The following is a 51846-nucleotide window of genomic DNA, read 5'->3' on the forward strand; positions in this document are numbered from 1 at the left end:
CGCTGCGTGAGCAGCGCCCCTCTGCGTCAGAGCGTTATGTCACCGACTACGGCGTAACGCCTTGGCCACCTCCCTTGCCGACATTGATGGTGCCAGAGACCAGGTACACATGGTCGTTCGTCAGAGTGGTGCTGGCGGTGATGTCGGCGTTGAGCAGGCAGATCGGGAAAGTCACGCCGAAAAGGCTCGCCATCTGGCCGGCGTCGCTGGTGCCGGTGGGGCAGTTGGCCGAGGCGGCGGGTACGATGGTGCCGCCCTCGATCTCGGCTCGCAAGGGGTGGAAATCCGTGCCAGTCAAGCTGCCGCTCCCCTCACTGAGGGTCCAGCCCTGCCACCAGGGATTCGGATCGTTCGGATCCACCGCCCCGATGTAATCCGTGTTGGTAAAGAACGCATCGTCCCAGGTGGCATCGGGAAAGTCAGAGTTGGCGCGCACATCGGTGAACGTCACGGACGTGGCGCTGGCCAACTGCGCCGCAGCATTCTGGGCCGCAATGTCGGCGTCCAACTGGGGGTCGATCTGCGTTACGCTGCCGGCCAAAATCGCCGTCTCACCGGCGTCCCCGGCATCGCCCTCCTGGGCCGCCGAGCCAGCCGCGCAATTGAAGATCGAGTCGTCATAGGACAAGCGCCCGGCAGTGACATCATCGGAGCGGTCGTCGATGTCTAGGCAAGCCAGTTCAAAGCCACCCGTGATGATGGCCTTGTGGAAGAAGGCGCCAAAGCCCTCGTGGTGGTAGGCGCCCGTGGTGGTCGTGGTGGGCTTGCCCACATCGCCGATCAGCGTAATGTTGGCAATCGTCGGCAGACTGCGCGGCAAAGCGTCGAAGTTGCCGCCGTTGTTATCCGACTCGATGCCCCGGTCGCCCCGGGTGTCCGACTGCTTGACGATAGCGAACTGGATCCCGCCCTGATACCCCAGGTCCATGTCCAGGCCGTCGTCATCCGGCGCCGTGATCACCACGTACTTGGCGTTCACCGTACCGCCGAACCACTCGATTCCGTCGTCCCCGCTCTGATGCACCTGCACGTGGTCGATCACGGTCCCGCTGCCCACGCCCTCCAGAGTTAACCCTTGGATCTCCTGGTCAAGACGAAACTCCTGCCCTGACTCGGTCACCACGAGGTAGTGGATTTCCCCGCTGTCATCGGAGGGATCATTTCCGCCAAAGTAGCGGTTCACGCTGTCGGGCGCGGCCTCGCTCAGGACCTCGGCGCCTTCGTTGACCACGCCAAAACCGTCGATGATCAAGCCGCCCCACTCGTTGTAACCTGAAAAATTGTTCGCGGCCGTACTGATATTGCCACCGTCTGCGGAGCTCATGACGACCGGCATGGCGGCGGTGCCGTTGACGAACACGTCCGAGCCACGGGTGATCACGATGCCCGCGGTGCTGGCGGTGGTGTCGCCAAAGATCTGCACCCCTGGTTCAATGGTGAGTGTCGTGTTGCAGGGGACGGCACAACCGCCTGCGGCCGGGGGATTATCGTCACCATCATCACTGCTGCACGCAGTGATCCCGATTACTAAACTGGCTATGAACAAGAACTTCGTGGTACCTTCCATTCGCATGGTTGCCTCCATTTGCATATTGGGTGAAGGTTAAGGGAGTCAGTCCCTATTAGGTCGCGCCATCTTAGGACGTCGATGTTACAGAAAGTGATGGCTCTACGTTACGTTTGCGTTAAATGAACATTCTGATTACAGGTCCCAGCCTATCGAGAAGGCAATTTCAAAACCTTTCCGATAGGAGCGCAGGATCTGATCGTCTTGAAGAAACTTGACCTCTGGGTTCAACAGATTCTTGGCCGAGAGCTTGTACTTGAAGGATCTGGTAAGTCGTTGGCTGAAAACCACGTCGAGCTCCGGCGCGGGTTGCTCCATCACATCCGGCTGGCCTTGAATGCCGACCTCGGAGATGCGTTCGCCAACCACGTTGAAAAGGATCGTGGCATCGGTGGATACGCCGTCGAAACCCAGGGCGAGGTTGAAGACATACGGCGCTTGTCCCTGCAAGGGGCGCGTCTTGTTGGTGTTCGTGAACAACGTATCCGCCAATGTCACCTCGGAGTCGATCCACGCCGCGTTTCCTGCCACGAAAAAGGCCTCCCACGATCGACCAAGAGATCCCAACCCCATGCGGTAGCCGAGCTCGATGCCCATGTTGATGGCCTCATCCGCGTTCTGAAAGCTGCGCGGTGCGTTGAACCCTGGAATCTTGACGGTCTCGATGGGGTTCGTGAAATCTTTCCAGAACGTGCCAAAGGTGAGGCTCTCGGTTCCGGAGGGATACCATTCCCAGCGTAGGTCAAGACCGCTGATGGTCGTTTCCTCAAGGTTCGGCTGGCCCACGTACGTGTCCCCGGTCTCGGGATCGTTGTATGACGCGGGCGACAGTTCCTTGAGGTCCGGCCGCGAAACGGTTGCGCCATAGCCCAGCCGCAACTGCATCGTCGGAGTCAGAAACCATGTGGCGGTGGCGGCCGGGAGCACATCCGAGGTCTCAAGCACGCTCTTGACTTCATTCTGGCTGCTGCCCGCTGCCTGAAAGGTTCGCACGTTCAGGCTGGCTTGCTCGGATCTCACGCCTCCGGTCACCCGCACGGTGTTGTACACGCGTGTGTCCGCCATCAGGTAGACCGCGTCGACATCTTCGGTTCCCTCGTAGTCGTCGTTGGCGCCGGTGAGGTCGTCGAGCACAAAGCCGTCGGACCGGATATTTTCAGCGTTGAAGATATCCTCGGGATTGGGTTCGGTGGCGATGTCGAGGGGTATCGAGCCCTGTTCCCACAGGAATTGGAACGTCTGGATCTCAGACTTCCGGTCCGCGGAAGAGCGCGCCGCCCCGGCTTTCAGCAGCGCGAAGAGCCGGTCCTCGGTTCCCAATGGAAGCGACAGGTCGAGAGCCAGGTTTAGGATGTCGTCGTTCAATTCGTCATACCGCCGGGCCAGGGAGCTCTCTTCAAACACGAATTGCCCGCTCTGCTCGATGTAACGATAGAAGCGCCGGTCAGGCGAATAACGCTTACCCTGGGAGAACATGGCCCGCCAGTCCACGAGCAGGTCGTGGAACATCGGAAACGCGTGGCTCCCTACTAGTTGTTGCGTGAGCAGTTGGCGCTCAACCCATTCCAGAGTGGACTCCCTGACTGTGTCATCGTTCTCGCCGCGCAACCCGGTTTGCAGGCGCGCCATGTCCGTGGTCTTACGAATGAGAAACGTGTTGGACGTCAGGCTGTGGTGTTCTCCGAGTTGTGCGGCGAGCGTCAGCGTCCCGCTTAGCGTGACCTCCATCAAGCTGCGTGTGACGTTGTATTGGTCGACGGGGACCAGCGTGGTGCCTGAGAGCCCGTAGGTATTCTCGGGTCCTATTCGCTGCTCCCATTCGCGGTTCCATGCGAGGGATCCCAGGAATCCCAGTCTGCTGCGACCTAGGTAGAATCGGTTGCCGCCGGCCACGCTGAGTCCCGCGTCAGGCATCACCGTGTATTCGTCGACCCGATAGATGTTCGGAAACGCTTCGCCCAAGGCCTCGAGTTCCTCGTCCGTGAAGCCGTTGGGATTGGAAATGGATATCGGAGCCAGCTCCCGGTTGCCGCTGACCGCCGCTTCCACGGAGGAAGGCAAGGCGCGCGTGCCGTCGTCGATGCCCAACCAGTCCAATCCGCCCCCGCGGTAGGTCAGGCCGTCCTTGAACGTGGCTTCGCTGTTGTACCCGGTGCTCAGGGAGACATTCAGGAACCGTTCATCCGGCACGCCGCGCGTCTCGAGCTGCATCAGACCGCCGCCAAAGCTGCCGGGAAGGTCCGGCGAATACGTTTTTTGTACCTCCACGGACTTCAGGCTGTCGGTGGGAAAGAGATCCAAGGGCACCACCCGGCGGTTGGGGTCCGGGCTCGGCAGCTCGGAGCCGTTCCAGAGGGTTTTGGTGTAGCGCTCCGGCAGGCCGCGCACGTGGACGAACTTTCCGCCCTCCACGGTCAAGCCCGTGACGCGCTGCAACGCGTCGGCTGCGTCGCTGTCTCCGGCGGCCTCCATTTGATCGGCTCCCAGGACCTCGGTGACCGAGAAGCTCTCGCGTTGTTGCTCCGCCACTGCGGCCACGCTGCCTTCGATGTAGGGCGCGGTCACCACGAACTCCTGCAGCTCCACTCCGGACGGCGTGAGCTCGACGTCAAAGGTCGCGGCCTGGTCGGCCGCTACGTGGACGTCGTTCAACGTCTGGGTGCTGAACTGGGGATGAATCACCGACAGCGCGTAGACGCCGACCGGCAGGCCGAGCGTGAAGCCGCCGTCCGCGTTGGTTTGGGTCTGGCGATCCGTTCCGCTGGCGAACACGCGCGCGCCGGACACGGGCGCGCCGGTTTCTGTCGACACCACGCGTCCCGACACCGTGCCGGTCTGCAACACCGCCTGCACTTCGGCCTGCCCGGCTGTCGCCTCACCGGAACTCTCCAGATCAACCAGCGGAGGACGGCCGTCGTTGAAGAGGGTGACGATCACCTGGACGCTTGCCCCCGCGCCGACAGTGACGGCGAGCGGGGCGAGCGTTTGGTCGCCGTCACGCAACAGCAGGTCGTGTTGACCTGGAGGGAGCGCGAGCTCCACGCGACCGACGCGATCGGTCGTGCCGATGACCTCGCCTTCCAGGCTCACCGTGACGTTGCTCACCGGGGCGCCGTCACGGAGCAGCACCAGCGAGAACTCAGCGTGCTTCTGGGCGAGGGCGATGACGGGAAGCCACGTAAACAACCCGAACGCGAGCCAGCCCTTGGCCAGCGTTGTGATCGACAAGGGAGCGGGCCCGCGGTGCCTCAATCGCACTTCCACGTGGCATGGCGGCACTCATCCATGGCCTTGCGTATTTCAGAGGCTTTGCGGAACAACTCGGGGCGAGACAACTTCGCAAGGTGCGTTTCGGCCTGCGCGTACCGACTGGTCCTGTAATAGGAGTAGGCGAGGGCGTAACGAATGTCCTCGTCGTCCAGGAGTCCGACCCGGTGCAGCGCATCGGTCATGGCCGTCACTTGGTCGAACCGTTCGAGCTCGATCAGCAGGGCGAGCCGCTGTTTGAACTTTTTTTTCTGGTCCTGCACCCCGACGTTGAGGGTGAGCGCATAGTAGGGACGACCCGCCCGGCGGTACAGCTCAGCCGCCTCAGCCGTGAGGTCCGGGTGTTGGTCCGCGGCATGTTCCAGCACCCCGGCTGCCGCGTAGGTCCAGCCCATGTCCAGGTAGGCGTGCGCCAGTTCCAGGACCACGTCGCGGTTGGCGCCGCGCTGGAGCCGCGCCCGCTCCAAGAACCGGGCCGCATCTCGCGGCTGACCACTGCGCCGCAACGCGTTGCCGATGGCCAGCGCATCTTCCGGGTTCGCGGAACCGGTCTGACTCAGGTAGGCGCGTCCGAGCTCGGCAGCCTCCTGGTACACTCCCAGCTCGATCAGCAGAAAGATCTGGCGCCGCGGAAACGCCCCGCTGTCCGGAAAGCGGCGAGCGCCGGACTCGAGCGCGCGCCACGACGCGGCCTTATCGCCCAGCTCCCAGTAGGCCTGGGACGTCATGAGGTGGATCTCGGGCAGGGCTTGTCCGGTCTCGCCCGCTGCCTGGATCTCCTTCAGGACCGCGCGGAAGTCACGAAGACCGTAGTGGGCTTGAGCCAGATACACGTGGACGATCGGATCGCTCTGGCCTTCTGTGATCGCGCGCTCGAACGCAACCCTGGCCCCGGCCAGATCCTTGGTATAAAGGCCCACCAATCCACGCAGCGTGTACAGGCGGGCGAGGTCGACGTCTTCTTGGGTCTCGTCGACTTGCGCCAAAACCGATCCCGCCCGGTCGTAGTGCCCGTCCCTGATGAGGAGGGCACCGAGCGCAACGAGATCGACCTCCTCAGCGGGTTTCTTCTCGGCTGAGACGGCAACCGAGCCGGACCACGTGCCGACTAGGACTGCGGCGGTCACGACGAGAGTGACGATGAAGGTTCGCGGGTACGAGATCACGCGTCAATGCCCAGGCCGAGGGGATCTGCTCAGAACATGCGAAAGGCCACCCCCTCCCTAGCCCTCCCCCCTTGAGGGGGAGGGGAGGGTGGGGGGTGCATTTTCATGCTGCGGGGTGAGCACCGACTCACGGAACTAACTCAGGTCAAAACCGATCTTTTGTTTGGCCCACACCCTGACCGGCTGGCCTTTGTACACGGCGGGTTCGAATTGCCACTGGCGCACGCTGTCCACCGCCACCTGGTCAAAGATCTGGGGAGGGCTCGATTCCAGGACCTTGACCTTTTCCACGTCGCCGGAAGGCGTGATCAACACATTGAGCACCACGTAGCCTTCGATGCCCTTGGTCCTGGCCTGCATCGGATAGTCGAGCGCCGCGCGCCTGGTGGGCCGCGGCTTCACGTCCACGGCCTCGTCGGTCATCACCAAGTCGTCGCCGCTGCCGAGAAGGCGATCGCTGGGCCGCACCATGTCGGCCAAGTCAAGCGAGGGAAGTCCCACGTCCACGCCGGCGAGCTGGGAGTCGAGGCCGTCGAGGGCGGCCGGCGGCCGCCACGTCGACGGTTCATTACGCCGCGGTTTGGCCTCCACCTCCTTCTTTTTGGGAGGCTCCACGAGCTTCTGAACCTCGAAGTGGCTGGGTCGCGCGTCGGACTGCGCCGGAGGTCCTCCGCCCAGTTCGTTCATCAGGATGAGCGACCCGAAGACCAGCGATGATCCGAACGCCATTGACGCCAACGCAGCTCCGTATCGAATACCCTCGTTCATGTTCGCCTCCCGCGAGATCAGCCCACTTCTTCCTTCGTCGCCACGCCCACGTCCTTGGCGCCGGCCAGCCGGCACTGATCCACGACTTCGACCAGCTTGTTGGCAGGCACCGATTCATCGACCACCACGAGCACAGAGTTCGTGGTGCTGATCTTGAGCAGGTCGCGGAGGCGGCTCTGAATCAACCACGTCCTCACTGGTTTGCCGTCCAGAAAGGTGTCCCCGCTCCCGTCGATATACACGCGGATGGCCTTGCTCGACGCGGGCGTGGCGCTGGTGGCGGTGGGACGTTGAATGTCCAGATCCATGTCCTTGATGAACGTGGTGCTGACCATGAAGAAGATCAGCAGGATGAACACCATGTCGACCAAGGGCGTGATGTCGATCCCTTGGCCCTGCGCATCCTTCGGTTCGCGGAATCTCACGCCGCGACCTCAGGCGTCTGCGGCCGTTGCGCCATGGTGCACAGGATGTTTTTGATCTGTGCGAGCTCCATTTGGATCGTCCGTTGTTTCTTGTCCAAGTACCCCTTGATGATCAGCCCGGGTATCGCCACGGCCAGGCCGAGCTGGGTGGTGAACAAGGCTTGCGCAATGCCGCCTGCAATGCCGCCGGACTGCGAGAACAGCGACATGTCCTCCAGGGATTTGAAGGTCTCGATCATGCCGCTGACCGTTCCGAGCAGCCCCAGCAAAGGCGCGGCCACCACGATGATCCGGATCAAGAGGGAGAACCGCTTCAAGTCGCGGTCATACTCGCCGAACACGTCGTCCAGGGCTCTGCGCAGGGACGGCGTCCCCCTCCGGTAGACCCCGATGCCGCGCCCCACCGCAGCTTCGACGATGCCTGTGCGGGTCTCAGCGGGGTGTTTGAGTTGCCGATCGATCAGGGTTCGCACCGGCTGCACGCCGCCCCGCCTCAACGCCAGAGCCCGATAGCCGATCGCAAACCACAGCAGCAATGTGGCGGCGACCAACGGCGGCATGACGTAGCCGCCCACCTCCACGTAGTGGGCGAATAGATCGAGCCCTTGCTGAAACAACCCCTGGGGCATCACGCCGCGGCTTTGGTCTGGTGGTAGAGGTTCGTGACGCGCAACGCCGCCTTCTCCATGTCGTCCTTGATGCGTTCGCTCCAGCCCGAGAGCAGGTGGCCCAGCACCAGTGCGGGGATGGCGACGGCCAATCCCAACTCGGTGGTGACCAGGGCGACCGAGATGCCGCCGGACAACAGCTTGGGGTCGCCGGTGCCGAACACCGTGATGATGTCAAAGGTCTGAATCATGCCGGTCACCGTGCCCAGCAGGCCCAGCAACGGAGCGACGGCGGCCAGCACGAGGATAAAGGCGCCGAATCGGTTGAGGTGTCCGCTCTCGTTGAGAATACTTTCGGACACAATGTCTTCGAGATGCTCGCGGTCGCGGTCCAAGTTGCGGATCGTGGCGGCGAGGACGCGGCCCGTGGAGCCCTTGCTGCGATGGCATTCCTCCAGGGCTTTGTTCAGATCGCCTTGTTTGACAAGCTCCCCCACGCTGTTGAGGACGTCACCCGTGCTCGTGCTGGCTGATTTCAGGAATGCCGCGCGCAGCAGGATCAGGAGCAACGCCAACCCACCGAGGGCCACGATCAGCCACCCGATCAACCCGCCGCTGTCAACGTGTTGCAGCAGCGTTTGGTTCTGGTCCTCGGTGACTTGCTTGTCCAGCGACTCATAGAGAAAGACTTTGAGCGGATCGGGCTGCTCGTTGCGGGCCAAGGCCTGCGCCACGTCCGCAGCAGGGAGCGTCCACAACTTCATCTGGCCCCCGCCGGCCGGAGCCAGCGCGCCGCTGCCGGCCTCGCTCACCCCGTAGGCCGCGATATTGCCCACCCGGATCACCGTGCCGCTGGTTTTGGTGCCGTCCCGCAGGTAAAAGGCGCCTGGCGTCTGCCTGAGACCGGACAGACCGGAGACCACGTTGCTTGTCACCGCAAAGAGCTTTCCAATCTTGGCTTCGTCATCCAGGGCTTTGAAATCATCCGTGTCGATCAGGGCGTGGCCGTGTTTCGTCAGCGTGGTGCCGGCCTGATCAAAGACCGCCTCGAGCGTCTCGCGGCTGCCGGCGTTGGTGTCGGCCGCGCGTTCGGCCTCCTCGAGCTGTTCCTGCAGCCGGTCGCCCTGGGCGTTCAGCGCCAACAACTCGCCCTCGAGGCGTTCGATCTGATTTCCGACGTCAGAAGCCTCCTCGCGGGCCGTGGTGTCCATTTGTTCGATTCGCTGTTTGAGCTCGCGCCGTTGCGCTCCCAGGAACGCGAATTCCTTTTTGTAGGCTCGCTCCAGCCCGCCCTCTGCTCCCGCCGGCGGTTCGGGGCGCGGCGCAGCCGCTGTTGCCGGGCTCGGCGACACGGGCGCGGTCTGCTGGGCCGCGGCGGATGCCCCATGGGTCAGGCTTCCGGCCGCGAGGCTGATCGTGACCAGGGAAAGGGCGCCAAGGCGCGTGATCATCGTCTGTCTCATGGCTTTTCGCTCACCAGGATGTTGCGGGTGAACGGGGCCGGCAGTTCGAAATACCCGGTGCGGATCTGGCGGTTGAGCGAGTCGAAAAGCGTGGCGACCCGGTCCTGATCCGCGGCCCGTGGCAGGACTTCGTATTGCCAGCGACCCCCGCTGTTGACCACGCGACCGTAGTCGCCGCCGCTGGTTCGGAAATACATCATCACCATGCCCAACCTGGCCACGTCCGCCAAGCGCTCCTCTCCGTTGAGCTGGATCGCCTGGCGGTCCAAACCGTTCTCACTCGCGAGCCTGATCTCGTCCTCGTACAGGCCCCAGAGGCGGCTGACGGCCTTGTGCGGCGTCAACACGTCGGTCTGAACCTGACGGCGGAGCGCGTCCACTTCCGACAGACGCTCCGACGTCTTGAACGGCAGAGAGCGCCGGATCAATGCCTCGAGATCGTCGAGCGCGCGATACACCACCGGCTTGAGCTCCTGTTGATCGATGCCGGCCTTGCGCGCGATTTCGCGCTGTTTAGTGAGACTTGCTTTGAGCTTTTCGATTCGGAGTTGTTCGCGCTGCGTTTCGGCTTGCAGTTCCGCGCGCTGGGCCTGCAACGCGCGCATGTCCGTCCGGTGATTGGCCTTCTTCCGGTCCAACTCCGCGTTCAACTCCTCGACCTCGCCGCGCAACTTGACCAACTCCTCGGCAAGCCGTTCCACGGAATCAGCCTGCACTGACGGGGCGACGGCCAGCGATGCGAGCCATACCCATCCGATGGAAAGAACGAATCGGCGCTGAGCGCCAGCGATTCTCATGGTGATGGCTCCTCCGGCGAATCGATGATTCGGGTTAGACGTTGCGCAGCGCGAAGACATCAATGAAACCGGACGCAGTGTACGCCCGGCAGATTAACTCCGCGTGAACGCCGCGTAACGGACCAGTTAAATAAACGTCGCGAGGTCTCCCGATCGGGCTCGGCGAAACGGTGGGAGGAATTTACCCGAAGAAAACGCGTGCTTGACACCGTTGTAACGCCGATCAACTACCATGCGGGCGTACCGCGATTTCGAGTGGTGCAGGACGGCGAACGGGATCGGAGGCGTTATGCACTGTAGTCGGTGTCAGGGGTTGATGGTTTTTGATCGATTTCTGGACGTCCATGGAGATACCGGCCATCTCTGGTTTCGGGGATGGCGCTGTGTGGTGTGCGGAGACATCGTAGACCCCGTCATCCTCGTCAATCGGCGACGGCCCCCGCCTCGCGTGAGGGCGACGAGGTTGCACCGGCTTGTCGCGTTGATCGGGTAGCCCTCTAAAGGACCCGAAATTTACTTTGCGTTAATGTGGCGGTAATACCAACGAAACGTGTCGATGTTACCTTGCCCCCGTCGACACGGTGATGAAGCGAAAGGAGGCGATATGAGTTGTCCGAAGCTGGACCTGCACGATCCCTTGGTCCCGCTGTGTCTGCTCCGTCGAGGGACGTACGTGCCGAGCGAAGATCAGGTCGCGCAGCTCTGCACCACGGGCCGGTTCAGCCGGTGCCCCCTGTACCTCGACGAGATCAGAGCCTACCTCGACCTGTGTCGGCAAGAGGCCGAGCGCGCAGTCGGATGAGGTCGGATCAGGTGGGACGCTTAATCTCAAGGAGGATGCATGAAGAGAGGGGTGGGGGCTGCATTGGTGGGACTGCTGACGCTGTCGTACGCCGCGACAGCAGCAGCGGAAGGACGTGTGCCGTTGGAGGAACTCCTGTTCGACAAAGGCATTTTGACGAAGGATGAGGCGGCATCGGTACAGAAGAAAAAGTTTTCGTCGTTGATCGACCGGATCACGTTCAACAACGATATTCGGCTTCGGTACGAGACGTTTTATATGACCACTGCCGACGATCGTTACCGCATGCGGTTCCGGTTGCGCCTTGGAGCCGACGTGAAGCTGGACACCATTACCGTCGGCATCCGCTTGGCGAGCGGGACCGGCGAGCAGGTGTCCACCAATCAGACTTTCGACAACCTGTCGAGCCAAAAGGCGATCTGGATCGACCGTGCGTACATTCGGTGGCAGGGGGACAGCACGCGGTGGCTAAGCCTCACCGGAGGCCGCATGCCCAATCCCTTCTTTACGGTGTATTCCAGCGATGTGGTGTGGGACGACGACTTCAACCCCGAGGGCGTGGCCGAAAACCTCAAATTCAAACTGGGGGGGGCGGAACTCTTCGTGAATCTCGCGCAGATCGTGTTGGATGAGGACAGCAGCGGCAAGCCGGACACGGATCAGTGGCTCTTCGGGCAACAGGTGGGCGCCACTGCGAGCCCGGTGCACGACGTGAAGACGACTCTGGCGGTCGCCTACTACAACGCCGTCAACGTCCAGTACCCAAACGGTACGCTGAGCCAAAGCGTGGTTCAAAGCGGAAACAGCCGTTGCGACCTGGGACCTCCTGTGACGCCGACGGGCTGTGTCGCGAATCAGTTGATCAACGACTATAACGTGGTGGACATCACGGCAATGGTCGGTTTCAAGGTTCTGTCGTTGCCGGTCTCGGTGATGGCCGACTATGTCACGAACACCGCGGATACGGTGGATTCGACCGGCGCCGACACAGAGGACAGCGGTTACCAAGCCGGTTTGATCCTGGGCAAAGCCAGCGCTCCCCAAACCTGGGAGGTGGCGTACTTCTATAAGCAGTTGGGGACCGATGCCACGCTGGCTGATATCTCTGACTCGGACTTTGGCACGGGCGGGACCGATCGCAAGGGGAGCATCGTCTGGGCCGCGTACAACCCGAACAAAGCGCTCCAGGTCAAGGTGAAGTACTTCAAGACCAAGATCGAGGACGATCAGGCTGCGCCGAACGACATCAATCGGTTGCAGGCGGATCTGTCGGTCAAGTTCTAAGGTATCGACAGACAATCATGTTGAAGAGGAGACGCGGGATGGAAACACGACGGTATTGGGGACTGGGGTTTGTGGCCGCGCTGGTGGGGACGCTTTCCTTAGCATCGCCGCCATCGATCGACGCTGCAACCCTCATCAAAGTCGACGGGTCGAGCACCGTGTACCCGATCACCGAAGCGGTGGCCGAGGAGTTTCAGAAGAAGAACCCGAAGGTGAGGGTCACGGTCGGCATCTCTGGTACCGGCGGCGGGTTCAAGAAGTTCTGTGGGGGGGAGACCGATATTTCGGATGCGTCGCGCCCGATCAAGGTGTCGGAAGTCGAGTTGTGTCTCGATAACAAGATCGCCTACATCGAGCTACCGGTGGCCTACGATGGACTCGCGGTGTTGGTCAACCCGAAGAACGATTGGGTAACCAGCATGACTCCCAAAGAACTCAAAAAGCTGTGGGAGCCGGCAGCTCAAGGCAAGATCAAGCGCTGGAGCCAGATTCGAGCCGGGTGGCCGGACAAGGAGATCCACCTCTTCGGGCCCGGGGTAGACTCTGGAACGTACGATTACTTCACGGAAGCCATCGTGGGCAAAGAGCATTCGAGCCGTGGCGACTTTACCGCGAGCGAAGACGACAATGTGTTGGTTCAGGGCATTGCCAACGACCCCTTGGCCCTCGGATTTTTCGGGGTGGCCTACTACGAGCACAACAAGGACCGCCTTAAGCTCGTGGCCATCGACGACGAAAATCCCAAGAACGGCGACGGTCCGATCCTCCCTGAATTCGAGAACGTGAAGAACGCGACGTACCAGCCGTTGTCGCGGCCGATCTTCATCTACGTCAACAAGAAGGCGCTGGATCGGGCCGAGATCAATGCATTCGTGAAGTTCTACCTGACAGAGGGGCGGCCGTTGGTCAAAGAAGTGGGGTACATTCCGTTGCCGGACGACGTTTACGATCTGGCGCTGAAGCGGACCGAGTCGCGGGTGGTCGGATCCGTGTTCGGCGGGAAGGGGTCGCAGGTCGGCGTGACGCTGCAATCGTTGTTGTCGGCTGAGAAGTAACCTGCGGCTGATTGATCTGGAGCTGCGACGATCTCCAGGGATCGTCGCAGCTCGTTTGCTCTGGGCCATCGGAATCCGATGGCCCATGAGTCAACTCGTAACTTCAAATTAACCTTCCAGTAACACACCGTTAACATTGGCGTGCGAAAAATAGCGACCTAATATCGGGCTCGAATACTGACGTGGCTGCACCTATCCGTCACAAGTACAGCGAACAAGTGATTCACGGGGTGTTGTTCTTGTGCGGGGCGCTCTCGATCTTAACCACGCTGGGGATCGTGGCGGTCTTGCTGGTGGAGACCTTCGCGTTTTTCCGCGAGGTCTCGGTCATCGACTTCTTGACGGACACCCAATGGACTCCGCTCTTTGCCGACAAACACTTCGGCATCCTGCCGCTCATCTCAGGGACCGTGCTCACTGCGGGGATCGCGATCGTGGTCGCGTTGCCGATTGGATTGGTGAGCGCGCTGTATCTGAGCGAATACGCGAGCGGGCGCCTGCGGAGCGTGATCAAGCCCGTATTGGAAATCCTGGCGGGAATTCCCACCGTGGTCTACGGCTACTTTGCCCTGCTTTTTATTACGCCGCTGTTGCAGCAGGTAATTCCCACGCTCTCGGGCTTCAACGCGCTCGCCCCGGGTATCGTCATCGGCGTGATGATCATTCCGATGGTCTCGTCCTTGTCCGAAGACGCGATGTTCGCCGTGCCGCAGAGCCTGCGGGAAGGGGCGTACGCGTTGGGCTCGTCCAAGCTCCAGGTGGCGCTGAAAGTCGTGGTGCCGGCTGCGTTGTCCGGGATTGCCGCGTCAATCCTCCTGGGCATCTCCCGCGCCATCGGGGAGACCATGATCCTCGCCATCGCGGCGGGTCAGCAACCGCGCCTGACGCTGAATCCCTTGGTGCCGATCGAAACCATGACCGCGTACATCGTGCAGGTGAGCCTGGGCGACACGCCCACCGGCACGCTCGAATACCGGACGATCTTTGCGGTCGGGATGATGCTGTTTCTCAGCACGTTGATGCTCAACATGATCAGCATGTGGCTTCGCCAGCGCTATCAGGAGCGTGAGGCATGAGGCTCGAGGCCGGGGCCCTCTCGCGGATGTTGCTGCGGCGTCAGGTCGCGGAGGTCGGGTTCCGCGCGGTGGCCGTCGCCGCCTTGCTGGTCGCGTTGGGGAGTCTGGTCGCCCTGCTCCTGGACGCATTCGTTGACGGCGCAGGACGCCTGTCCTGGCAGTTTCTCACCAGTTTTCCCTCGCGCCACCCGGAACAGGCCGGAATTCTTGCGGCGTTGGTGGGTTCGGTGGCGCTCATCCTGCTTACCGCGGTGTTTGCGCTGCCTATCGGCGTGGGCGCGGCGGTCTACTTGGAAGAGTACGAGGGCAGGACGTGGTGGGCGCGCGTGATCGAGGTCAACATCGCCAACCTGGCCGGGGTGCCGTCGATTGTGTACGGGCTGCTCGGCCTGGAACTCTTTGTCCGCGCGCTCCACCTCGAACGCAGCCTGCTGGCCGGCGCGCTGACCATGGCCTTGCTGGTATTACCCATCATCATCATTGCCTCGCGTGAAGCCTTGCGAACCGTGCCGAACTCGATCCGCGAGGCCTCGTGCGCCTTGGGGGCCACCCAGTGGCAGACGATTTGGCACCAGGTGCTGCCCATGGCGTTCCCCGGCATCCTGACCGGCTCGATTCTCGCCTTCTCGCGCGCCATCGGCGAGGCCGCGCCCTTGATCACCATCGGCGCGCTCACGTACGTGGCGTTTCTGCCCGACGGCTTGTTGTCGCCGTTCACCGCGCTGCCGATCCAGATCTTCAACTGGGTATCGCGGCCCCAGCCCGGGTTTCACGTCAACGCCGCGGCCGCCATCATCGTGCTGTTGGTGGTGCTGCTCCTCCTGAACGCCGCGGCGGTGTACCTGCGGCATCGGTACCAACGCCGGGTGCAACTGTAGATGATGGAGCCGACCGCGGCCTTCGAGGTCGAACGACTGGACGCCTGGTACGGGGCGAACCAAGCCCTCCGTCAGGTCTCGCTGACCATCGCCGAGCAGAAGATCACGGCCATTATCGGCCCGTCAGGGTGCGGCAAAAGCACGTTTATCAGGTGCTTGAACCGCATCAACGACCTGGTACCTGGGTTTCGCGTCAGCGGAACGCTCCGGTTCAAAGGCCAAGACATCTATACGCCGGGCGCTGATCCGATCGGCATCCGCCTGCGGATCGGGATGGTGTTTCAAAAACCCAACCCGTTTCCGAAATCGATCTACGAGAACATCGCGTATGGGCCGCGGCTGTGCGGGATCACGGACCGAAACCGGTTGGACGCCCTGGTTGAAGAAAGTCTCAAGAAGGCCGCGTTGTGGGATGAAGTCAAGGACAAGCTCCGGCACATGGCGTGGGCCCTGTCGGGCGGCCAACAGCAGCGCCTGTGCATCGCCCGTGCGCTCGCGGTCGAACCCGAGGTGCTGCTGCTCGACGAACCGACCTCGGCCTTGGATCCGATCGCGACCGCAAAAATCGAGGAGCTCTTGGTTGATTTGAAGAAAAGTTATACCATGGTGATCGTGACGCACAATATGCAGCAGGCCGCGCGTATTTCGGACGCGACCGCGTTTTTCATGCTGGGGCAGCTCGTGGAGTTTGGCGCGACCTCGGGAATGTTCACCAATCCCAAAGAAAAGATGACCGAAGACTACGTCACGGGACGGTTCGGCTGACATGCGGCAATTCGACGAAGAACTCAATGCGCTGAAAGAGCGCATCCTGCGAATGGGCTCGTTGGTGGAGAGCCAGGTGGCCAATGCGATCAAGGCCCTGGTGGAGCGCAACACGGATTTGGCCCGCAACGTGATCGCCACCGACCATCAAGTCAACGCCTACGACGTGGAGATCGACGAGGAGTGCATCCGCCTGCTGGCGTTGCGCCAACCCACGGCCAGCGATCTGCGGTTCATCACCACGGCCATGAAGATTTCCACGGACCTCGAGCGCATGAGCGACCTGGCCGAAGACATCTGCGAGCGCGCGCTCGAATTGGCCGAGGAGCCGCAACTCAAGCCCTACATCGACATTCCGCGCATGGCCGAACACGCGCGCATGATGGTCAAGGAAGCGCTCGACGCCTTCGTGAACCGCAACGCGGACCTCGCGCGCAAAGTCTGTCGGGAAGACGACTTCGTTGACGAACTGACCGGCCAAATCTTCCGTGAACTTCTGTCCTATATGATGGAAGACCCGCAAACGATTCGACGAGCGATCCGCATCACGTTCGTCGCGAAGTACATCGAACGCATCGCCGACCACGCCACCAACGTGGCGGAAATGGTCGTCTACCTGGTCGAAGGCAAGATCATCAGGCACACCGAGGTGTGAACTCCCCTCGTGTCGGTGGCTGACCCACGCCATTTCTGGGGCTTTGACTTTGTGCCAGAGATCGGCTCGTCCCAGTCTCTGAGTCATGGTTCGTCCCTCTGCGGTCGTGCCTTGTGGCTAGATCGCCTCCGCGATCGCCGTGTACAGCCCGCGATCCTTCCAGTATTGGGTATGCGCGACGAACGGGACGCGGTAGTCGCGTTCGATGTTCTGGGTCACGGGATAGTGAAAGAGATACCCGCTCACGGGGTCGCGTGGGGTCCAGAAATTGAGCCAGCGCATCTGGGCCAACTCGGGCGTTGGGCCGTTGATTAGCGGGTAGAGTGAATCCGTGATCGCCTTGCGGACGGTCTCGTTTTCGGGAATCCGTTCGCGGAAGAAGTAGTAGATCTTTTCCAAGGGCGACCCGCACGTGACGAAGAGATGGACTTTCTGGATCGGCACGTTGCGGGTCGTGCCGTCGGCTCGAACCACCTGGTTCTGCACCAGGATGCGATTGAGCGCGTCGTACGCGATCACGCTGCCCAAGGAATGGGCCACCACCACGACGCGGTCGTATGGGGGGATCGGCGATGACGGCGGCGGGCCTCCGGTTTCGCCGTGCTGCAGGATGCTGGTGAGCATGTCCACCGCGCCATCGAGGATCTTCTTGCGCACCTCGTAGTACGACGAGAGCGCGTTGGACGACACGTACATGGCCACGTCTCCCACGTACTCCACCATCACCCATCGAACCCATCGGTACACCGCGAATGCCACGGCGACCACCGTGGCAGGGACCAAAAGATCCCAGAACGTCTCGCCGTACCACGACGAGAGCTCGTGAAACGAGAGGGCGAGGAACAGAAAACTCGCGCTCAGAAACAGCCGCCACTGCCACCGCGTCAATGGAGGGAGCGTTCGGAGCTTCTGCTTCTGGGGCGAGGCGAACGAAACCAGCAGCATCCACGTCCAGATCGCCAACGCGAGGACATGGACAAAGCCCAGCCCGATTTGGATCATGGCTACGACCGACGCGGTCGTGCTGACGCGGTTGAGATCCTGCACAACATCCGCGGCGCGCTGGGCCATCCAGTGACCCGCCCAAAGATACGCCGCGCCCACGGCAACCAGCGCGACCAACGTGACGAAGAAAAAAACCAGACGCACGCTCTCTGATCGCAGACGCTTTTGCTCGCGCCGCGCCGCAGCAGCCAGGCGAAGGTTCTCGGTGACGTACAGGTACGGAACCAGGGCTGAGCGGATCAGCCACCAGTAGACCGCGCGGAGCGTGATCTTCCCCTCGGTGTGTGGCGCCCAGTAGTACTCATAGACGTCCACCACGCCGCCGTCGCGTTTGGTCAGGCGAGCCGCGCTTTGTTGCCAGCCCTGTTGATCAATGAATTGCGGAGTCGGTTGGGCGCTCGCCAATGCTTCGGCCAAGCGCTGGGAGACGATGCCGAGGGTTTCGAAGGGCTGTTGCCGGCCCATGCCATGGACGACCCAGACCGCTGTTCGCCTCATCGCCCCTCCGTTACCGGCGTCTTCAATACCCCGTTTGGCTAGACATGTCAATGCGTTGGAAGCGATGGGTGTTTCCCTCCCGGTTGGGTTTTACGGAGAATTAACCCAGCCATAACCTTGCCGCAATCTGGGTTTGATAGCGTGGCAGCGTTTTTGACGGTTCCGTCGATATTTTCTATGTGCCTTCTTCGGATGTCCGCCTTGAACGTGCTCCGCCCGTGGTCCCGGGGCGATCACCCGCGTCGAACGCGCGGTCGCCACACTGCGGTGTAGCCGAGCCGCGCGTGACAGGCCGTATGGACACCCCCGAGATGTTTGTCGTAGAGTATGGGCGCGTAGGTATTCCAACCCCTGACCTTTCTATGTCCGGCCTTCACGACTGGTTCTTGTTAAACAGACCGTGATGCGCACCCTTGCGGCCATCGACGTCGGCGCCAATGCCATTCGGATGGCGGTGGCCACGCTCGACGACGCGGGTCGCCTCTCCATCATCGACCGCGTGCGGGAGCCGGTTCGGCTCGGCACCGACGTGTTCGCGTCCGGCTCCGTGTCCGAGGAGGCCATCGAGCGGGTGACCGACGCGTTCATCCGGCTCCGGGCGCTCGTGGATCGGCACGGGGCCACGCAGGTCAGGGCCGTGGGCACCAGCGCGCTCCGAGAGGCCGCCAACCAGGAACTGGTCCTGGATCGCGTGTTCCAGGCGTCGGGCATCGATGTCGAGGTGGTCAGTGCGGACGAAGAGGCGCGGCTGATCTTCCTGGGCGTGGCGTCGCGGGTCGACCTCACGGATCGCCGCGCCCTGATGATCGACATCGGCGGCGGGAGCGTGGAGATTTCGCTCGCCGCGGACGGGCGCCTGCTCTCCACCAGCAGCTTCAAGCTCGGCGCGGTCCGATTGCTGCAGGTGCTGGAGGAAAAGAAATACGGCGAGCGGCAGTTCGGCCGCTTGGTGCACGGGTACGTGAGCGCGATCGAAAAGCTGCTGCGCCAGGAAATGGGGCAGCCGGTGGATCTGTGCGTGGGCACCGGCGGCAACATCGAGTCGTTGTGGGAGTTGTGCCGGTCCCTGTCCGGTGAAGACCGAGGCGGCGTGTTCAGCCAGGGAGAACTCGATACCGTCCTCAAGAAACTGCAGTCCTTGACCATCGCGGAGCGGATCCATGAGCTGGGCTTGCGTCCGGATCGCGCGGACGTCATTGTGCCGGCCGCGATCGTGCTCCAACACGTGTTGGCCTTGGCCGGGACGGTCGACGTCATGGTCCCACAGGTGGGGCTCAGAGAAGGGCTCCTGGCGGACATGGCCTCGGCGTCGGACGGCAAGCGGCACGCGCCGCCGCGGGACCAGCTCATGAGCTGGGCGCTCCGGTTGGGGCGCAAGTACGCGTTCGACGAACCGCACGGCACCACGGTGGCCCGGCTGGCCGCCCAAATGTTCGACGCGACCAAGGCCGTCCATCACCTTGACGACGAGCACCGTTTGCTTCTAGAGCTGGCCGCGCTGCTGCACGACGTCGGCCATTTCATCAACGTGTCCGAGCACCACAAGCACACGTACTACCTGCTCACCGCGAACCCGATCTTGGGTCTGAGCGAGGCGCAGATGGCCGTGGTCGCCAACGTGGCGCGCTATCACCGCAAGTCGCCGCCCAAGCCGCATCATCGAGGCTACATGGCGTTGGGTCCCAAGGAGCGGGTCGCCACCTCGAAGCTGGCCGCGCTGCTGCGCGTGGCCGACGCGCTGGACACGCAACACAAGGGGAAGGTGACCGATCTGATGGTCGATTCCAACCGTCGACAACTCGTCATCCGCCTCAAAGGCGACGGCGACCTGTTGCTGGAGAAGTGGAAGGTGATGAAGAAGGCGGGGATGTTCGAGGAAGTGTTCAGCCTCAAGTGCCTGGTGGAGTAGGTCCGTGACCTACCGCGTAAACGACGACGAGATCACCGGAAAACTGATCGCGGTCGAAGGCCTCGACGGGTCCGGCAAGTCCACGCAGATCTATCTGCTCAAACGATGGCTCGATCTGGGCGGGTACAAGGTGGCGTTTACCGAGTGGAACTCGTCCTCGGTGGTCAAAGAAGCGACCAGCAAAGGCAAAAAGCGCCAGCTCCTAACCCCGACCACGTTTTCGCTGATCCACAGCACGGATTTTGCGGACCGCTACGAGCGCCAGATCCTGCCCATGCTGCGCGCGGGGTTCCTGGTGTTGGCTGATCGGTACATCTACACCGCGTTCGCGCGCGACGCGGTGCGAGGCTGCGACCGCACGTGGCTGCGCAGCCTCTACAGCTTTGCGCGGCCGCCGGATCTCACGTTCTTTTTCAACGTGCCGCTCGCCGTGGCGCTGCGACGCATTCTGGACGGCCGGCCGCAGTTGAAGTACCACGAAGCCGGCATGGATCTGGGCCTGTCGCCGGATCCGTACGAGAGTTTCAAACTGTTCCAAGGCCGCATCCACGACGAATACCTGCGCATGAGCCGGGAGTTCGGCTTCATCATGATCGAGGCCGGCCGCTCGCCCGAGGTCCAGCAGGACGAGGTGCGCCAGATCGTGCTCAAACACATCGACCTGCCGCGTTACAAATGGCGAGGACACCGATGACCCGCAAGCGCTTCTACGGCCGCCGATTGCCGGGCGTGGATCCCCGCGGGCTGCGTGGCAAGTTGATCGTGATCGAGGGCGCGGACGGCTCGGGGCGGTCCACGCAAATCGGGCTCTTACGCGATTGGCTGGAGCAGCGCGGGTACGCCACGGTGAACGTGGGGCTCAAGCGATCCATGCTGGTGGGCGAAGAGCTGGAGCGCGCCAAACAGGGCAATGTCTTGAGCCCGCTCACGCTCAGCCTGTTTTACGCGACCGACTTCGTGGACCAGTTGGAGAACAAGATCATCCCCGGCCTGCGGTCGGGATTCGTGGTGCTGGCCGATCGCTACATCTACACGTTGATGGCGCGCGACATCGTGCGCGGCGCGGACCCGGCGTGGATCAAAGAGGTCTACAGCATCGCGTTGGTTCCGGACGCGGTGTTCTATCTCTGGGTGCCGCCGCGCGTCCTGGCGCAGCGCAACCTGCTCAAGAACGCGGCGCTCGACTACTGGGAGTCCGGCATGGATATTCGCCGCAAGGGCGACATGTTCGAATGTTTCATCCGCTACCAGCTCCAGATCCAAAAGCACTTTCGCGCCATGCAGGCCACCTACGGGTTCCACACCATCAACGGGAATCGCTCTCCCCAGATGATCGCGCAAGTGCTCCGGACCAAGATCGATGCGGTGCTCCAACCCGCCGGGGCCGGCTCGGTTGAAGGCGTTCTACGATGAAGGCGTCGGGTCGGGACGGCGGCCGGAGGGCCGCCAAGGTTCGGCGGGCGGCCTCGGGTCGCCTCACCGCCCCGCAACGCGACGTGCTCCTGCGGCTGGACCACCTGCGCTCGATGGCGCGCGAGATCGCCAGGTCGTATCTCGCCAACATCGAGCACGACATTATCGAAATCCGCGAGACGGTCGGGAGCACCAAGACCCCGGACGGGTACAAGGCCACGTTCCGCGCGATCGGCCGAATGGGCGAGGTGTTGGACGACCTGACCCTCAAGCCGCACAAGGGCCGGCGCAGCGACCTGAAGAAAGTGGAGAAGACGATTCGGACGCTTCAACGCGTGATCGCGAAACAGGATGCCGCGGACCCGGGGAGCCGCCGGTGAACGAGCCGCGGCTGCGCGCGCTCACCGACTCGGCTTCGGCAGCCTGCTGACGACATGGACCTGTACCTGCTTCGCCACGGCGTCGCGGTCCCGAGAGGCACGCGGGGATACGCCAATGATCGAACCCGGCCGCTCACGCCGGAAGGGCGGCGTCGCTTGGCAGCCGTCGCGCTCGGCATGCGGACGCTGGGGCTCAAGTTCGACGCGATTTTCTCGAGTCCCTACGTGCGCGCGCGGGAGACCGCGGAGGTGGTGGCGAGGCGCCTGGACATGGACCGCCACGTGGCCACCTCGCCGCTCCTGGCGCCGGACGCGGACATGGCGCGGCTCTTGTCGGAGATCGACACCATGGTCAGCCGGGCCTCGGCACGTGTGTTGTTGGTGGGGCACGAGCCGGATCTCAGTCGGTTGGCCTCCACTCTGGTATTCGGCGACGACGGCGGGTTGATCAAGCTGCGCAAAGGGGGCCTCATCAAACTGAGCGTCGATGAGTGGCAGCGGGGTCGCCGCGCGCGCCTCGAATTCTGTCTGACTCCGGAGCAACTCAGGCTGTTGGGATCGACCACCGGATCACACGAAGACCTGGAGGGACTCTGATGGACGCGGGAACGCTGTATGAGAATGAGGAGGAGCGTCGGCAACATTGGCGGGCCATCGAAAGCGTGGCGCGTGACGTGCAACGCCCGATCGAAGAAATCCAACCGCTCTACGAATCCGAGTTGGCCGAGCTGCGCAGGGAAGCGCGCGTCAAGGACTTCTTGAGCGTGTTGGCGTGCCGGTACGTGCGATTGGCCCTCAAGCAAGGTCAACACTGGCACTGAGGTCTTGCGATCGGCCCGGATTTACAAAGAATTAACACAGCGATAACGTTCGGGAAATTCGGGTCTGGTAGCGTCGCACTGTCTATCGCCACGGGCAACGGGCCCATACGATTGGCGATGCCCCACTCGATCTCGGGGTCGGTGAAACGCGCGTGAAGAAATCGGTCCTCTTGGTCGAAGACGACCCGGATATCGTCCGGCTGGTGACGCACTACCTGGAAAAGGACGGTTTTCAAGTCCAGGCGGCACCGACCGGACCGCAAGGTCTGGGGGCGGTCCGCAAGCGCAGACCGGATGCGGTCATCCTGGATTTAATGTTGCCCGACATGGACGGGTACGAGGTGTGCAAACGGCTGCGGTCCGATCCGGCCACCGCCACGGTGCCGATCATGATGCTCACGGCCAAGGGCGATGAGACCGCGCGAGTGGTGGGACTGGAGATCGGGGCGGACGATTATGTCACCAAACCATTCAGTCCCAAGGAAGTGGTGGCCCGGCTTCGCGCGCTGCTTCGCCGGTCGGCCCCGCCGCCGTCGCCTGCGGGCCAGCGCCTGGTTTATCGCGATCTGGTCCTCGACGTCCCGCGCCACGAAGTGCTGGCGGGGGATCGGTCCGTGTCGCTGACAGCCAAGGAATTCGCCTTGCTGCGGTACTTTTTGATGCACCCCGGCATCCTCGCGACCCGCGACGCGCTCCTCGAATCGGTCTGGGGCGAGACCACGTACGTGGGCAGTCGCACCGTGGACGTGCACATCCGACGACTCCGCGAAAAGATCCCGATGCTGGCGGCCGCGATCATCACCGTCAAACCGTTCGGGTACAAGCTTCGCGACCCCAAGAGCGACGACGAGGACTGACCGCCCCGTCGTGATCGGACAGGGTTCACAACCGGTCGGCGTTGCGTGAAGACCGAGGATGTTGCGGGTAGGCGATGAAGACCGTGCTGTTCGTGTGCGTTGAAAACTCGTGCCGAAGTCAGATGGCCGAGGCGTTCGCCAGCATGCTCGGGCCGGGCGTCATCCAGGCCTACAGCAGCGGGTCGCGCCCATCGGGCAAGGTGAACGAGAAAGCGATCGCGTCGATGAAGGAAGTGGGCTACGACCTGTCGAATCACCGGTCGAAATCACTGGCCGACGTTCCCACCATCGAATACGACGCGGTGGTGACCATGGGCTGCGGGGACGAGTGTCAGGCGATACCAGCGAAACGAAGGCTGGAGTGGGATATTCCGGACCCCAAGCAGTTGGATGCGAAGCGGTTCGGCGAAGTGAGAGACCTGATCAAACACAAGGTTCAGCGCCTGATCGACGACATCCGCGGCCCCTCCCGGAAATTTACGCTACCGTAAACCACGCTTGATCCGCTGGTAACGCGGCCCCGGTACGCTTTGCCCTGATGATCCGCTGGGGCGATGCCGGGGACGTCGCGTGAAGATCCTCTACGGAGTTCAGGCCACGGGCAACGGCCACCTCACGCGTTCGCGCGAGGTGGTGGCTGCGCTGCGCCGGGCCGGGCACCACGTGGACGTCTTATTGAGCGGCCGCCCGCCCGAGAAGTTGTGGGGCGTGGAGGACCTGCAGCCGTTCCAGGTGAGACAGGGCCTCACGTTCGCGGTGGACCGCGGGCGTATTGATCCGTGGGCCACGGCTCGCGGTCTGGATCCAATCGCCTTCTATCGGGACATCCGGGCCTTTGACGCGAGCGGAGTGGACGTCGAACGCGATCACCAATAACAGCGGCATCACCGACGGCCAGACTGCGGCTTCGAGCACGGTGGCGGCGGCGAACGCGTTCATCGAGTGCCCGGACGGGAACGAGTAGTAGTCACGCGCCGAGGCCGGCGCGTGCAGATCACGATGCGCGTGGCAGGGCCGCTCCCGCCCGGTGGTTCGTTTCATCACCACAAATACCAGATTCGCGGCGCCACACGCGACCGCGCCCGCGACGAACACGCGGAGCGATCTCGCCTGCAGCGCGGCCAGCGCGACCGCTCCCCACAGCCACCCATCGCCCACGCGGGTGAACCCGATCATGACCGCGTCCACCCACGCTGCGTGCGTCTCGGGCACGAGGCGCCGGATCAGCGAGGCTTCCCAGTGGTTCAAGCGGGAGATCAGTTCCATCAGTCGTCTCCGCGTCTCACCATACCCGATGGGTGTAAACGCTCGATCAACCGGACGTTACGCCTGGGTCAAATCTTGGAGGATCAAGTCCGGAAGGCGGAGGGATCGAACTTAACCCGTTTGTAACCGCTCTTTGAATGACGCGCAATGCACGTCCGCTACGATGCCATCCGCGGCCATGATCGGTGGGTGACGTGGAGCCGGGCGCGGAAGGAGCCATTGACAGCCAGACCATCCTGCTGATCGAGGACGATCAGGACATCGCCCGATTGATCGAGCGCGAGCTGGTGGGCCATCACTACCGCGTGGAGCGATTCGAGAACGCGCAGGCGAGCCTTCGCAGAGCGCGCCGCCCTGACGTCGACCTGATCGTGCTCGACCTGCTGCTGCCCGACATGCACGGGTTCGAGGTGTGCCAGCGGCTTCGCAGCGAAGAGGCTACGGCCGCGGTGCCGATCGTGGTGGTGACGGCTCTGGCGGACGAAGCGCACCGCGTGCGCGGCTTCGAGGTGGGCGCCGACGACTATGTGACCAAGCCGTTTTCCGTGCGCGAGCTGGTCACCCGGGTGCGCGCCTTGCTGCGACGCGCGGCCATGGGCCGACGGCCGGCCCAAGAAACGCGGGGGGACCTGTGCATCGACCGTCGGCGCCACGAGGTCACCATCCGCGGCGAGGCTATCACCCTGACGCCCACGGAATTCACCCTGCTCGACTTCTTCGCCAAACACCCTGATCGGTCTTCAGCCGGGACGAGCTGCTCACCCATCTATGGGGCGAAGAATCCGTCATCTTGGAGCACAACCTCGACGTCCACATCTGTTCGCTCCGCCGCAAAATCGAGCGCGACCCCAAACATCCGACGTTGCTGGTGACCATTCGCAACGTGGGCTTCAAGCTGGTGGACGGGGGCGGAACCGCGCTGGTGTCGCCGGTCAGCTAAACGCGGCCTACAATCTTGCAAAACCGCGCCCGCGGGTGTTAGAACCGGTACAATCCTGTCGCCTGGACCGCGAGGACGCTCGGTGACATCGCACACTCTGCAGGTCGACTTTCAGCAGTACCGCACCCTCCTGGACGTTTCGGAGTCCATTGCCGCGCACCGCGACCTCAAGGCCCTGCTTCGTGATCTGTCCCAACGGCTGCTGTCGGTGGCTCAACTCGAATTCATCGGGCTCATTCTGCACGATGCCGAGCGGGATGTGATGCGGGCGTATTACCTCGGGACCGGCGAGGCCGAAAGCGTCACTGGACTTGAGATTCCAATGGCGGAGTCCGCCAGCGGGTGGGTGTACAACACGCAGCAGGTGCTGGTGGTGCGCAATCTGGACGAGGAACCGCGTTTTCCCGCGGTGAAGGCGGTGCTCGAGCAGATGGGCGTGAAGTCCTACTGCCTGTTCCCGCTCACCACCGCGGTGCGGCGCTTGGGTGCGATCGGGTTCGGCAGAAAGAGCCTGAGCGCATTCCCCGAGACCGAGTTGGAGTTCCTGCAGCAGGTCGCCAAGCAGGTGGCGGTGGCCATGGACAACGTGCTCAACTTCGAGAGCGCCCAGGTCGCGCAACAGCAATTGGCGCTCGAGCGCGACCGGTTGCGGCTTCTGCTGGAGGTCTCGGAATCCATCGCCTCGCATCGTGACCTGAAGGAGCTGTTCGAGGATCTGGCCCAGCGGCTGCCCCAGATCGTCCCGTTCGACTACATCAACGTGGTGCTGCACGACGCCGTTCGCAACGTCATGCGCCTGTGCTTCCTGGTGACGAGGGAACCCAGCACCTTCAGCACGGGTTTGGAAATCCCCATGGACGAGTCGCCTGGTGGGCTGGTGTGGAACACCCAACAGCCGCTGACCGTGGATGACCTCTCGCAGGAGACGCGGTTCCCGATGCTCACTGCGAAGTTGCGCGAGAACGGGGTGCAATCCTTCTGCGTGGTGCCGCTGACCACCGCGCACCGCCGTCTGGGGGCCATGGGATTCGGAAGCCTGCAACCGAGAACGTACCAGCCCGCGGAGATCGGTTTCATGCAGGAGGTGGCCAAGCAGGTGGCGGTCGCGGTGGACAACGCGCTCAACGCGGAGTCGGCGCGGGCGGCGCAGCAGCAACTCGCGCACGAGCGCGACCGCCAGCAGTTGCTCCTGGAGATCAATAACGCCGTGGTTTCCAACCTCGCGTTGAATGAAGTGTTCACCGCGGTCAGCGGGTGTTTGCGAAAAGTGATTCAGCACGACGGCTCGAGCCTGGTGTTGTACGACCCGGAGACTCGGGCGTGCCGCGTCCACGTGCTGGACTTTGCGACGAACCAGAGCGTGGTCGAAGAAAAACAAGCTGGCCCGAAGTGCACCACGCCGGCCAGCGTCGCGATCAACTCGGGCAAGCCGGTCGTCTTCAGCGAGCAGGACCTGAAGGCGATGTCAACGGAATCCGAAATGGCGCGATGTGTCCTGGCCGACGGAGTGAAGTCGCTCTGCTGCGTCCCGCTGGTCTCTCACAACCACATGCAGGGCACGCTCAACCTGGGCCGGCGCCGCGACGACGCGTTCAGCCAGGAAGACGTTGAGCTGTTGAGCCAGGTGGCGCAGCAGATCGCGATCGCGGTCGAGAACGCCTTGGCCTATCGGGAGATCGCGGAGCTGAAGGAACAGCTCAACAAGGAAAAGCTCTACCTGGAAGAGGAAATTCGCACCCAATACAACTTCGAGGAGATCATCGGCGAGAGCGCGGCGCTCAAGCGCATCCTGAAACAGGTCGAGACCGTGGCGCCGACGGACTCCACGGTGCTGATCCAGGGCGAGACCGGCACCGGCAAGGAACTCATCGCGCGGGCAATCCACAATTTGAGCGCCCGTCGCGAGCGAACCTTCGTCAAGATGAACTGCGCGGCGATTCCCACCGGGCTCTTGGAGAGCGAATTGTTTGGGCATGAAAAGGGCGCGTTCACCGGCGCGATCGCGCAGAAAATCGGCCGGTTCGAGCTGGCGCACAACGGGACCATTTTCCTGGATGAGGTCGGGGACATCCCGCTGGAGTTGCAATCCAAGTTGCTGCGGGTGCTGCAGGAACAGGAGTTCGAGCGTCTCGGCAGCACCAAAACCATCAAAGTCAACATCCGTTTGGTGGCGGCCACGAATCGAGTTTTGGCGCAGATGGTCGCGGACAAACAGTTTCGCAGCGACCTCTACTACCGCCTCAACGTGTTTCCCATCACGGTGCCGTCGCTGCGGGAGCGCCCCGAAGACATACCGTTGCTGGTTCGCTACTTTGCCCAGAAATACTCGCAGCGCATGGACAAGCGGGTCGAGACCATCCCGGCCGACGCCCTGACCGCGCTCTCCAAGTACCACTGGCCGGGCAACATCCGGGAGCTCGAGAACCTGATCGAACGCTCCGTGATCCTGTCCCACGGCTCCGACCTCCGCGTGCCGCTGGGAGAATTGAAGGTTCGGAGCACCGCGCCGTCGGATGGGGATGCCACGCTGGACGGAGCCGAGCGCCGCCACATCCTGCGCGTCTTAAAGGAAACCGACTGGACAGTCGGGGGCGCCTCCGGCGCCGCGGCTCGCCTCGGCATGAAACGCACGACGCTGCTGTCGCGCATGCGCAAGCTCGGCATCACCCGTCCCTCGTAGCAAGCTGCTGAAAAAGTCCATCTGCGGCGGGTTTTAAGGTGCCACGGCCGCCTCACCGTCTCGGCGGCGCTCGTGGCTTGGCGCCACTTCTTCGTGGCGCCACTCGCCTCACGTACGAACTTAGTACGCTGCGGTGCGGGCGCTCGCGGCGCCTTGCGGCTGGAGCTTTTTGAGCAGCCTGCCCGCGGGATTCGCGGGCACAAGATTTAGAACCTTTCCTCTCGGCCAACTACGCCCGAAAGCTCGATGTCGATTTCGGCCTCTGCCGAACGACTACAGGGCGTGAAGATCAGGAGCAGACCAAGCCCGTCGCACTGTCGATCGCTCGACATCTGTCGGTATTTCGACACGAACGCGTCGACACGGTCTCCTGGTTTAAACCGGCCTTCGGCACCACGATCTCGCAACTCGTTCGTACTTTCCGCTACTTCCGCGATGGTGTCTCCGTGTCACAGGCTTTGGCACGAGACTCGCTATAGATACTGACGAGACCACGTGACGACGAAAAGGAGGACGGCGATGAAAGTGACATTCAGAATGGCTGATGGAACGCGGGCCGGCATCGTGCCGAGCAGGGATTTGCGGGAGCTGGCCGAGCAAGAGTTGGGCGTCGAGTGGACGGCTCCGGCTGCGAAGGTGCCGGTGGTGTTCTGGGTCCGGAACCAGCAGGCTCTGGACCGGGTACTTGATCGGTTCGGAGCGATCGACCGTGCGGGAGCGCGCCGCAGGGGTTTCAGAGCGATCTCATGCTGAAAATCACGCGTCGGGATGAGGGTGGGACCGCGGTGATCCAACTCGAAGGAAGGCTCGTCGGGCCCTGGGTCAAGGAACTCGAAGAGTGCTGGCGCTCGGTCGCGGCGAAACAAACTCTTCCCGTGCGCGTGGATTTGACCGCGGTGAGTTACATCGACGAAGCCGGAGCGGATCTGTTGAGGACCATGTGCCAGGAGCGCGTCGACTTGAAGGTCAAGGGCTGTTTCACCACCTGTCTCATCCAAGGAATCAGGCACGCATTCCGGCGTTCGGAACGGAAGCGATGACGTCACGCAGTTTTTCGATGAAAGGATTCGCGATGCACGCAACGACGGACAGAACAGATTTCAGCGCCCAAACTCTCGGGCTTGGCGCCGGCCTCCTGGCGGCCGGATTGTTGATGGTGTTGTCGGGGTGCAATCAGGCCGCAGGCTCACCTGCGGCCCCTCCGCCGCCGGAGGTGGCGGTGGTGACGGTGCAACCGCGCGACCTTCCCGCGGTGTATGAATACGTGGGTCAGGTCGCGGGCGTCCGCGAAGTCGAGGTGCGTGCGCGGGTCTCAGGCATCCTGGAGCGCTGGAACTATAAGGAAGGGGCGGCGGTGAACGCCGGGGACAGCCTCTTTACCATTGATCCGGAACCGTTCCAAGCCGAACTCGCCCGCGCCGAAGCGGATCTCGCGCGCGCCGAAGCCAATCTCTCGCAGGCCACGCGCACCGCCGGCCGGTTCAAGCCGTTGTGGGAAGCCCGGGCCGTGAGTCAGAACGAATACGACGACGCCTTGTCCGCGGAAGAGGTCGCGGCGGCCAACGTGAAGGCCGCGGAGGCGGCGGTCACCCAGGCGCGGCTGAACCTCTCCTACACCCGCGTGGAAGCGCCGATCTCCGGGATCACCAGTCGCGCGGTGGTGTCCGAAGGGAGTCTGGTGCAGGCGCAGCAGACGCTGTTGACCAGTATCTCGCAGCTCGATCCGGTGCACGTTATCTTCAGTTTCACCGAGGCCGAACACTTGCGATTCCGGCGCGAGCTTTCGGAAGCGCGATTGACCTTGCCCCGGGACGGCCGCTTCGACGTGAAATTGACGCTCGCGGACGGCAGCGAGTACCCGCACGCCGGAAAAGTGGACTTCACCGACGTGCGCGTGAACACGAACACCGGTACCATCGAGGCGCGAGCCGTGATCCCCAACCCGCAGCGCCTACTGCGCCCGGGCCAGTTCGTGCGCGTGCACCTGTCCGGAGCCACCCGCCCCAACGCGATCGCGATCCCTCAGCGTGCGGTGTTGGAGGGCCCCGGCGCCAAGATCGTGATGACCGTGAACAAGGAGGGGATGGTCGAACCGCGGCCGGTGCAGGTCAGCGACTGGTCCGGGGCGGAATGGGTGATCACGGGAGGACTCGAACCGGGTGACACGGTCATCGTGGACGGTGTGGTCAAGGCGCGCCCAGGATCCCCGGTCAAAATCGCGCAGGCGCCGGACCAAAGCGCGGAACAGTCCGGCCCGGAGCCGCAGGCTCGAGAGAACCAGGCCACCCAACCAGCCGCCAAACCCGCGCCTGCTCAGCACGCGCAACCCGAAGGAGCACACTGATGTTCGCCCGATTCTTCATCAACCGCCCGATCTTCGCGGGCGTGCTCTCGATCTTTCTGGTGCTTGCGGGTCTGGCCGCGGTGCGGATTCTCCCGATCGCGCAGTACCCCGAGATCGCGCCGCCGGTGGTGACGGTCCGCGCCGTGTATCCCGGGGCGTCGGCCGAAACGTTGGAACAAACCGTGGCCGCGCCGTTGGAAAACCAGATCAACGGCGTTGAGGACATGCTCTATATGAGTTCCACGTCGAGTTCCAACGGCGCGGTGGAGATCAACATCACGTTCGAGATCGGCAGCAACGTGGACCAGGCCACGGTCAACGTGAACAACCGCGTCAGGCAGGCGGAAGCCAGACTGCCGCAGGAAGTCCGCCGCCAAGGCGTGACCGTGGAAAAGAACTCGAGTTCGTTCCTGCAGGTGCTCGCGTTCTATTCACCCGACGGGACTTTCGACGACGTCTACACCAGCAACTACGTCACGCTCAACGTGCTCGACACCATCAAGCGCATCCCGGGCACCACCAACGTCCAGATCTTCGGCGCCAAGGACTACGCCATGCGGATCTGGCTGCGGCCCGACCGCATGACGCAGTTGAAGCTCACCACGTCCGACATCGTGCGGGCGCTCAACGAGCAGAACGCGCAGTTCGCAGCGGGCAAGATCGGCCAGACGCCCACCGCCGGTGCGCAGGAACTCGTGTACACCGTCACCACCAAGGGCCGACTCTCCGAGACCTCGGAATTCGAGAACATCATCCTTCGCTCGAACCCCGACGGCTCGGCCTTGCGATTGAAGGACGTGGCGCGGGTGGAACTGGCGTCCAAGGATTACGACTTCATCGGCCGGGTCAACGGCAAGGAAGCCACGTTGATGGGCATCTTCCTCCAGCCGGGCGCGAACGCTCTGGCCGTGGCCAAGGAGGTCGGGCAGACCATGCAGAGCCTGGCCGCGCGGTTCCCACAGGGGTTGCAGTACTCCAACGTGTACGACACCACCCGGTTCGTGGAAGTGTCGATCCGGGAAGTGGTGAAGACCCTGGCCGAAGCCATGGCCTTGGTGTTCCTGGTGGTGTTTCTGTTTCTGCAGAACTGGCGCGCGACGTTAATTCCGTTTTCAGCGGTGCCCGTCTCGCTCATCGGCACCTTTGCCGGGCTGTTCCTGCTCGGCTACTCGATCAACATGCTGACCTTGTTCGGCATGGTGCTGGCGATCGGCATCGTGGTGGACGATGCGATCGTGGTGTTGGAAAACGTCGAGCGCATCATGCGCGAGCAGCGCAAATCCGCGCGCGAGGCCGCGATCCAGGCCATGCAGGAGGTCACCAGCCCGGTGATCGCGATCGTCCTGACCCTGTGCGCGGTGTTCGTGCCGATCGCGTTTTTGGGCGGCTTGGCCGGCGAGTTGTATCGGCAGTTCGCGGTCACCATCACGATCGCGGTGGTGCTCTCCGGCATCGTGGCGCTGACCCTGACCCCGGCCCTGTGCATGATGATCCTCCGGCACGGCCATCGGCAGCCTGGCCGATTCTTTGCCTGGTTCAACGGTTGGTTCCAGCGGTTGACCGCTCGCTACACCAACGGCGTGGCGTGGATGATCCGTCGCAGCGCAATCGGCCTGGCCCTGTTCGCGGGCATGGTGGTCATCACCGCGGGGTTGTGGCGCGCCACGCCGGGCAGCCTGGTGCCGGACGAGGACCAGGGGTACTACATCGGCGCGGTCTTTCTCCCGGACGGGGCGTCGCTGCAGCGCACGGACAAGGTGGTGGGAGAAGTGGTCGAAGCGATTCTCTCCAATCCCGCCAATGAATTTGCGATCGCGTTCACCGGATTGGATTTTCTCGGCGGCGGTTTCCGCAACAGCGCCGCCACCATCTTCGTCACCCAGAAGCACTGGGACGAACGCGCGGTCGCGACTCCCCAATTGGTGGGCGAGTTCTTCATGAAGACCGCGCACATCAAAGAAGCCTTGGTGCTGGCCTTCGGACCGCCACCGATCTTCGGGCTGGGGAATTCCGGCGGGTTCGAGTTCTACGTGCAGAACCGCGGCGAAGGCGGGCCGCAGCGCCTGGCCCAGGTGATGGGGGAATTTCTGACCGCGGCCAACCAGGACCCCATGCTCGCGGGCGCGCAGACCCTGTGGCGCTCGAACGTGCCGCAGCTTCGCGTGGACGTGGATCGCGAAAAGGCCAAGGCGCTGGGTGTGCCGATCAACGATCTGTTCGACACGTTGTCCGCGACCTTGGGCTTCTACTACGTGAACGACTTCAACCGATTCGGGCGGACCTGGCAGGTGTTGATGTCCGCGGAACCCTCGTATCGGAGCAAGCCCGACTCGGTCGGCGAGCTGTACGTGCGATCCGAACAGGGCGGAATGGTGCCGGTCAAGGCGCTGGCCACAGTCAACTACACCGCCGGACCCGAGACGCTCGATCGGTTCAACAACCTGCCCGCGGTGAAGATCCTGGGGCAAGCGGCTCCGGGCGTGTCCTCGGGCCAGGCCATCCAGACCGTGGAGCGGGTTGCGGAGCAGGTGTTGCCAGCGGACTTCAGCTTTGACTGGGGCGGCGCGTCGTTCCAGGAAAAGCGATCCAGCGGCACGTCGGGCCTTGCTCTCGGACTGGCGGTGGTCATGGTGTTTTTGATCCTGGCCGCCCAGTACGGAAAATGGTCGCTGCCGATCTCGGTGCTGCTGGCGTTGCCCTTCGGTACGTTCGGCGCGCTGGCCGCGGTGTGGTTGCGGGGCTTGACCAACGACGTGTACTTCCAAATCGGCCTGGTCACGTTGCTGGGGCTGGCCGCCAAGAACGCGATCCTGATCGTCGAATACGCGGTGTTGAAGCACCGCGAGGGCATGTCTCCCACTGACGCCGCGCTGGAAGCCGCAAGGCTGCGCTTTCGGCCGATCCTGATGACCTCGCTCGCGTTCATCCTGGGCGTGGCGCCGCTCGCGTTCTCCACCGGCGCGGGAGCAGGCGCGCGCATCTCGGTGGGCACCGGCGTGATGGGCGGCATGTTGGCCGCGACCTTCCTGGCCATCTTCTTCGTGCCCATGTTCTTCAAGCTGATTTCCGGCCGACGCCCTGCGACACCGCGGTCGAACGCGGACGGCGCAATCGACGTGGAATACCAAAAGGCTATGGTCGGCGGAAACGGGGCCACGGCCCCAGCCGCGCTCACGCCGCAAGGAGGACGGTCATGATCTGGCAAGTGGTTATTGTGGCGATTGCCATTCTGCTCTCGGGCTGCACGCTCGGGCCGGATTACCGCAGGCAGACGATCGACACGCCGGATGCGTGGCCCACGCCGGCGACCGCAACGTCCGTGCCGGCGGAGTGGTGGCGCGGATATCAGGATCCGGCGCTCGACGCCATGATCCGGGAAGCGCTTAGTCACAACGCAGACCTGCGGCTCGCGATCGCACGGGTGGACGAGGCGCGCGCGAGTCTGGGCGTGGCGCGAGCCGACCAGTGGCCTGGGGTCTCGGCCAACGCGTCCGCGTCGAGAAACCGGGCGAGCGAAGACAGTGCGTTGGCGCTGCCGGGCGTGGACCCGATTTATAACAACGTGCGCGCCACGTTGGACGCGTCGTACGAAATCGACTTCTGGGGCAAATACCGGCGCGCCACCGAAGCCGCGCGGGCCGAGCTGTTGGCGACGCAATTCAATCGCGACGCGGTGAGGCTGGCGCTGATCGCCGACGTGTCTCGCGGCTATTTCAATCTCCGGGCGCTCGATGCGCAGGTGGCCATCACCAAGCGCACGGTCTCGACCCGGTTGGCGTCGCTGTCCCTGCAACGCGAGCGGTTCGCGGCCGGGGTGGCGTCCGAGCTCGAACTGCGGCAGGTGGAAGCCGATGCCGCGGCAGCGCAGGCGTTGCTGCCCGTGCTCGAAACCCAACTCGCGCGACAGGAAACCGCGCTCTCGGTGTTGCTGGGCCGCAGCCCGCGCGAGATCGTGGGTTCGACGCCCGAGCGGGGCGCCGCGATCGAGGCGCTCACGGTGCCGCCCGCGGTGCCCGCGGGGTTGCCGTCGGATCTGTTGGAGCACCGGCCGGACCTGCAACAGGCGGAGCAGCAGTTGATCGCGGCCAACGCGCGGATCGGCCAAGCCAAGGCCGCGTATTTCCCGTCCATCACCCTGACGGGTTTTCTCGGCGGTGAGAGCACCAAGCTCGCGGATCTGTTCAGCGCGCCTGCGCGGATCTGGCAGGTCTCGGGATCAGCGGCTCAAACCGTGTTCGACGCGGGCCGGACGGGTTCGCTGGTGAAGGCGGCGAAAGCGCGGGAACAGCAAGCGCTGGCCCAGTACCAGTCCGCGATCCAGAACGCGTTCCGCGACACCCTCGACGCGCTGGTGGCGCAGCGCAAGGCGCGCGAGACATTGGACGCCGAGCAGGCGCGGGTCGCCGCGCTCCAAAGCGCGCTCGACTTGGCGCGGCTGCGTTATCAGAACGGCGTGTCCAGCCAGCTCGACGTGCTGGATGCGGAGCGCGGGTTGCTGGCCGCGGAGCTCAATCGAGTCGAGGCCCAGCGTGCGCAACTCGCCGCCACCGCGGATCTGTTCAAGGCGTTGGGCGGCGGGTGGGAGAGTGACGCGCCATTGGAACGACGGGCAGCATCTTCGGTGGGTGCGGGTGGTTGACCGCGTGTCGGCTCGCCCGTCTACCGGATCGTCCGGCTCCGGCGTGGTCGTGCGCCTCGAGTCCGACCAGGTCTGGACGCGTCGGGTACAGCGGGGTTCCGATCTCACTGTAACCTGCTTGCGCGGTCAGGTGTGGATGACCCGCGAGGGAGACTCTCGGGACCACTTTCTGCGCGTCGAGGACACGTATACCAGTCGCGAACCCGGGCTGGTGTGTGTGCAGGCCATGGCTCCGTCGCAGTTGTTCGTGAAGTGGAAGGGATGAGCGGGCTGCTGCCCGAGGAGGTGATCAAATGAACAGGACGATAGTCGTTATCCGCCTCGTCACGTGGCTGTCAGTCGTGGGGGCGCTGGGCGTCACGTTCTGGATCGGTCATGCCCTCCAACTGGCTCCACTGCACATGTTCCTCGGAGGCCTGCTGGTGCTCTCGCTCTGGGCGCTGGCACTGCTGTCGTTCCGGCAGGGAGCGCGTCGCGGGCTCGGCGCCTTTGCCGTTGTCTGGGGGTTTATCGTCCCGTGGTTGGGGATGACTCAAGTCCAGATCCTGCCGGGCGAGCATCACTGGGTGGTCCGGGTCGCGCACTTGCTGGTCGGCGTGGTCGCGCTCGCCCTCGCCGAACGCCTTGCCAAAGACATGCGCGCCGTGGATGGGACGATGCCGGCGAGGTCCGGACGCGTTGACCGCAGCGGGGTGCCGACCTCCGCGTGACCTGCTTGAGCGGTCAGGTGTGGATGACCCGCGAGGGAGACGCTCGGGACATGACGCTGCCGATTCGTGATCCGGCGAACTTATAGACTTTTTGGTTCGCTGTCGATTTTCCGCCTCCCCGAACGACTATTGGGTGTAGACGGCAACTCACGCGGGTATCGAACCGGCAGGCCCCTATGTCCACAGGAGAGAACGCCATGCAGTACATGCTAATGTGCTGTTTCGAGGAGAAGGCGTGGGAGAAGTTGTCAGGCGCCCAGAGGGACGAGATCATGAAGAAGTACGGAGAGGTGATCCAGGGCCTCATCAAGAGCGGGCACCTCCGGGGCGGTGGGCGACTGCATGCAACGGCGTCAGCCACGACCGTGCGCATGAAAAGCGGCGCGCCGGTCTTCACCGACGGGCCGCTCGCAGAGACCAAAGAGCAGTTTGGCGGGTACCACCTCGTTGAATGCAAGGACCTGGATGAGGCGATGTCGATCGCGGCACGCATCCCGACGCTCCCAGTGGGCGGGGCGATCGAGGTGCGTCCTGTTGCCATGACGGAGTGCTAACCTCCGAAGCTTGAAAGGAGACAGACCATGCGATTTATGATCATCGTCAAAGCCACCAAGGAGTCGGAAGCCGAAACGAGGCCGACTGATTTTGTCGACGAGAAGCTCATTGCCTGCATGGCCGCGTACCACGAGGAGCTGGCCAAAGCCGGCGCGCTGCTCGATGGCTCGGGGCTCAAGCCGAGCTCGAAGGGCTGGCGCATCAAGTACGACGGAGAGAAGCGCACCGTGGTCGATGGGCCCTTTGCCGAGACCAAGGAGCTCATTGCCGGCTACACCCTGATTCAGGTGAAGTCGAGGGAAGAGGCGCTCGAGTGGGCCAAACGCTTTCCCAATCCCGCGGGCGACGGCAAGGAGGCCGAGATCGAGGTTCGCGAGCTGTACGAACTGGAAGACTTCGCACCCAGCGAGTCGGTGGAGCGCTTTCGCGACCTGGAACTTGGAAAGAAGAAGTAATCGCGACGATTCGAAAGGAGATGAGATGAAGTTCCTGTGCCTGATCTGTGCCGAGAAGGTAATGGAGCAGATGCCCGAGGCCGAGGCGGCAAAACACTTCCAGGAATACCTCGAGTTCACCGAGGGCATCAAGGCGAGCGGCCACTTCGTCGGAGCGAATCGACTCCAGCCTGCGGCGACCGCGACCACGGTCCGTGTCCGCAACGGCAAGGTCTTGATCACTGACGGACCTTTCGCCGAGACCAAGGAACAGTTCGGAGGCTACTACCTCATCGAGGCCAAGGACCTGAACGAAGCCATCAACGTGGCCGCGAAGATTCCAGGCGCGCAACGTGGGTGTGTCGAGATTCGCGAGGTCGCGGAGGACCCGCAGACGCTCGCGCTCGGACTCGACGCTCCGCGGACGAATACCCTCAAACAATGAACAGCAGACTAACGAGGGGAGGGGAGCGATGAAGAACAAAGTCGTGATGTTCGAGATTCCGGCGTCCGATTTCAAAAAGGCCAAAAAGTTTTACGAGGCGGTGTTCGACTGGAAGGTTGAACTATGGGGCGACGAGGGGGCCATGGCGCTCACCACGGCCGCGGACAAGGATTACAACCCGACAGAGCTTGGAGGCATCAACGGCGGATTCTATCAACGCAAGTCCAAAGACGACCACCCCTCGTTCGGCGTGCAGACCGAGTCCATCGACCAGACGTTAATAGCCATCGAGAAAGCCGGAGGGAAGGTCGTCACGCCGAAACACGCGATCGGCGAGTGGGGGTTCATGGCGGACTTTGCGGATCCGGAAGGTAACGTCATCGCGCTCTGGGAACGGCCGAAACACTAGCCGCGCTCAATGACAAGGAGGAGTCAGATGCGATATGTGGATGGGTTCGTCTTACCCCTGCCGAAGAAAAACCTCAAGGTGTATCGCCGCATCGCCCAGAAGGCGGGGGAAGTCTGGCGAAAGCACGGCGCCCTGGACTACAAGGAGTGTGTGGGCGACGACCTCAACGTGAAGATGGGCCTGCCGTTCCCGCGCCTGGTCAAGCCCAAACCGGGCGAGACCGTGGTCTTTGCCTACATCGTGTTCAGGTCACGCGCGCACCGCGATCGCGTCAACGCCAAGGTGATGAAGGACCCGCTCATGAATGATCCCGCGCTCAAGAACATGCCCATGCCGTTTGACATGAAGCGCATGGCCTACGGCGGGTTCAAGGTCCTGGTCGACGCCTGACGCGTCGTAATGAGGAGCGCTGCAATGACGGCCGATGCATCACCGCACATTTACCGCGTCGATAAGTTCGTGGTGCCAAAGGCCGCGCGTCAGGAGTTCCTGGGCAGAGTCCGCAGCACGCACCAGCTCCTCAAGGCACAACCCGGGTTTGTTCAAGATGTCGTACTCGAACAATCATCCGGTCCGGGGAGATTCAACTTCGTCACGCTGGTCGAGTGGCAGAGTCAGTCCGCCATGGACGCGGCCAAGGCCGTGGTGACGGCCGCCCACGCGAAGAGCGGCTTCAACCCGCAAGAACTGTTCGCACGACTGGGAATCGAAGCGGATATTGCGAACTACACCGCCATCGACACCTGACCCGTCATCTCGACCAGCAGGCGCGGCATGAGTCGGTTATCGGAGCGAACGTCTCGCCCATCGGCCCCACGCGATACTGCAAGACCCCAAGACGTTCCGCGAGCGCTGTACAGGGGAGTTTCTTGCCGGCGGTACGGGAACCATTGGCGGAGGTTAGGGGCCGTGCGCAATGTGCGGGTCATCCGAGAGGATGTGCGCCACCCGTACGATCGACCGGCCATCCACTGCGAGATAGGTCACCCGGTTCGGGCCCTCAAAGTGCAATCCCGCTATGGCGTCGTAGAGCTCGCCCTCGATGCCGTCGATCACTGCCCGCCAGCGCACGCCTCTCGCGGCGAGATAGGCCGCGTGGCGACTGTCGGGGCTGAACAGGGGTTGGAGGATGCGATCGTAGGCAGCCGGCTGCATTCCGTCGATGATCGCCTGCCACTTGGAACCCCCGGCATGAGGGTTGACGTAAGCCACGCGCCGGCCATCGGGGCTGAGCGTGAAGTACAGGCCCCAGCCGGGGCTCCCGGGGGGACGCGGTCGCTCGTGGCCGTCGACCACCACGAATCGCTCGTGACCCCGCTCTGCCAGGTACACGAAACGGCCGTCGGACAGGAAGGCCACCGACCCGATCCGATCATACCGAGCCTCCTGTTCGGCGCCATCCAGGACCACGATCGGCTGACCAGCTTGCATCGCCTTGTACGCGAGGTGCCGGCCGTCCGCGCTAAACCGCGCGGAAAAGGCATCGATCCAGTCGTAGGGCGGCCCTTCGACTCCGTCGATCACGGCGGACCATCTCCCGCCACGTTTTGCGGCGTACGCGACTCGCTCACCCGTGGGGTCGAAAAACCCGGGGATCTCGAGTGGAATGATGCCCCCGAATGAGAGCGCCAAGTCGTAGTCTCCCTGCTCAACGCCGTCCACCACGACCATCCAGCGGTCTCCGCGGCGGGCGGTGTAGGCCAAGCGCTGGCCGTCCTGGCTAAAATCGATGACGCCAATTTCGTCATACTCAGGACTGGATATCCCATTTCGGACCACGACCAGTCGGCGCCCTGGCCGGGCCACCCACGTCGAGTAGTACCCGCCCGTGTTTCCGTATCGGTAGATGCGCTCGTTCAGCGCCACGCTGTCCATGTCCCGTTCGTACTCTGGAACCTTCCCGCCCGCGTCGGCGGGAGGCTGGGCAGTCGACTTGATCTCGCGCACCCCGACGTACACGGGCTGGCCGTCGTCCGTGAAATAGTAGGTGAGCCCCAGGTGGGAAAATGCCTCGCTCTCCACACCGTCGAGCACCATGACATTTTTCTTGTCGCGCCACGCGGGATACATGTAATGGGAGCCGTCTGCGCTGAATCGCGGAAGATCCTGAACGACTTCGTACTCCTGGCCCGGGCGGCCGTCGATCACGAGGAAGGATTTTGCGCCGCGTCGGGCCTTGTACGCGATCCGTAGACCGTCGGGGGAGGTGGTAATCGGGGGAACATAGGCCCAACGCGTGCGGAGGTTCTCCAGTTCCATCGTTTCCGGGATGCGGGCGACCGATTCTTCGGTCCCGATTAGTCGCGGACCACGGCCCTCCACGATCCTTGGATCCGACAGGGTCACCCACCCCAGGACACACGCCATGACGACCGACGCCATCACGCCGGCCAATCGTATCGCTTCCCGGGGCCGATCCGGATCAGGACGGCGAGCGTCTCCGCTGAGCCGACGGGCCAGGCGGGGCGCGACGAGCCCTGAGGCGGCACCGGCGACTACCAGCGTTATGCCGACTAGCAGCAGGTCGACAGTGCCGTAGGGAAGGTGGAGAAACCGCGTGAATAAGGGATATAGCGCGGCGGCCGTCACGAGCATGTAGATGGCGCCTGCGAGGGGGTACACCCACGTAGTCAACCGGCGGCGGAGCGCAAGGAACACGGCATCCCCCACGACAGCCGATCCGACCCCGGCGAGCACGAACAACAGGATCTGATGGAGTTGGAGAAAGCCTTCGATCACCCGGGGGAGAAACAAAAGGCTCGAAAAGAACCATTGAATGGCGGCCAAAGCCGCGAGAACCGGCCGGTCAGCCCAGGCCACGGCGGCAAGGCGCCATGAGACGAACACCAGGTAGAACACGAAGGCTCCGAGCGGGCCTCCCAGACCGCGGTCCACGGGGTTGAACGGAATCGTGAGGACGTTCAGAAACCCGCCTACCGACGCTATCGTGAGGACGATTAGCGCCAGCCACCATCCACGGGGTGCGCCATCCCGGGCGAGCGCCATCAGCAATCCGATCCCGATCGCGATCGCCGAGGCCATCGCCACCACATGCGGTGGGCTCCAGAGAATCCACAGGCTGTCGAACGATTCGCGACCAAAGAGCCGATGCCACAGCTCGTCGAATGGCGCGGCCAGAAAGATCAAGGTCACGCCAGCTCCCCAGATCTTCAACGGAATCTCCCAGGCGACACCGGCCCGTCGCCGTTCCCAGGCCCGGGCCAGAAAGCCCAGCGTGGTCACGCCGATCGCGGTGTACAGCACGAGATGCGGCGGGATCCAAAATGTGTCCCGGCCGATGGCGATGTGCCACCAGCCATCGAAGTACAGGGCGAACGTCGCGAAGAACAGCCCAACCACCCCCAAGACGATCGGAAGATGGCTCATGGTCCGACTCCGGGTTGAAGGGGACCCCACACCTCTTGAGCCCCCGGCAAGATACCCGACGCGAGGTGTGAGAACGCGTCAGACTGGCTGCGAACAGACACCGCCACCGAGACCAACGCGCCGAGGACCACGACCACCATTGCGGCGTCGCGGAGGGCCAATCCCCTTCGGCCCTGTGGACCGCTCGGCGGTCGGCAGAACGTCTCAAACTGTGGGGTCGCCACGCGATCCGCCGCTTTCAAGGTGTGGAACCGGCGTCGGAGCTCGTCGTCGGTGCCCGCATCAGTCATGATCGACCTCGTGCAGTTCCATCCAACAGCGCAGCCGCTTTTTGCCACGGTCGTAGTGCTGGCGAACCGCACCAATCGACACGCCCATGACCTCCGCCGCCTCCTGAAGACTCATCTCGTGATAGAAGACCAGGTGCAGGGCCTCGCGCTGGCGAGACGGTAACTCGGCGAGCGCCCGTCGGAACAACCCGCGGAGTTCGTCGCAGTACACCGCCCGGTCCGCGTCCGAGGCGTAAATCGGCGGTGCCGCTGCCCCGGCCTGTGCAGCGGACCAGAACCGGCGCACCAGGGCGCGCCGGCGTTCATCCAAGGCGGTCTTGCGGATGACGGCGAACACCCAGGTCTTGAACGACGCACGCCCATCAAACCGGGCTCGATGATCCAGAATCTTCACATAGGCCGTTTGCAGCACGGTCTCCGCCTCCAGCGCGTCGCGCGCGCAACAGGCCCGAGCCCAGCCCACGCTGTCGGGATGCAGCCGCTCCAGGTGCGCGCGCAGGTCTCCATCCTCCATCGCTCGATGTTCCCGATGGTCAACGTATTAGTCGAACAGCTCGGCTGAGTATATGACGGAACGGACCAGGCGGGTGCCGTGCACCCGCGCGATCGTCTGGGAATAGGACCGACTGGCCTCGGATCAGTCGCGCACCGGAGTGACCAGGACTAAAATTTGTACTTGGACTCAGTCTCTGCGGTCGGTTTTAGCCGCGCCATCCCACGGTCGCGCCCACCTCGATCTCGGCATCGTTGAGCACTTCGGCGAAGGCCCCGCCGCGCCAGGGCACGCCCAGCGCGGCTCGCAAGCCGGGTTGAGCCTCGTCCATGCGCTCGCACGGTCGGGTCTCGCCGTTGATGCGGAGTTTGCATTGGCCGACCCGCAGCGTACGCCCGCGGCTGTTTGCGAGCGAAAGACCGCTGATGAGCAGATTGGCGCGTCGGGCGCTGGGCTCAACAGCCACACCCATCTGCTCGACCGCCGCATCCCACGCCTGGTACTCGATCAGCGTGACCTGCCGGCGGCCACCCTGGTCCGCGCTCCCGACAATGCCCTGCCCCGCGCGCAGCGTAGCGCGGGACACAGCATCCATCGGCCCGCGATGGCTGCGCTTGACCCAGATGGCTTCGAGGCGACCAGTCATCACGCGGGGATAAACTTCAGGGCCACCCCATTGTTGCACCATCGCTGATTTGTCGGCGGAGGCCCGTCGTCGAAGACGTGGCCCTGGTGGCCTCCGCACCGCGCGCAGTGATACTCGGTTCGCGGCAAGATGAGCGCGAAGTCGAGTTTGGTCTCGACCCGCCCCTCGATCGTTCGAAAGAAGCTGGGCCATCCGGTCTTGCTGTCGTATTTCATGTCCGAGGTAAACAGCGGCAGCTCGCACGCGGCGCAGACGTATTCGCCCTTGCGCTTTTCCTGGTTGAGCGGACTCGAAAACTTTCTCTCAGTCCCTTCCTCGCGCAGGATGCGGTACTGCTCAGGCGTGAGGAGCCGCTTCCATTCCTCGTCCGTCTTGTGGATCTTCTCGATCGTTACGGGGGCGCTCTCTCCGGCTTTGGAAATGGCTGCTCGTCCCAAAGCCAGCAGGGCCAGTCCCCACACCCCCGAACCCACCAAAAAATGTCGTCGGTTCATCAAACCCTCCATGTGTCGCGAGAGAACGTCTCTCTTCTAATGAGGAGCAGTTCCCCAGAGCGTGGTAAGACGCGCGTCTCGCCCGCACCGCGATCGGTAGAAGTTATAGCGGATCGGGTTCTTCTGGTAATAGTCCTGGTGGTACGCTTCGGCCGGATAAAACGCCACGGCCGGACGAATGCTCGTCACGATCGGCTGGGCAAAGCGTCCGTCCAATCTTTTCTTGGAGTCCTCGGCCAGGCGGCGCTGCTCCTCGTCGTGATAGAAGATGGCGGATACGTACGTCGGGCCGCGATCGCAGAATTGCCCGTCGCCTGAGAGCGGATCCACGTTGCGCCAGAACACGTCCAGGAGCTGCTTGTAGCTGATCTGATCCGGGTCGTAGACCACCTGCACCGCTTCCACGTGGCCGGTCGTTCCCTGCGACACCGCCTCATAAGTCGGATTCGGCACGTGCCCTCCGGTGTAACCCGAAACGGTTGAGCGTACCCCGGGAAGTTTATCGAACGGCGGTTCCATGCACCAGAAGCATCCCCCCGCGAACGTGGCGGTTGCAAGCGGCTTGTCGGCAGCGGAGACGGGGGCTGGCGTGCTCCCGGCAGGATCCTTCTTGGGTGATCCATATCCAAAGAGCCCGAGGGCTATTGCGAGCAACGTGATGCTGAGCAAGAATCTCATGGCCTTCTCCTTTCGGTGCGCAATCGCGCATCCGTAAGGTATCAGCCATTGGTGACGGTTCGATGAAGGGTTCTTGACGGTGTGATGAAGACTGCCCAGACCTCGGAGCTAACCCCACTTGGCAGAGCGACGAACTCGCGAATCTCGTAGCTCGCTGACGGATCGCGCGTACCCGGTCCGTCAACGCAGGGTGTATATAGGGCGCCACTCGCCAAACTGTAGGTCCCAAGAGCTGTGCAAGCGGCTGCGTTCGGCGTTACTGCGACTGAACGGGGTCGACGACCTCCAGAAACGAAAACCGGTGGAAATCCGTGTCTCGCGTGTAGATCCGCCGGATGCCGTGCTCACGCATGAGAATGGCGGTGTGCGCGTCGTGGACCAGATTTCCGGTCAGATGCGGTGTCTCCTGCACGACTTCACCGGCGACCGAGACGTGGCGGTCGGTCTCGACCAAGACGCCGAGCGCCGGAGACGCCAGCACCGCATCGACGAACTCCCAGGCCTCGTTTGCTGACCAAGGGCGCCGCAGGACGCGGGGATGCGTGGTCACGCGAAGAAACTCGTACAGGATTCCCCACGTCGTGTACCAGGCGGATCGTTGCCGACGCCACGCCTCCAGGGCGTCGCGGTAGACAGCGTGATCAGGCGCGTTCTCGTCCGCCGCGTAGACCAACACGTTCGTGTCAACCACGAACATGGCCGACCTTCAGCGGTCTTCCATGGCCTGGTAGAGCGCGTCGCGGTCGGCGATATCGACGAGATGCCCTCCGCTCCTGAAGGAGGGCAGGGGTGGAAGGGGGCGCTCGCCCCTCTGTGTCCGAAAGAGCAGGCGCAACGCGGTCTCGACCAATTCGGACATGGTTCGCCGCTGCCGGGCCGCCTCCCGCTTGAGCCGGACCATGACCGAATCGTCGATATTCAGGGTCGTTTTCATATGGAAAACCATATCGTAGCGGATGGCAAGATGTCAATAAGCGGTCTCTGGCTTCAGTGGGCGCGCGCCAGGCCGTCCTTGTCCCCCTTGGGTCTTGCAGAATCCCGGTGGGCAGTGCTAGAAAGGTCTTCTCCTCATGACCGACCCTCGGTGCCGGCCCGAAGAATGGGTGGAGCAACACGGCGACTATCTCTATCGCTTCGCCCTCTCGCGACTGCGCGACGCCAAGACCGCCGAGGAGGTGCTGCAGGAGACCTTTGTCGCGGCGCTCCAGTCCCTCGATCGCTTTGAAGGCCGCTCCTCCGAACGGACCTGGCTGGCGGGCATCCTCAAGCACAAGATCCTGGACCATTTCCGGCGCAGCGGCCGCGAGGCGGGGCTCCCAGACCGGGACGAGCCGGGCGACGTCCATCCCGAGTGGTTCGACGAGGACGGCCATTGGAAGCTGGACGAGAATTCGCCGGCCGAGTGGGGTGATCCCGACCGCACGCTGGAACAGGCCCGCTTCTGGGAAGCGATGGGCCGTTGTCTCGGCGAACTGCCGTCCCGGACCGCCCGCGCCTTCACGCTCCGGGAGATCGAGGCGGAGGAGACCGACGCGATCTGTAAGGAATTGGCGATCACGCCGACCAACCTCTGGGTGATGCTCCACCGCGCACGGCTGCATCTGCGCCGATGCCTGGAGCTGCATTGGATCGGACGAGCGACCTAACCATGCGACCGGTGTGGCTCAAAAACTGGCTGATTCGAAACACCCCGTCCTGCCAGGAGGTGGTCCGCATGCTTTCGGATGCGATGGACCGGCCGATCCCCCTCCGCCGCAGGATCGCGGTGCGGCTGCACTTCCTGATCTGTACCTGGTGTGTGCGCTATCACAGACAGATCGGGCTGCTCCGGACCGCGCTCCGCAGCACGGAACCCGGTCCTCCGGCGGCGAGCGCTCCGGACAGCCCCGGCGCCCGGCTCTCGGACGAGGCCCGGGAACGCCTGAAGCGTCTGACCCGTCAAAACCCCTCCTGATCCGCATCACCCGTCTGTAAGGATTTCTCGCCTCCTCCGACCAACCAGCGTGTGTGCGACCCGCGGGGGGTCGGACAAATCAAAGGAGGATGTCATGAGACAGGTGATCGGACTCATCACGGCGCTGGGATTGGCGGTTGGTCTTGGTCTGAGCGGAGCCACGTACGCGGCCGACACAATGAAGGGCGGCACGACAAAGAAGCATCACAAACTGCTGCTCAAGAGCGCGATCGAAAGCAAGGACTTCACGGAAGTGACGCTGCCCATCCACGAGGGACGGCGGAATGGGGAGACGGTCTGGTACGTCGTCACCGAGTCGTCCAATAAGGAGGATGCCGCACGGCGCGGCGTGCACTTCGCCCCCAAGCTGGCAAATGCCAAAGGCTCGGGCGCTGTCGAGAAGGCCAAGGTGACTGATGGGATTGTCGAGTTCCTGGGCAGTGTGGACTTCTCGCCCGAGCGGATCGTCAAACCCGGGCCGACGGGCTTCCCGTCCGCCGAGGCCAAGCCCGGTGCGATCGGCGAACCGCTCTACACGCCGTTGATCGAGCTGCCGGACGGCACCGTGATCAACGCGCCCCATATCAAGAACAAGTCGGGCGAGCACGATCGGCTGATCCGAATCGATCTGTCGAAGCGCACCGCGACCTTCAAGACCACCAAGGGCTTCTTCGAAGGCAAGACGGTCTACTACACCACCTTCAACGCCTCGGACCCCGGCGTCTCCGCGATCGAGGCAGGGAACTATACGCCGAGGCTGAAAGCCACGCCGGACAAGGGCTCGAACACGCCCAACTCGGCGCTGACCGGTCTGGCGCCCATCGTGAACGGTCCTATTGGCAAGGCCAACCCCCAGCGCCAGGGCCTCAGCTCGGCCCTGATGGGCGAAGGCGATCCCTTGAACATCGTGGAGGAGATCCCGGCGGGCGAGCGCGCCCTGCTGTACAGCCCCATGTGGGACGTGCACGCGTCGGTCTGGGCCCAGACCGCCATGCCGGTCAAGAGCGAGATGCAGCAGAGGGATTTCCGCGCGGTCGCGCGCCTGGCGCTGGCGGGCCAGATCACCGGGCCGGACGGACACCCGTGGGGGCCGATCGGCGTGGTGGTCAACTGCCCCATCATCAGCATTGACGAGTAAGGTGTTCGAACGTAACGGGTAAGTCGGATCGAAGAGCCCCCGGCTGAAAGGCCGGGGGTGCTCTTCAGGCTTTTCTGAACCCTTTCACAAAGGAAGCCGACCATGAAGGTCCCACTCTGCAAGGTGGAGGAGATTCCTGATGAGGGAATCGAGACCGTGGATTTTTTCGGGCGGGAAGCGCTCGTTCTGAAAGTCGATGAGGAGCCAAAGGCGATACTGAACTACTGTGCGCACCTCGGCGGGCCCATGAAGCGGGAGAACAACAAATTGGTGTGTGCCTGGCACGGGGCGGAATTTGATTGCGCCAAGGGGAACTGTCTCAAAGGACCGGCACGAGCCGATTCGCGGCTGATCATGTTGCCCACTCGCGTCGAAAACAGGGTGCTCACGTACGTCTATGGGGAGTAGTCAGAGCGGCACGCCGATCATGACCAACGGAGCAAAGGAGAATCAGATGAACTACGCACCCGAGATCAGCGACGCATCCGTGCGCACGGGGTCCCTCGAGGTCCAGGGGCTGAACATCTTTTACCGCGAAGCCGGCCGGTCCGGCAGTCCTCAGGTCGTCTTGCTGCACGGGTTCCCGGCCTCGTCGCACCAGTACCGCAACCTCATCCCGGCCCTGGCCGGAAAATTTCACGTGATCGCGATGGACTATCCCGGTTTCGGCAACAGCGACATGCCTGATCCGGCGAAGTTTCCCTATACCTTCGACAAGACCGCCGACGTGGTGGAGACGTTCTTGAAGAAGAGGGGCTTCACCCGCTTTGGTCTCTACGTGCAGGACTATGGCGGGCCGGTGGGCTTCCGCATGCTCTCGCGCAACCCGCAGTGGCTGGAGTGGCTGATCATCCAGAACACCAACGCCTATGAGGTCGGCTTCACCCCGGTGTGGGAAGGGTTTCGCAATGCCCTGTGGAAGAAGCGCGGCCCTGATACCGAAAAACCGCTCATGGCCTTCCTGGAGCTGGACGCCATCAAGAGCGTGTATCTGCACGGCCACAAGCAGCCCGCATTGATCAGCCCGGACAACTGGAATATGGACTTCCGTTTCATGGAGCGGCCCAACGCCCGCACGGTGCAGATGGAGTTCTTCTACGACTACCGCACCAACGTCGCGCTGTATCCCGAGTGGCAGGAATTTCTTCGCCGCCGCCAGCCCGAGACGATCATCTTCTGGGGCCAGGACGACATCTTCTTCACCCGCGAAGGCGGCGAAGCCTACCTGAAGGATCTCCCCAAGGCGGAGCTGCATCGGCTCGATTCGGGCCACTTTGCGGTGGAGGATTGCCTGGAGTTCATCGTGGCAAACATTCGCCGCTTCTATGACGAACGAGTGGCCGGCAAATGAAAGCAGTGGTCAAATAGGGAGACGGCGGTGAACGTCGCGGAGATCTGGCGCTATCCGGTCAAGACCATGGCTGGAGAGCAGCTGCAATCGGTGAGCGTGGGGCCTCTCGGCATCGAAGGCGACCGGGTGATTCACGTCGAAGACGCCGTGGGGCGCGTGATCACCTCCCGCACGCATCCCCGGTTCCTGGGTCACAAGGCTGTGCTGGGCCTACGGGGCGAAATCCTGGTGGATGGTCGGCCGTGGGACAGCGCGGAAGTGGCGGCCGACGTGATGACGATTGCCGGCAAGGGCGCAAAGCTGGTGCGCGACGAGAGCGCTGAGCGGTTCGATGTCCTGCCGTTGCTGGTGGCCACAGACGGCGCGATCGCGGCCTTCGGCCACGATCGTCGCCGTCTGCGGCCCAACCTCGTGATCAGCGGCGTCAAGGGGATGGCCGAGCGCGAATGGCAGGGCGCGTGCCTGCGAATCGGCGAGGTGCTCATCGGCGTCCAGGATCTGCGTCTGCGCTGCATCATGACGTCCTACGACCCCGACACCTTAGCCCAGGACAAGACCATCACCCGGAGCATCTACCGGCGCTTCGAGGGCAAGCTCGCGCTCAATTGTTTCGTCATCCAAGGGGGCCGTATTGCGGTGGGTGACAAGGTGCAGGTAGTGCGTGGGGCAGGTGTGTATGCGGGACGTTGCAGCTGATAGACCAAGAATTCTCGCTCCTCCTCCAGTGATCTACCTGGGGGTTCTTGGCCTCGGTCTACTCCTTGAATGGCTTTGGCCCACTCGACTTCTGGGCTGGCCTTTGGCCGTGGCCGTAGGGTCAACGATCTTCATTTGTGGAGTGGTCGGATTGACCGTCGCGATCCGCACTGTCTTGCGTGCGCGAACACCGGTCGATCCATACAAAGCCACAACCGCGATCGTGACGGGTGGCCTCTTTCAGTTTTCGCGTAATCCGATCTACGTCTCAGATACGCTCCTCTATGTGGGCCTTTCGCTCGCCCTGAACGCATGGTGGGCGCTAGCCTTGACTCCTGTCCTGGTCTGGATCATGGGCGTCGGAGTCATCGCGCGCGAAGAGGAGTACTTGGAAAGGAAATTCGGCAATGAGTATCTTCGGTACAAGCGGCAGGTCCGCCGCTGGCTTTAGTCTTAGCCTTGGGGGACGCGAGGAGGGACGTTGCAGCGTTAGTGGCGTTCGTCCCCTAGGAATCCCGCGACGCGGATATCAACCACGGGCTTAAAGCCACAAAGGCCGCAACGTCCCCGAGTGGGACCAGTGCTGTGCGGGGAGTGGGCGGCGTAGGCTCCATCGGCCTTTAACAGCGTCCTCTCCGTCATGCCACTCACCGCTTAGTCAATCGGCCGCCAAGCTCGGTCCGACCAGCCAAACCCATCGTTCCTTCCGGCGGTCGCGTCCCTCTGCCCTCGCCAGCGAGTCCGCAAAAGTCGCGGCACTTTCAAAGCATCATTTCGGCCGTGTCTTCCCGGAGGTTCGACTAGTACTCACACCAGAACTAGTCGTGTCAGCCAATTGACGACAATTCCACGGCGTGAATACTTAACGGAGGTCCCAACAAACTGAGCGTCCTCACGTTCTCGCAGTACGTGAGACACGCACGAAGGAGACGAAGATGTTCTGCACATCCTGCGGTGTGAAACTGCCTGATGAAGCGCGATTCTGCTCGTCGTGTGGCTCACGGGTTGCCTCAGCGACATCATCGGGCGTGGAGCAATCAGGCGATCCTAATCAGTCTCCCGCGCCGCCTTCGGTCTCGCCTAACCAAACTACACCGGAAATTCTAGTTGCAGAGGATCTGCCTTGCCCACGTGCCGATCTTGAATTCCGGAAGAAGCTTCTGGAATCGTATCTCAAGTGGCAGACCTCTCAAGAACTATCGAACTGGCTGCAAGTCATTGGCCAGGACTCCAGAGGCAGCGTGGAAGAAAAGAAGACTCGGATTCGTGAGCACACTCAGTACCTGTCGATGTCACCAGAAACGTTTCCAGAACAGACGGTTAATTATCTCCGTCTTCTTAATCGGACCGACATTTTGTCAGACATTTGCGTCGCACTCGGTTTGGATTCCGACGGATCAAAGTCTACCCTCTTCCGTCGTATCTATCGGGAAGTCGGCTATCGTGAAGGATGGTTCACCCCCATCAAGGACCGCTCGGCAATTGATAAGCTGACCGTCCTACAGTTCGTTCGGTGGTATCCGATTATTCGATGGTCAGACTACGAGAGAGACTATTACGACGATTTTGCCGACGAGATGATCGAGGTCTTTGGGGAGGATAATGTACACGAGCAAGTCCCCGTTGCGCACGGAAGCATCCTGAAGATCGACTTTCACATCGGGCATCCGCAGAACGGTGGCGTGGGCGTCGAATTCAAGTTACCCGCAAACAATAACGAACTCCAACGCGCGCTCGGGCAGATTGATCAATATCTCAGTCGCTACGGTTCGAATATCATACTTGTCTTGATCCCCCACCGGCTAAGGTCAACCGAAGGCGTTCTCTTCAAAGAGACGCTTCGACGGAAGGGAATTGAGACGGTGATGAAAACTCCAGACTTTTCGTCAATTGCCGCCCAACGCGCCGCCTAACAGAATCGGCTTGCCTGTACGTAGGGGGCGACACGAGGGGGCGCAGTCCTACGATGCATTTCTGACCCGCTCAATGCAGGAACCTAGGCAACGGAGACGACAAGCTGCTCTTGGACGGTGGATCTTCGCGGCCAGGCCGCCTGCTCTGGGATGGAGTGCGGCCCGAGCGCGGACATTCGAGAATATTCGAAACTGAGCACTGTGGGGAGTAAGTCATGACCATGACGATGGAAGACGTCCAATATGAACTGGCCCTCGAGGCGCTTCACAACGCGGCCGTTATGGAGGAAGCCCGGCTCAACCAGTGCATCTACCTATTCGTAGAGGGTTTGTCCGAGGAGAAAACTTTTCCAGTCTTGCTGAAAAAGGCCGGCGTTGACGTGAAGGATCTTGGAGTACTTGTTGCCAACTACAACGGGAACGGAAACCTGGTACATGCCCTCAGGCTTCTGCAAATAACACTCAGTCATAATCGGCCGATCGTCGTAACACTCGATAATGATCAGATCGGACCAAAGATGATTTCTCGATGCCAGGTTGCCATTCGGAAGAGAGAGTTGGTCCACTTCTTCCGTATTCCGTGCAAAGGAAGAGTGAAATACCCAAATGGACATCGCGGAGGGTCTTTCGAAGAGCTCTTCAGTAAAAGAGATTTCCTAGAGTGTTGTTTCAGTAAGGAGATAATGATTGAACCGCTGCGTGCCCGACAGGAAGAACTTGCCGAGACGTTTGATGGGGGGAGGCCTTGGTATAGTCAGATTAAAGCTTTTTGTGCCAAATATGGAGATATATCTTTTGGGTTCATCCGGGAATTCCGTGGGTCACGGGGTAGAGGTCGAGGCCTCCGCAGTGGAAGTAGATGGCGGTCTTGAAGTGCTCGGGGTTGCGAAAGCCATACGCCCGTTTCTTGATGGTTTGGATCTTG

At 62.7% G+C, this 51846-nt stretch carries 57 protein-coding genes and 3 pseudogenes; 42 read left to right on the forward strand and 18 right to left on the reverse strand.

The window, feature by feature from the left end; genetic code table 11:
* Positions 1-46: 46 nt before the first annotated feature.
* From AB1451_12775 to AB1451_12810, 8 genes are all read right to left on the reverse strand, one after another.
* Positions 47-1423, reverse strand: coding sequence for a hypothetical protein (locus AB1451_12775; protein MEW6683776.1), 1377 nt, complete (start codon positions 1421-1423; stop codon positions 47-49).
* A 279-nt stretch (positions 1424-1702) separates the two neighbouring features.
* Entirely contained in the window at positions 1703-4795 is a 3093-nt protein-coding gene (locus tag AB1451_12780) for a TonB-dependent receptor (GenBank protein MEW6683777.1), read from the reverse strand.
* Positions 4796-4815: 20 nt separating this feature from the next.
* Positions 4816-6000: a hypothetical protein gene (locus AB1451_12785; protein ID MEW6683778.1), complete on the reverse strand. Its 1185-nt coding sequence runs from the start codon at positions 5998-6000 to the stop codon at positions 4816-4818.
* Between the two features lie 135 nt (positions 6001-6135).
* Positions 6136-6768 (reverse strand): TonB family protein, encoded by a 633-nt coding sequence (locus AB1451_12790; protein MEW6683779.1) that lies wholly within the window; start codon positions 6766-6768, stop codon positions 6136-6138.
* A gap of 17 nt (positions 6769-6785) precedes the next feature.
* Positions 6786-7193: a biopolymer transporter ExbD gene (locus AB1451_12795; protein ID MEW6683780.1), complete on the reverse strand. Its 408-nt coding sequence runs from the start codon at positions 7191-7193 to the stop codon at positions 6786-6788.
* Positions 7190-7822 carry a MotA/TolQ/ExbB proton channel family protein gene (locus tag AB1451_12800; GenBank protein MEW6683781.1) on the reverse strand — a complete coding sequence of 211 codons (633 nt, stop codon included), beginning with the start codon at positions 7820-7822 and terminating at the stop codon, positions 7190-7192. The genes AB1451_12795 and AB1451_12800 overlap by 4 nt, the downstream gene beginning before the upstream one ends.
* Positions 7822-9252 carry a MotA/TolQ/ExbB proton channel family protein gene (locus AB1451_12805; GenBank protein ID MEW6683782.1) on the reverse strand — a complete coding sequence of 477 codons (1431 nt, stop codon included), beginning with the start codon at positions 9250-9252 and terminating at the stop codon, positions 7822-7824. The genes AB1451_12800 and AB1451_12805 overlap by 1 nt, the downstream gene beginning before the upstream one ends.
* 8 nt (positions 9253-9260) lie before the next feature.
* Positions 9261-10061 (reverse strand): DUF3450 family protein, encoded by an 801-nt coding sequence (locus tag AB1451_12810; GenBank protein MEW6683783.1) that lies wholly within the window; start codon positions 10059-10061, stop codon positions 9261-9263.
* Between the two features lie 604 nt (positions 10062-10665).
* On the opposite strand from AB1451_12810, the gene AB1451_12815 reads away from it, so the two are divergent.
* From AB1451_12815 to phoU, 7 genes are all read left to right on the forward strand, one after another.
* Positions 10666-10863 (forward strand): hypothetical protein, encoded by a 198-nt coding sequence (locus AB1451_12815; GenBank protein MEW6683784.1) that lies wholly within the window; start codon positions 10666-10668, stop codon positions 10861-10863.
* 39 nt (positions 10864-10902) lie between these two features.
* Positions 10903-12147 carry a putative porin gene (locus tag AB1451_12820; protein ID MEW6683785.1) on the forward strand — a complete coding sequence of 415 codons (1245 nt, stop codon included), beginning with the start codon at positions 10903-10905 and terminating at the stop codon, positions 12145-12147.
* Between the two features lie 38 nt (positions 12148-12185).
* Positions 12186-13202: a PstS family phosphate ABC transporter substrate-binding protein gene (locus tag AB1451_12825; GenBank protein MEW6683786.1), complete on the forward strand. Its 1017-nt coding sequence runs from the start codon at positions 12186-12188 to the stop codon at positions 13200-13202.
* Positions 13203-13384: 182 nt separating this feature from the next.
* Positions 13385-14278, forward strand: coding sequence for a phosphate ABC transporter permease subunit PstC (gene pstC / locus AB1451_12830; GenBank protein ID MEW6683787.1), 894 nt, complete (start codon positions 13385-13387; stop codon positions 14276-14278).
* Entirely contained in the window at positions 14275-15156 is an 882-nt protein-coding gene (gene pstA, locus AB1451_12835; GenBank protein MEW6683788.1) for a phosphate ABC transporter permease PstA, read from the forward strand. Before pstC ends, pstA begins: the two co-directional genes overlap by 4 nt.
* Positions 15157-15921: a phosphate ABC transporter ATP-binding protein PstB gene (pstB, locus tag AB1451_12840; GenBank protein ID MEW6683789.1), complete on the forward strand. Its 765-nt coding sequence runs from the start codon at positions 15157-15159 to the stop codon at positions 15919-15921.
* 1 nt (position 15922) lies between these two features.
* Entirely contained in the window at positions 15923-16576 is a 654-nt protein-coding gene (phoU, locus tag AB1451_12845; protein ID MEW6683790.1) for a phosphate signaling complex protein PhoU, read from the forward strand.
* 117 nt (positions 16577-16693) lie between these two features.
* Here phoU and AB1451_12850 read toward each other — a convergent pair whose 3' ends face one another.
* On the reverse strand, positions 16694-18079 hold the full coding sequence (locus AB1451_12850; protein ID MEW6683791.1) for a hypothetical protein: 1386 nt from the start codon (positions 18077-18079) through the stop codon (positions 16694-16696).
* Between the two features lie 403 nt (positions 18080-18482).
* Here AB1451_12850 and AB1451_12855 point away from each other — a divergent pair, with 403 nt between their 5' ends.
* The 9 genes from AB1451_12855 (at position 18483) to AB1451_12895 (ending at position 24335) form a co-directional block, all read left to right on the forward strand.
* Positions 18483-19988 carry a Ppx/GppA phosphatase family protein gene (locus AB1451_12855; protein MEW6683792.1) on the forward strand — a complete coding sequence of 502 codons (1506 nt, stop codon included), beginning with the start codon at positions 18483-18485 and terminating at the stop codon, positions 19986-19988.
* A 4-nt stretch (positions 19989-19992) separates the two neighbouring features.
* Positions 19993-20682, forward strand: coding sequence for a thymidylate kinase (locus AB1451_12860; protein MEW6683793.1), 690 nt, complete (start codon positions 19993-19995; stop codon positions 20680-20682).
* Entirely contained in the window at positions 20679-21401 is a 723-nt protein-coding gene (locus AB1451_12865; GenBank protein MEW6683794.1) for a thymidylate kinase, read from the forward strand. The genes AB1451_12860 and AB1451_12865 overlap by 4 nt, the downstream gene beginning before the upstream one ends.
* Positions 21398-21781: a hypothetical protein gene (locus AB1451_12870; protein MEW6683795.1), complete on the forward strand. Its 384-nt coding sequence runs from the start codon at positions 21398-21400 to the stop codon at positions 21779-21781. Before AB1451_12865 ends, AB1451_12870 begins: the two co-directional genes overlap by 4 nt.
* A gap of 54 nt (positions 21782-21835) precedes the next feature.
* Positions 21836-22378 (forward strand): phosphohistidine phosphatase SixA, encoded by a 543-nt coding sequence (sixA, locus tag AB1451_12875; protein MEW6683796.1) that lies wholly within the window; start codon positions 21836-21838, stop codon positions 22376-22378.
* Positions 22378-22602 carry a DUF3562 domain-containing protein gene (locus tag AB1451_12880; protein MEW6683797.1) on the forward strand — a complete coding sequence of 75 codons (225 nt, stop codon included), beginning with the start codon at positions 22378-22380 and terminating at the stop codon, positions 22600-22602. Before sixA ends, AB1451_12880 begins: the two co-directional genes overlap by 1 nt.
* A gap of 152 nt (positions 22603-22754) precedes the next feature.
* Complete coding sequence (locus tag AB1451_12885; GenBank protein MEW6683798.1) at positions 22755-23459, forward strand: response regulator transcription factor; 705 nt, start codon at positions 22755-22757, stop codon at positions 23457-23459.
* Positions 23460-23533: 74 nt separating this feature from the next.
* Complete coding sequence (locus tag AB1451_12890) at positions 23534-23950, forward strand: arsenate reductase ArsC (GenBank protein MEW6683799.1); 417 nt, start codon at positions 23534-23536, stop codon at positions 23948-23950.
* A 142-nt stretch (positions 23951-24092) separates the two neighbouring features.
* A complete protein-coding gene (locus tag AB1451_12895) occupies positions 24093-24335 on the forward strand; it encodes a hypothetical protein (protein ID MEW6683800.1) in 243 nt (80 codons plus the stop codon).
* A gap of 15 nt (positions 24336-24350) precedes the next feature.
* Here AB1451_12895 and AB1451_12900 read toward each other — a convergent pair.
* Positions 24351-24725 (reverse strand): annotated as a pseudogene (locus AB1451_12900) (phosphatase PAP2 family protein).
* Positions 24726-24919: 194 nt separating this feature from the next.
* Between AB1451_12900 and AB1451_12905 the strand changes: the two are divergent.
* The 17 genes and pseudogenes from AB1451_12905 to AB1451_12985 all read left to right on the forward strand — a co-directional run bounded on the left by AB1451_12905 (position 24920) and on the right by AB1451_12985 (position 38628).
* Positions 24920-25285: pseudogene (locus AB1451_12905) on the forward strand (response regulator).
* Between the two features lie 230 nt (positions 25286-25515).
* Positions 25516-25665 carry a helix-turn-helix domain-containing protein gene (locus AB1451_12910; protein ID MEW6683801.1) on the forward strand — a complete coding sequence of 50 codons (150 nt, stop codon included), beginning with the start codon at positions 25516-25518 and terminating at the stop codon, positions 25663-25665.
* Positions 25666-25747: 82 nt separating this feature from the next.
* A complete protein-coding gene (locus tag AB1451_12915) occupies positions 25748-28345 on the forward strand; it encodes a sigma 54-interacting transcriptional regulator (GenBank protein ID MEW6683802.1) in 2598 nt (865 codons plus the stop codon).
* Positions 28346-28864: 519 nt separating this feature from the next.
* Positions 28865-29098: a hypothetical protein gene (locus AB1451_12920; GenBank protein ID MEW6683803.1), complete on the forward strand. Its 234-nt coding sequence runs from the start codon at positions 28865-28867 to the stop codon at positions 29096-29098.
* A complete protein-coding gene (locus AB1451_12925; protein MEW6683804.1) occupies positions 29092-29385 on the forward strand; it encodes an STAS domain-containing protein in 294 nt (97 codons plus the stop codon). Before AB1451_12920 ends, AB1451_12925 begins: the two co-directional genes overlap by 7 nt.
* A gap of 32 nt (positions 29386-29417) precedes the next feature.
* Positions 29418-30689, forward strand: a complete 1272-nt coding sequence (locus AB1451_12930; protein ID MEW6683805.1) for an efflux RND transporter periplasmic adaptor subunit — start codon at positions 29418-29420, stop codon at positions 30687-30689.
* Entirely contained in the window at positions 30689-33886 is a 3198-nt protein-coding gene (locus AB1451_12935; protein MEW6683806.1) for a multidrug efflux RND transporter permease subunit, read from the forward strand. Before AB1451_12930 ends, AB1451_12935 begins: the two co-directional genes overlap by 1 nt.
* The gene (locus AB1451_12940) at positions 33883-35328 is read left to right on the forward strand and encodes an efflux transporter outer membrane subunit (protein MEW6683807.1); all 1446 of its coding nucleotides are present in this window, start codon (positions 33883-33885) and stop codon (positions 35326-35328) included. Before AB1451_12935 ends, AB1451_12940 begins: the two co-directional genes overlap by 4 nt.
* The gene (locus AB1451_12945) at positions 35321-35593 is read left to right on the forward strand and encodes a DUF2917 domain-containing protein (GenBank protein ID MEW6683808.1); all 273 of its coding nucleotides are present in this window, start codon (positions 35321-35323) and stop codon (positions 35591-35593) included. The genes AB1451_12940 and AB1451_12945 overlap by 8 nt, the downstream gene beginning before the upstream one ends.
* Positions 35594-35621: 28 nt before the next feature.
* Positions 35622-36038, forward strand: coding sequence for a hypothetical protein (locus tag AB1451_12950; protein ID MEW6683809.1), 417 nt, complete (start codon positions 35622-35624; stop codon positions 36036-36038).
* Entirely contained in the window at positions 36035-36124 is a 90-nt protein-coding gene (locus AB1451_12955; protein ID MEW6683810.1) for a hypothetical protein, read from the forward strand. Before AB1451_12950 ends, AB1451_12955 begins: the two co-directional genes overlap by 4 nt.
* Positions 36125-36235: 111 nt before the next feature.
* Positions 36236-36592, forward strand: a complete 357-nt coding sequence (locus AB1451_12960) for a YciI family protein (GenBank protein MEW6683811.1) — start codon at positions 36236-36238, stop codon at positions 36590-36592.
* A 27-nt stretch (positions 36593-36619) separates the two neighbouring features.
* Positions 36620-37048, forward strand: a complete 429-nt coding sequence (locus AB1451_12965) for a YciI family protein (GenBank protein MEW6683812.1) — start codon at positions 36620-36622, stop codon at positions 37046-37048.
* A gap of 25 nt (positions 37049-37073) precedes the next feature.
* Entirely contained in the window at positions 37074-37472 is a 399-nt protein-coding gene (locus AB1451_12970) for a YciI family protein (protein MEW6683813.1), read from the forward strand.
* A 28-nt stretch (positions 37473-37500) separates the two neighbouring features.
* Complete coding sequence (locus AB1451_12975) at positions 37501-37881, forward strand: VOC family protein (protein MEW6683814.1); 381 nt, start codon at positions 37501-37503, stop codon at positions 37879-37881.
* A gap of 27 nt (positions 37882-37908) precedes the next feature.
* Positions 37909-38271, forward strand: coding sequence for a DUF1428 domain-containing protein (locus tag AB1451_12980; protein ID MEW6683815.1), 363 nt, complete (start codon positions 37909-37911; stop codon positions 38269-38271).
* A 24-nt stretch (positions 38272-38295) separates the two neighbouring features.
* On the forward strand, positions 38296-38628 hold the full coding sequence (locus tag AB1451_12985; GenBank protein MEW6683816.1) for an antibiotic biosynthesis monooxygenase: 333 nt from the start codon (positions 38296-38298) through the stop codon (positions 38626-38628).
* Positions 38629-38781: 153 nt separating this feature from the next.
* Here the strand turns inward: AB1451_12985 and AB1451_12990 are convergent, their stop codons facing one another.
* The 8 genes from AB1451_12990 to AB1451_13025 form a co-directional block, all read right to left on the reverse strand.
* Positions 38782-41268: a hypothetical protein gene (locus AB1451_12990; GenBank protein MEW6683817.1), complete on the reverse strand. Its 2487-nt coding sequence runs from the start codon at positions 41266-41268 to the stop codon at positions 38782-38784.
* Positions 41265-41558 carry a hypothetical protein gene (locus AB1451_12995; GenBank protein MEW6683818.1) on the reverse strand — a complete coding sequence of 98 codons (294 nt, stop codon included), beginning with the start codon at positions 41556-41558 and terminating at the stop codon, positions 41265-41267. Before AB1451_12995 ends, AB1451_12990 begins: the two co-directional genes overlap by 4 nt.
* A complete protein-coding gene (locus AB1451_13000; GenBank protein MEW6683819.1) occupies positions 41551-42072 on the reverse strand; it encodes an RNA polymerase sigma factor in 522 nt (173 codons plus the stop codon). The genes AB1451_12995 and AB1451_13000 overlap by 8 nt, the downstream gene beginning before the upstream one ends.
* Positions 42073-42259: 187 nt before the next feature.
* Entirely contained in the window at positions 42260-42697 is a 438-nt protein-coding gene (locus AB1451_13005) for an MOSC domain-containing protein (protein MEW6683820.1), read from the reverse strand.
* A complete protein-coding gene (gene msrB / locus AB1451_13010; protein MEW6683821.1) occupies positions 42697-43191 on the reverse strand; it encodes a peptide-methionine (R)-S-oxide reductase MsrB in 495 nt (164 codons plus the stop codon). Before msrB ends, AB1451_13005 begins: the two co-directional genes overlap by 1 nt.
* A 36-nt stretch (positions 43192-43227) precedes the next feature.
* On the reverse strand, positions 43228-43869 hold the full coding sequence (gene msrA, locus AB1451_13015; GenBank protein ID MEW6683822.1) for a peptide-methionine (S)-S-oxide reductase MsrA: 642 nt from the start codon (positions 43867-43869) through the stop codon (positions 43228-43230).
* 256 nt (positions 43870-44125) lie between these two features.
* Positions 44126-44566, reverse strand: coding sequence for a TA system VapC family ribonuclease toxin (locus AB1451_13020; GenBank protein MEW6683823.1), 441 nt, complete (start codon positions 44564-44566; stop codon positions 44126-44128).
* Between the two features lie 9 nt (positions 44567-44575).
* Entirely contained in the window at positions 44576-44803 is a 228-nt protein-coding gene (locus tag AB1451_13025) for a ribbon-helix-helix protein, CopG family (protein ID MEW6683824.1), read from the reverse strand.
* Between the two features lie 136 nt (positions 44804-44939).
* Between AB1451_13025 and AB1451_13030 the strand changes: the two genes are divergently transcribed.
* The 9 genes and pseudogenes from AB1451_13030 (at position 44940) to AB1451_13070 (ending at position 51412) form a co-directional block, all read left to right on the forward strand.
* The gene (locus AB1451_13030) at positions 44940-45515 is read left to right on the forward strand and encodes a sigma-70 family RNA polymerase sigma factor (GenBank protein MEW6683825.1); all 576 of its coding nucleotides are present in this window, start codon (positions 44940-44942) and stop codon (positions 45513-45515) included.
* Positions 45516-45517: 2 nt separating this feature from the next.
* The gene (locus AB1451_13035; protein MEW6683826.1) at positions 45518-45823 is read left to right on the forward strand and encodes a zf-HC2 domain-containing protein; all 306 of its coding nucleotides are present in this window, start codon (positions 45518-45520) and stop codon (positions 45821-45823) included.
* Between the two features lie 94 nt (positions 45824-45917).
* Positions 45918-46961 (forward strand): hypothetical protein, encoded by a 1044-nt coding sequence (locus AB1451_13040; protein ID MEW6683827.1) that lies wholly within the window; start codon positions 45918-45920, stop codon positions 46959-46961.
* 102 nt (positions 46962-47063) lie between these two features.
* On the forward strand, positions 47064-47369 hold the full coding sequence (locus tag AB1451_13045) for a Rieske (2Fe-2S) protein (protein ID MEW6683828.1): 306 nt from the start codon (positions 47064-47066) through the stop codon (positions 47367-47369).
* Positions 47370-47415: 46 nt separating this feature from the next.
* A complete protein-coding gene (locus AB1451_13050) occupies positions 47416-48312 on the forward strand; it encodes an alpha/beta hydrolase (protein ID MEW6683829.1) in 897 nt (298 codons plus the stop codon).
* A gap of 27 nt (positions 48313-48339) precedes the next feature.
* A complete protein-coding gene (locus AB1451_13055; GenBank protein ID MEW6683830.1) occupies positions 48340-49008 on the forward strand; it encodes an MOSC N-terminal beta barrel domain-containing protein in 669 nt (222 codons plus the stop codon).
* Positions 48989-49459, forward strand: a complete 471-nt coding sequence (locus tag AB1451_13060; protein MEW6683831.1) for an isoprenylcysteine carboxylmethyltransferase family protein — start codon at positions 48989-48991, stop codon at positions 49457-49459. Before AB1451_13055 ends, AB1451_13060 begins: the two co-directional genes overlap by 20 nt.
* A 484-nt stretch (positions 49460-49943) precedes the next feature.
* Positions 49944-50921: a zinc ribbon domain-containing protein gene (locus tag AB1451_13065; protein ID MEW6683832.1), complete on the forward strand. Its 978-nt coding sequence runs from the start codon at positions 49944-49946 to the stop codon at positions 50919-50921.
* A 281-nt stretch (positions 50922-51202) separates the two neighbouring features.
* Positions 51203-51412, forward strand: a pseudogene (locus AB1451_13070) (TOPRIM nucleotidyl transferase/hydrolase domain-containing protein).
* The last annotated feature ends 434 nt before the right edge of the window (positions 51413-51846 follow it).

The sequence above is a fragment of the Nitrospirota bacterium genome (genome assembly GCA_040757335.1).
In the GTDB taxonomy this organism is placed as follows: domain Bacteria; phylum Nitrospirota; class Nitrospiria; order 2-01-FULL-66-17; family 2-01-FULL-66-17; genus JBFLXB01.

Coding starts and splice junctions, on each gene's coding strand:
- AB1451_12810 (MEW6683783.1), bottom strand. CDS start 10,061: ATGAGAATCGCTGGCGCTCAGCGCCGATTCGTTCTTTCCATCGGATGG.
- AB1451_13020 (MEW6683823.1), bottom strand. CDS start 44,566: ATGTTCGTGGTTGACACGAACGTGTTGGTCTACGCGGCGGACGAGAAC.
- AB1451_12865 (MEW6683794.1), top strand. CDS start 20,679: ATGACCCGCAAGCGCTTCTACGGCCGCCGATTGCCGGGCGTGGATCCC.
- AB1451_12790 (MEW6683779.1), bottom strand. CDS start 6,768: ATGAACGAGGGTATTCGATACGGAGCTGCGTTGGCGTCAATGGCGTTC.
- AB1451_12870 (MEW6683795.1), top strand. CDS start 21,398: ATGAAGGCGTCGGGTCGGGACGGCGGCCGGAGGGCCGCCAAGGTTCGG.
- AB1451_12990 (MEW6683817.1), bottom strand. CDS start 41,268: ATGAGCCATCTTCCGATCGTCTTGGGGGTGGTTGGGCTGTTCTTCGCG.
- AB1451_13060 (MEW6683831.1), top strand. CDS start 48,989: ATGCGGGACGTTGCAGCTGATAGACCAAGAATTCTCGCTCCTCCTCCA.
- msrA (MEW6683822.1), bottom strand. CDS start 43,869: ATGAGATTCTTGCTCAGCATCACGTTGCTCGCAATAGCCCTCGGGCTC.
- sixA (MEW6683796.1), top strand. CDS start 21,836: ATGGACCTGTACCTGCTTCGCCACGGCGTCGCGGTCCCGAGAGGCACG.
- AB1451_13040 (MEW6683827.1), top strand. CDS start 45,918: ATGAGACAGGTGATCGGACTCATCACGGCGCTGGGATTGGCGGTTGGT.
- AB1451_12950 (MEW6683809.1), top strand. CDS start 35,622: ATGAACAGGACGATAGTCGTTATCCGCCTCGTCACGTGGCTGTCAGTC.
- AB1451_12825 (MEW6683786.1), top strand. CDS start 12,186: ATGGAAACACGACGGTATTGGGGACTGGGGTTTGTGGCCGCGCTGGTG.
- phoU (MEW6683790.1), top strand. CDS start 15,923: ATGCGGCAATTCGACGAAGAACTCAATGCGCTGAAAGAGCGCATCCTG.
- AB1451_13035 (MEW6683826.1), top strand. CDS start 45,518: ATGCGACCGGTGTGGCTCAAAAACTGGCTGATTCGAAACACCCCGTCC.
- AB1451_13000 (MEW6683819.1), bottom strand. CDS start 42,072: ATGGAGGATGGAGACCTGCGCGCGCACCTGGAGCGGCTGCATCCCGAC.
- AB1451_12960 (MEW6683811.1), top strand. CDS start 36,236: ATGCAGTACATGCTAATGTGCTGTTTCGAGGAGAAGGCGTGGGAGAAG.
- AB1451_12935 (MEW6683806.1), top strand. CDS start 30,689: ATGTTCGCCCGATTCTTCATCAACCGCCCGATCTTCGCGGGCGTGCTC.
- AB1451_13045 (MEW6683828.1), top strand. CDS start 47,064: ATGAAGGTCCCACTCTGCAAGGTGGAGGAGATTCCTGATGAGGGAATC.
- AB1451_12925 (MEW6683804.1), top strand. CDS start 29,092: ATGCTGAAAATCACGCGTCGGGATGAGGGTGGGACCGCGGTGATCCAA.
- AB1451_12995 (MEW6683818.1), bottom strand. CDS start 41,558: ATGACTGATGCGGGCACCGACGACGAGCTCCGACGCCGGTTCCACACC.
- AB1451_12815 (MEW6683784.1), top strand. CDS start 10,666: ATGAGTTGTCCGAAGCTGGACCTGCACGATCCCTTGGTCCCGCTGTGT.
- AB1451_12880 (MEW6683797.1), top strand. CDS start 22,378: ATGGACGCGGGAACGCTGTATGAGAATGAGGAGGAGCGTCGGCAACAT.
- AB1451_12940 (MEW6683807.1), top strand. CDS start 33,883: ATGATCTGGCAAGTGGTTATTGTGGCGATTGCCATTCTGCTCTCGGGC.
- AB1451_12800 (MEW6683781.1), bottom strand. CDS start 7,822: ATGCCCCAGGGGTTGTTTCAGCAAGGGCTCGATCTATTCGCCCACTAC.
- AB1451_13030 (MEW6683825.1), top strand. CDS start 44,940: ATGACCGACCCTCGGTGCCGGCCCGAAGAATGGGTGGAGCAACACGGC.
- AB1451_13025 (MEW6683824.1), bottom strand. CDS start 44,803: ATGAAAACGACCCTGAATATCGACGATTCGGTCATGGTCCGGCTCAAG.
- AB1451_12820 (MEW6683785.1), top strand. CDS start 10,903: ATGAAGAGAGGGGTGGGGGCTGCATTGGTGGGACTGCTGACGCTGTCG.
- msrB (MEW6683821.1), bottom strand. CDS start 43,191: ATGAACCGACGACATTTTTTGGTGGGTTCGGGGGTGTGGGGACTGGCC.
- AB1451_12805 (MEW6683782.1), bottom strand. CDS start 9,252: ATGATCACGCGCCTTGGCGCCCTTTCCCTGGTCACGATCAGCCTCGCG.
- AB1451_12985 (MEW6683816.1), top strand. CDS start 38,296: ATGACGGCCGATGCATCACCGCACATTTACCGCGTCGATAAGTTCGTG.
- AB1451_12890 (MEW6683799.1), top strand. CDS start 23,534: ATGAAGACCGTGCTGTTCGTGTGCGTTGAAAACTCGTGCCGAAGTCAG.
- AB1451_12975 (MEW6683814.1), top strand. CDS start 37,501: ATGAAGAACAAAGTCGTGATGTTCGAGATTCCGGCGTCCGATTTCAAA.
- AB1451_12850 (MEW6683791.1), bottom strand. CDS start 18,079: ATGAGGCGAACAGCGGTCTGGGTCGTCCATGGCATGGGCCGGCAACAG.
- AB1451_12930 (MEW6683805.1), top strand. CDS start 29,418: ATGCACGCAACGACGGACAGAACAGATTTCAGCGCCCAAACTCTCGGG.
- AB1451_12970 (MEW6683813.1), top strand. CDS start 37,074: ATGAAGTTCCTGTGCCTGATCTGTGCCGAGAAGGTAATGGAGCAGATG.
- AB1451_13005 (MEW6683820.1), bottom strand. CDS start 42,697: ATGACTGGTCGCCTCGAAGCCATCTGGGTCAAGCGCAGCCATCGCGGG.
- AB1451_12855 (MEW6683792.1), top strand. CDS start 18,483: ATGCGCACCCTTGCGGCCATCGACGTCGGCGCCAATGCCATTCGGATG.
- AB1451_12965 (MEW6683812.1), top strand. CDS start 36,620: ATGCGATTTATGATCATCGTCAAAGCCACCAAGGAGTCGGAAGCCGAA.
- pstB (MEW6683789.1), top strand. CDS start 15,157: ATGATGGAGCCGACCGCGGCCTTCGAGGTCGAACGACTGGACGCCTGG.
- AB1451_12920 (MEW6683803.1), top strand. CDS start 28,865: ATGAAAGTGACATTCAGAATGGCTGATGGAACGCGGGCCGGCATCGTG.
- AB1451_12980 (MEW6683815.1), top strand. CDS start 37,909: ATGCGATATGTGGATGGGTTCGTCTTACCCCTGCCGAAGAAAAACCTC.
- pstA (MEW6683788.1), top strand. CDS start 14,275: ATGAGGCTCGAGGCCGGGGCCCTCTCGCGGATGTTGCTGCGGCGTCAG.
- AB1451_13065 (MEW6683832.1), top strand. CDS start 49,944: ATGTTCTGCACATCCTGCGGTGTGAAACTGCCTGATGAAGCGCGATTC.
- AB1451_13050 (MEW6683829.1), top strand. CDS start 47,416: ATGAACTACGCACCCGAGATCAGCGACGCATCCGTGCGCACGGGGTCC.